This is a genomic window from Vreelandella sedimenti (genome assembly GCF_013416325.1).
Lineage (GTDB): Bacteria > Pseudomonadota > Gammaproteobacteria > Pseudomonadales > Halomonadaceae > Vreelandella > Vreelandella sedimenti.
The window spans coordinates 1-57,671 of sequence record NZ_JACCGK010000002.1 but is presented as its reverse complement, the minus strand read 5'-3'; the positions used below and the strand labels follow the sequence as shown (position 1 = coordinate 57,671).

52 protein-coding genes and 2 tRNA genes (1 of these 54 running past the window's edge) are annotated in these 57,671 nt (G+C 56.4%); 30 read left to right on the top strand and 24 right to left on the bottom strand.

Going from position 1 to position 57,671, the window contains the following annotated elements:
- Positions 1-380, top strand: the 3' portion of a protein-coding gene (gene fur, locus HZU72_RS02265) for a ferric iron uptake transcriptional regulator (RefSeq protein WP_007111850.1). It extends 73 nt beyond the left edge of the window; 380 of the gene's 453 nt are visible here — the last part of the coding sequence; the start codon falls outside the window, past its left edge; its stop codon occupies positions 378-380.
- A 206-nt stretch (positions 381-586) separates the two neighbouring features.
- Here the strand turns inward: fur and recN are convergent, their stop codons facing one another.
- Complete coding sequence (recN, locus tag HZU72_RS02260) at positions 587-2,260, bottom strand: DNA repair protein RecN (RefSeq protein WP_180090224.1); 1,674 nt, start codon at positions 2,258-2,260, stop codon at positions 587-589.
- Between the two features lie 210 nt (positions 2,261-2,470).
- Here recN and grpE point away from each other — a divergent pair, with 210 nt between their 5' ends.
- From grpE to HZU72_RS02240, 4 genes are all read left to right on the top strand, one after another.
- Positions 2,471-3,112 (top strand): nucleotide exchange factor GrpE, encoded by a 642-nt coding sequence (gene grpE / locus HZU72_RS02255; RefSeq protein WP_009287913.1) that lies wholly within the window; start codon positions 2,471-2,473, stop codon positions 3,110-3,112.
- Positions 3,113-3,270: 158 nt separating this feature from the next.
- Complete coding sequence (dnaK, locus tag HZU72_RS02250) at positions 3,271-5,205, top strand: molecular chaperone DnaK (RefSeq protein ID WP_180090222.1); 1,935 nt, start codon at positions 3,271-3,273, stop codon at positions 5,203-5,205.
- Between the two features lie 149 nt (positions 5,206-5,354).
- Positions 5,355-6,497, top strand: a complete 1,143-nt coding sequence (gene dnaJ, locus HZU72_RS02245) for a molecular chaperone DnaJ (protein WP_180090220.1) — start codon at positions 5,355-5,357, stop codon at positions 6,495-6,497.
- A gap of 88 nt (positions 6,498-6,585) precedes the next feature.
- Positions 6,586-7,482 (top strand): DMT family transporter, encoded by an 897-nt coding sequence (locus tag HZU72_RS02240; RefSeq protein ID WP_180090218.1) that lies wholly within the window; start codon positions 6,586-6,588, stop codon positions 7,480-7,482.
- Here HZU72_RS02240 and HZU72_RS02235 read toward each other — a convergent pair.
- From HZU72_RS02235 to HZU72_RS23735, 4 genes are all read right to left on the bottom strand, one after another.
- Positions 7,475-8,215, bottom strand: a complete 741-nt coding sequence (locus HZU72_RS02235; RefSeq protein WP_180090216.1) for an ABC transporter ATP-binding protein — start codon at positions 8,213-8,215, stop codon at positions 7,475-7,477. The two genes, HZU72_RS02240 and HZU72_RS02235, sit on opposite strands and share 8 nt — an antisense overlap.
- Positions 8,209-9,264: a FecCD family ABC transporter permease gene (locus tag HZU72_RS02230; protein ID WP_208457925.1), complete on the bottom strand. Its 1,056-nt coding sequence runs from the start codon at positions 9,262-9,264 to the stop codon at positions 8,209-8,211. Before HZU72_RS02230 ends, HZU72_RS02235 begins: the two co-directional genes overlap by 7 nt.
- Complete coding sequence (locus tag HZU72_RS23740) at positions 9,254-9,391, bottom strand: hypothetical protein (protein WP_235975962.1); 138 nt, start codon at positions 9,389-9,391, stop codon at positions 9,254-9,256. The genes HZU72_RS02230 and HZU72_RS23740 overlap by 11 nt, the downstream gene beginning before the upstream one ends.
- 131 nt (positions 9,392-9,522) lie before the next feature.
- Positions 9,523-9,882, bottom strand: coding sequence for a TroA family protein (locus tag HZU72_RS23735; protein ID WP_235975961.1), 360 nt, complete (start codon positions 9,880-9,882; stop codon positions 9,523-9,525).
- Between the two features lie 332 nt (positions 9,883-10,214).
- On the opposite strand from HZU72_RS23735, the gene HZU72_RS02220 reads away from it, so the two are divergent.
- The 5 genes from HZU72_RS02220 (at position 10,215) to greA (ending at position 16,701) form a co-directional block, all read left to right on the top strand.
- Positions 10,215-10,496 carry a DUF2218 domain-containing protein gene (locus tag HZU72_RS02220; RefSeq protein ID WP_180090214.1) on the top strand — a complete coding sequence of 94 codons (282 nt, stop codon included), beginning with the start codon at positions 10,215-10,217 and terminating at the stop codon, positions 10,494-10,496.
- A gap of 68 nt (positions 10,497-10,564) precedes the next feature.
- Positions 10,565-11,371 carry a 4-hydroxy-tetrahydrodipicolinate reductase gene (gene dapB / locus HZU72_RS02215; RefSeq protein ID WP_180090212.1) on the top strand — a complete coding sequence of 269 codons (807 nt, stop codon included), beginning with the start codon at positions 10,565-10,567 and terminating at the stop codon, positions 11,369-11,371.
- A 412-nt stretch (positions 11,372-11,783) separates the two neighbouring features.
- Positions 11,784-12,929 (top strand): glutamine-hydrolyzing carbamoyl-phosphate synthase small subunit, encoded by a 1,146-nt coding sequence (carA, locus tag HZU72_RS02210; RefSeq protein ID WP_180090554.1) that lies wholly within the window; start codon positions 11,784-11,786, stop codon positions 12,927-12,929.
- A gap of 68 nt (positions 12,930-12,997) precedes the next feature.
- Entirely contained in the window at positions 12,998-16,228 is a 3,231-nt protein-coding gene (carB, locus tag HZU72_RS02205; RefSeq protein ID WP_180090210.1) for a carbamoyl-phosphate synthase large subunit, read from the top strand.
- Entirely contained in the window at positions 16,225-16,701 is a 477-nt protein-coding gene (gene greA, locus HZU72_RS02200) for a transcription elongation factor GreA (protein ID WP_009287920.1), read from the top strand. Before carB ends, greA begins: the two co-directional genes overlap by 4 nt.
- Positions 16,702-16,790: 89 nt before the next feature.
- On the opposite strand, the gene yhbY is transcribed toward greA, so the two are convergent.
- Positions 16,791-17,117: a ribosome assembly RNA-binding protein YhbY gene (gene yhbY, locus HZU72_RS02195; RefSeq protein ID WP_022520713.1), complete on the bottom strand. Its 327-nt coding sequence runs from the start codon at positions 17,115-17,117 to the stop codon at positions 16,791-16,793.
- 114 nt (positions 17,118-17,231) lie between these two features.
- On the opposite strand from yhbY, the gene rlmE reads away from it, so the two are divergent.
- From rlmE to HZU72_RS02115, 16 genes are all read left to right on the top strand, one after another.
- Positions 17,232-17,879 carry a 23S rRNA (uridine(2552)-2'-O)-methyltransferase RlmE gene (gene rlmE, locus HZU72_RS02190; RefSeq protein ID WP_180090208.1) on the top strand — a complete coding sequence of 216 codons (648 nt, stop codon included), beginning with the start codon at positions 17,232-17,234 and terminating at the stop codon, positions 17,877-17,879.
- A 255-nt stretch (positions 17,880-18,134) separates the two neighbouring features.
- On the top strand, positions 18,135-20,150 hold the full coding sequence (gene ftsH, locus HZU72_RS02185; protein ID WP_180090206.1) for an ATP-dependent zinc metalloprotease FtsH: 2,016 nt from the start codon (positions 18,135-18,137) through the stop codon (positions 20,148-20,150).
- A 105-nt stretch (positions 20,151-20,255) separates the two neighbouring features.
- Complete coding sequence (gene folP / locus HZU72_RS02180; RefSeq protein WP_180090204.1) at positions 20,256-21,170, top strand: dihydropteroate synthase; 915 nt, start codon at positions 20,256-20,258, stop codon at positions 21,168-21,170.
- Positions 21,167-22,516, top strand: a complete 1,350-nt coding sequence (glmM, locus tag HZU72_RS02175) for a phosphoglucosamine mutase (protein ID WP_180090202.1) — start codon at positions 21,167-21,169, stop codon at positions 22,514-22,516. The genes folP and glmM overlap by 4 nt, the downstream gene beginning before the upstream one ends.
- 121 nt (positions 22,517-22,637) lie before the next feature.
- Complete coding sequence (tpiA, locus tag HZU72_RS02170) at positions 22,638-23,387, top strand: triose-phosphate isomerase (RefSeq protein ID WP_180090201.1); 750 nt, start codon at positions 22,638-22,640, stop codon at positions 23,385-23,387.
- Between the two features lie 4 nt (positions 23,388-23,391).
- Positions 23,392-23,751 carry a preprotein translocase subunit SecG gene (gene secG, locus HZU72_RS02165; protein WP_180090199.1) on the top strand — a complete coding sequence of 120 codons (360 nt, stop codon included), beginning with the start codon at positions 23,392-23,394 and terminating at the stop codon, positions 23,749-23,751.
- A gap of 29 nt (positions 23,752-23,780) precedes the next feature.
- Positions 23,781-23,867: transfer RNA gene (locus HZU72_RS02160), tRNA-Leu, on the top strand.
- 160 nt (positions 23,868-24,027) lie between these two features.
- Positions 24,028-24,104: transfer RNA gene (locus HZU72_RS02155), tRNA-Met, on the top strand.
- A 373-nt stretch (positions 24,105-24,477) separates the two neighbouring features.
- Positions 24,478-24,939 carry a ribosome maturation factor RimP gene (gene rimP, locus HZU72_RS02150; protein WP_007111828.1) on the top strand — a complete coding sequence of 154 codons (462 nt, stop codon included), beginning with the start codon at positions 24,478-24,480 and terminating at the stop codon, positions 24,937-24,939.
- A gap of 72 nt (positions 24,940-25,011) precedes the next feature.
- The gene (gene nusA / locus HZU72_RS02145; RefSeq protein ID WP_180090197.1) at positions 25,012-26,526 is read left to right on the top strand and encodes a transcription termination factor NusA; all 1,515 of its coding nucleotides are present in this window, start codon (positions 25,012-25,014) and stop codon (positions 26,524-26,526) included.
- Positions 26,527-26,553: 27 nt separating this feature from the next.
- Entirely contained in the window at positions 26,554-29,154 is a 2,601-nt protein-coding gene (gene infB / locus HZU72_RS02140; RefSeq protein WP_180090195.1) for a translation initiation factor IF-2, read from the top strand.
- An 18-nt stretch (positions 29,155-29,172) separates the two neighbouring features.
- Entirely contained in the window at positions 29,173-29,592 is a 420-nt protein-coding gene (rbfA, locus tag HZU72_RS02135; protein WP_180090192.1) for a 30S ribosome-binding factor RbfA, read from the top strand.
- Positions 29,592-30,512 (top strand): tRNA pseudouridine(55) synthase TruB, encoded by a 921-nt coding sequence (gene truB / locus HZU72_RS02130; protein WP_180090190.1) that lies wholly within the window; start codon positions 29,592-29,594, stop codon positions 30,510-30,512. The genes rbfA and truB overlap by 1 nt, the downstream gene beginning before the upstream one ends.
- A gap of 140 nt (positions 30,513-30,652) precedes the next feature.
- Entirely contained in the window at positions 30,653-30,922 is a 270-nt protein-coding gene (gene rpsO, locus HZU72_RS02125) for a 30S ribosomal protein S15 (RefSeq protein WP_007111823.1), read from the top strand.
- Between the two features lie 164 nt (positions 30,923-31,086).
- Positions 31,087-33,255 carry a polyribonucleotide nucleotidyltransferase gene (gene pnp / locus HZU72_RS02120; RefSeq protein WP_180090188.1) on the top strand — a complete coding sequence of 723 codons (2,169 nt, stop codon included), beginning with the start codon at positions 31,087-31,089 and terminating at the stop codon, positions 33,253-33,255.
- A 172-nt stretch (positions 33,256-33,427) separates the two neighbouring features.
- Entirely contained in the window at positions 33,428-34,597 is a 1,170-nt protein-coding gene (locus HZU72_RS02115; RefSeq protein ID WP_180090186.1) for an MFS transporter, read from the top strand.
- Positions 34,598-34,665: 68 nt separating this feature from the next.
- On the opposite strand, the gene HZU72_RS02110 is transcribed toward HZU72_RS02115, so the two are convergent.
- From HZU72_RS02110 to dksA, 11 genes are all read right to left on the bottom strand, one after another.
- A complete protein-coding gene (locus HZU72_RS02110) occupies positions 34,666-35,844 on the bottom strand; it encodes an acetyl-CoA C-acetyltransferase (protein WP_022520696.1) in 1,179 nt (392 codons plus the stop codon).
- Between the two features lie 205 nt (positions 35,845-36,049).
- Entirely contained in the window at positions 36,050-36,430 is a 381-nt protein-coding gene (panD, locus tag HZU72_RS02105) for an aspartate 1-decarboxylase (RefSeq protein WP_007111819.1), read from the bottom strand.
- A 14-nt stretch (positions 36,431-36,444) separates the two neighbouring features.
- Positions 36,445-37,332 carry a pantoate--beta-alanine ligase gene (gene panC / locus HZU72_RS02100; RefSeq protein WP_180090184.1) on the bottom strand — a complete coding sequence of 296 codons (888 nt, stop codon included), beginning with the start codon at positions 37,330-37,332 and terminating at the stop codon, positions 36,445-36,447.
- Positions 37,333-37,404: 72 nt separating this feature from the next.
- Positions 37,405-38,196, bottom strand: coding sequence for a 3-methyl-2-oxobutanoate hydroxymethyltransferase (gene panB / locus HZU72_RS02095; protein ID WP_180090182.1), 792 nt, complete (start codon positions 38,194-38,196; stop codon positions 37,405-37,407).
- 137 nt (positions 38,197-38,333) lie between these two features.
- Positions 38,334-38,834, bottom strand: coding sequence for a 2-amino-4-hydroxy-6-hydroxymethyldihydropteridine diphosphokinase (folK, locus tag HZU72_RS02090; protein WP_180090180.1), 501 nt, complete (start codon positions 38,832-38,834; stop codon positions 38,334-38,336).
- A complete protein-coding gene (gene pcnB / locus HZU72_RS02085) occupies positions 38,834-40,216 on the bottom strand; it encodes a polynucleotide adenylyltransferase PcnB (protein ID WP_180090178.1) in 1,383 nt (460 codons plus the stop codon). Before pcnB ends, folK begins: the two co-directional genes overlap by 1 nt.
- A 922-nt stretch (positions 40,217-41,138) precedes the next feature.
- Complete coding sequence (locus HZU72_RS02080) at positions 41,139-42,527, bottom strand: sigma-54-dependent transcriptional regulator (protein WP_180090176.1); 1,389 nt, start codon at positions 42,525-42,527, stop codon at positions 41,139-41,141.
- A complete protein-coding gene (locus HZU72_RS02075) occupies positions 42,505-45,459 on the bottom strand; it encodes an ATP-binding protein (protein WP_180090174.1) in 2,955 nt (984 codons plus the stop codon). The genes HZU72_RS02080 and HZU72_RS02075 overlap by 23 nt, the downstream gene beginning before the upstream one ends.
- A complete protein-coding gene (locus HZU72_RS02070; protein ID WP_007111811.1) occupies positions 45,449-45,625 on the bottom strand; it encodes a hypothetical protein in 177 nt (58 codons plus the stop codon). The genes HZU72_RS02075 and HZU72_RS02070 overlap by 11 nt, the downstream gene beginning before the upstream one ends.
- A 1-nt stretch (position 45,626) precedes the next feature.
- Entirely contained in the window at positions 45,627-46,538 is a 912-nt protein-coding gene (gene gluQRS, locus HZU72_RS02065; protein ID WP_180090172.1) for a tRNA glutamyl-Q(34) synthetase GluQRS, read from the bottom strand.
- Between the two features lie 101 nt (positions 46,539-46,639).
- Positions 46,640-47,077, bottom strand: a complete 438-nt coding sequence (dksA, locus tag HZU72_RS02060; RefSeq protein WP_007111809.1) for an RNA polymerase-binding protein DksA — start codon at positions 47,075-47,077, stop codon at positions 46,640-46,642.
- Between the two features lie 215 nt (positions 47,078-47,292).
- Between dksA and HZU72_RS02055 the strand changes: the two genes are divergently transcribed.
- Positions 47,293-48,453, top strand: a complete 1,161-nt coding sequence (locus HZU72_RS02055; protein ID WP_180090170.1) for an aminotransferase class I/II-fold pyridoxal phosphate-dependent enzyme — start codon at positions 47,293-47,295, stop codon at positions 48,451-48,453.
- Positions 48,453-49,181: a DNA/RNA nuclease SfsA gene (sfsA, locus tag HZU72_RS02050; protein ID WP_180090168.1), complete on the top strand. Its 729-nt coding sequence runs from the start codon at positions 48,453-48,455 to the stop codon at positions 49,179-49,181. The genes HZU72_RS02055 and sfsA overlap by 1 nt, the downstream gene beginning before the upstream one ends.
- 197 nt (positions 49,182-49,378) lie before the next feature.
- On the opposite strand, the gene HZU72_RS02045 is transcribed toward sfsA, so the two are convergent.
- The 6 genes from HZU72_RS02045 to HZU72_RS02020 form a co-directional block, all read right to left on the bottom strand.
- Positions 49,379-49,828 carry a DUF4426 domain-containing protein gene (locus HZU72_RS02045; protein WP_180090166.1) on the bottom strand — a complete coding sequence of 150 codons (450 nt, stop codon included), beginning with the start codon at positions 49,826-49,828 and terminating at the stop codon, positions 49,379-49,381.
- Positions 49,829-49,867: 39 nt separating this feature from the next.
- Positions 49,868-50,461, bottom strand: a complete 594-nt coding sequence (metW, locus tag HZU72_RS02040; RefSeq protein WP_041159454.1) for a methionine biosynthesis protein MetW — start codon at positions 50,459-50,461, stop codon at positions 49,868-49,870.
- Positions 50,461-51,687 carry a homoserine O-succinyltransferase MetX gene (metX, locus tag HZU72_RS02035; RefSeq protein WP_180090164.1) on the bottom strand — a complete coding sequence of 409 codons (1,227 nt, stop codon included), beginning with the start codon at positions 51,685-51,687 and terminating at the stop codon, positions 50,461-50,463. The genes metW and metX overlap by 1 nt, the downstream gene beginning before the upstream one ends.
- 69 nt (positions 51,688-51,756) lie before the next feature.
- Entirely contained in the window at positions 51,757-52,350 is a 594-nt protein-coding gene (locus tag HZU72_RS02030; RefSeq protein WP_180090162.1) for a YggT family protein, read from the bottom strand.
- 55 nt (positions 52,351-52,405) lie between these two features.
- Positions 52,406-53,230, bottom strand: coding sequence for a pyrroline-5-carboxylate reductase (proC, locus tag HZU72_RS02025; RefSeq protein WP_180090161.1), 825 nt, complete (start codon positions 53,228-53,230; stop codon positions 52,406-52,408).
- A 55-nt stretch (positions 53,231-53,285) separates the two neighbouring features.
- Positions 53,286-54,002: a YggS family pyridoxal phosphate-dependent enzyme gene (locus HZU72_RS02020; protein ID WP_180090159.1), complete on the bottom strand. Its 717-nt coding sequence runs from the start codon at positions 54,000-54,002 to the stop codon at positions 53,286-53,288.
- Positions 54,003-54,034: 32 nt separating this feature from the next.
- Here HZU72_RS02020 and HZU72_RS02015 point away from each other — a divergent pair, with 32 nt between their 5' ends.
- Positions 54,035-55,078: a type IV pilus twitching motility protein PilT gene (locus HZU72_RS02015; RefSeq protein WP_180090157.1), complete on the top strand. Its 1,044-nt coding sequence runs from the start codon at positions 54,035-54,037 to the stop codon at positions 55,076-55,078.
- Between the two features lie 65 nt (positions 55,079-55,143).
- On the opposite strand, the gene HZU72_RS02010 is transcribed toward HZU72_RS02015, so the two are convergent.
- Entirely contained in the window at positions 55,144-56,283 is a 1,140-nt protein-coding gene (locus HZU72_RS02010) for an anhydro-N-acetylmuramic acid kinase (RefSeq protein ID WP_180090155.1), read from the bottom strand.
- Between the two features lie 134 nt (positions 56,284-56,417).
- Between HZU72_RS02010 and tyrS the strand changes: the two genes are divergently transcribed.
- A complete protein-coding gene (tyrS, locus tag HZU72_RS02005; RefSeq protein WP_180090153.1) occupies positions 56,418-57,617 on the top strand; it encodes a tyrosine--tRNA ligase in 1,200 nt (399 codons plus the stop codon).
- The last annotated feature ends 54 nt before the right edge of the window (positions 57,618-57,671 follow it).

Here is a 57,671-nt window from a genome sequence, read left to right as displayed (position 1 = left end):
TTCTCGAAAATGTTTCGGGTCAGCACCACCTTAGCGCTGAAGAAGTGTACAAAACACTGATTGATGCGGGCGAAGATGTTGGCTTGGCAACCGTATACCGCGTATTGACTCAGTTCGAGTCAGCGGGCTTGGTAATTCGTCATAATTTCGACGGAGGACATGCGGTATTCGAGATGACCCAAGAGGATCACCATGACCACATGGTGTGTCTAGAAAGCGGCGAAATCATTGAGTTCGTTGATGAAATCATTGAACGTCGTCAGCAAGAAATCGCTGAAGAGCACGGCTACGAACTAGTGGATCATGCTCTGGTGCTATATGTACGTCCGCGCGGTTCCGACGTGACGCGCCAGGACAGCGGGCCGACGAACAAAAAATAGTGTTTGTAGGTCGCCGCTAGTCGCAGAGCGTTAAGCGCGGTTCGAAATATAAGCGCCCCTGAGCCATTTGGCCGAATTCCTGGTTAACAGTAGCTGTTAACTGAATTCGCCAAGTGGATCAGGGGCGTTTGTTTTGCTATGTGCAGATGTGTTGTATCGCTGTGGGCTATAGAAATGCATAGAAACGGCGTGAGGCGCTCGCTCAATCAGTGCGGCGGGCGTTGGCTGGCGTGCAGCATCTCCCGAGCGTGGGCGAGGGTTTGGTCAGAAAGCGTGACGCCGCCCAGCATACGCGCCAGTTCGCTGATGCGCCCCTGCTCGTCGAGTAGTGCCATCTGGGTTAGCGTTGTGTCGCGCTTCGCCTGTTTCTCGATATGCAGGTGCTGGTGCGCCTGCGCTGCCACCTGGGGCAGGTGAGTCACGGTCATGACCTGGCCGTTTTCGCCCAGTTTGCGCAGTAGTTGACCAACGATCTCTGCGGTGGCCCCCGAGATACCCACATCCACTTCGTCAAATACCAGGCTGGGCACGGTTGAGTGCGTTGCCGCGACCACTTGAATCGCCAGGCTGATCCGCGACAATTCGCCGCCGGAGGCGACTTTGGTCAATGGGCGAGCGGGCTGGCCGGGGTTGGCGCTAATCAAAAACTGCACGCGATCGAGGCCTTCAGGGGAGGGCGCGTCTTTCGCGGTGATTTCCACTTCAAAACGGGCTTTGCCCATGGCCAAAAAGCCCAGTTGCTGCTGCACCTCTTTACCCAAGCGAAGCGCGGCTTTTTGACGGCTCTCGCTGAGTTTTTTCGCCTCTTGGCGATAGCTTTCGCGTAGCTCGACGACCCGCGCACTGAGTGCCTCCAGGTCATTGCCACCTTCTTCTAGCTGCGCGACTTCCCGCTGTAGGTCAGCATGCAGGGCGCATAGCTCATCAGGAGCAACGTGATGCTTGCGGGCAATCCGATGTACGTCGGTCATTCGTTCTTCAACCCAGACGAGCCGCTCAGGATCTAACTCAGTGGTACTGGCGAGGCGGTTAAGTTCGCTGGAGGCCTCTTCCACTTGAATGCGCGCATCGCTCAGCATGGCAAGCGTGTTCGCCAGGGTGCCTTTGTCGCTACCCGGCAGGGCGCTTAAGTGGGCGAACGCTTGGTTGAGTAAGGAGAGTGCGCCGCCTTCGTCGCTGGCGCAGCAGTCGGCGGCAAACTGGGTTTCACGCAGGGTCTCTTCCGCGTGAGCCAGGGTGTGCTGCTCTTCCTCTAACGTGGCTAATTCACCTTCCACTAAACCGAGCTGATCCAGCTCCTCTACTTGGTAACGCAGCAGCTGCCGTTTGGCCTCAACTTCACTGCCTTCTTCACTTAGCTTCTTCAACTGCCGACGCGCATTGCGCCACTCGTGGAACGTTTCGGCTAATTGAGTGGTGGCATCGTTTAGGTCTGCGTAATCGTCCAGCAGGGCAAGATGGGTCTCTTCGCGCATCAGCGCATGGTGGGCGTGCTGTCCATGAATCTGAATCAACTGCTCGCCGAGGGATTTTAGATCCGAGATAGTTGCGGGTTGACCGTTAATCCAGGCTTTGGAACGGCCATTGGCGGTGACAACACGGCGCAGCAAGCACTCCTCGGCGGGAAGCTCCCGCGCCGTCAGCCACTCGACGGCGGCAGGCAGATACTGAATGTCAAAACGCGCGGAGAGATCCGTACGCTCGCGGCCATGGCGCACGCTTCCTGCGTCGGCACGCTCGCCCAGGCAGAGCCCAAGGGCGCCTAACAGGATCGATTTGCCTGCCCCGGTTTCCCCGGTAATTGCAGTCATACCGCCGGTCAAGTCGAGCTCTAAGTGATCGACAATGGCGAAATCTTGAATAGCTAGCTGAGTAAGCATGGCGCCTCCTGAGGCGGTACAGCATAGAAGCTGGATACTTATCCAATAGTTGTTGATTTATACAGTAGTTAATAACTCACTTCAATGCACCTCTTGAGATGGAATTTATGGCCCCCATATAGCGTGCATGATCAGTCAAAGCTAGTGACTTGAAGCTTACTTCTTTGCGCGCCGCCCGCGTGGCCGCGCTCTACTTTTTAGGAGCACAACATGGCGAAAGAACCGCAAACACCAATGGACGATGAGCTGGCCCGCCACGAGCAAGACGCCGATGGCGCCGAGCAAGCAGCTGAGAAGGTTGCTGAAGAGCGTTTGATGGAGGGCGAGCTGGAAGGATTGATCAATGATGAAGAGGCGCTAGAAGACAGCGTCGATAACCCGGAAGCAGAAATGCTGGCAGCCCAAGTAGGCGAGTTGGAGCAGAGCTTGGCCGAAGCCAAGGATCAGGCCCTGCGCGCCGCTGCTGAAGCGCAAAACGTGCGCCGTCGTGCGGAACAGGAGGCGGAAAAAGCCCGCAAGTTTGCCCTGGAGAAGTTTGTTAAAGAGCTGCTGCCAGTGGTGGATAGCCTGGAAAAAGCGCTGGAGACCATGGAGGAGGGTGCATCGGAAGTTCACCGTGAAGGTGTCTCCATGACCTTGAAAATGCAGCTGGATGTGCTCAACAAGTTCGGCGTTGAAAGCATTGAGCCCCATGGTGAGCCCTTCGACCCGCAGGTGCACGAAGCCATGACCATGGTGCCTAACCCGGATCTCGATCCGAACACCGTGATGGACGTTATGCAGAAAGGCTATTTACTCAATGGACGCCTGGTGCGCCCGGCGATGGTTGTAGTGAGTAAAAAAGCCGATTAAGCCACTGGCGGCACAGAGTTTGAAAAAAGTGTGTGAAAAAAAGCCCTTGAAATGTCAGCGGCGGCCCCCAAATAAAGGGCAACCCCGCGGGGAAACCCGCAGACAAGCTTTAAAAACTAAATTTTCAGTTTTGTAACAACCGAATTCGAGGTATTGCTATGGGACGTATAATTGGTATCGACCTGGGCACCACTAACTCTTGTGTGGCCGTGCTCGATGGTGACAGCGCTAAAGTTATCGAAAACGCCGAAGGCGGTCGTACGACACCTTCTATCATTGCTTACACCGATGATGGTGAAACGCTGGTAGGTCAGGCGGCCAAACGTCAGGCCGTGACTAACCCAGAAAACACCCTGTACGCCATCAAGCGTCTCATTGGCCGTCGCTTTAAAGACGACGTTGTCCAGAAAGACATCAAGATGGTGCCGTACAAAATCACCGAAGCTGATAACGGTGATGCTTGGGTTGAAGTAAAAGGCAAAAAAATGGCACCGCCGCAGGTAAGCGCGGAAGTGCTGAAGAAAATGAAGAAGACCGCCGAAGACTACCTGGGCGAAGCGGTCACCGAAGCGGTCATTACCGTACCGGCCTACTTCAACGATAGTCAGCGTCAGGCGACCAAAGACGCCGGCCGCATTGCCGGTCTGGACGTTAAGCGCATTATTAACGAGCCGACCGCTGCCGCACTGGCCTACGGTATGGACAAATCCCGCGGCGACAAAACCATCGCGGTCTACGACCTGGGTGGCGGTACCTTCGATATCTCGATCATCGAAATTGCCGATGTCGACGGTGAAACCCAGTTTGAAGTGTTGGCCACCAACGGTGACACCTTCTTGGGCGGCGAAGACTTTGACTTGGCGCTGATCAACTACCTGGTAGACCAGTTCAAGTCTGACAGCGGCATTGATCTGTCTGGCGACAACCTGGCCATGCAGCGTCTGAAAGAAGCTGCCGAAAAAGCCAAAATTGAACTGTCTAGCGCTCAGCAGACCGATGTGAACCTGCCTTACATCACCGCCGACAACACTGGTCCGAAACACCTTAACGTTAAGGTGACCCGTGCCAAGCTGGAATCGCTGGTAGAAGAGCTGGTTCAGCGCTCGCTCGAGCCGTGCAAAATGGCACTGAAAGATGCAGGCCTATCTGCCTCTGAAATCGACGAAGTGATCCTGGTCGGTGGCCAGACACGTATGCCGATGGTGCAGAAGAAAGCCGCTGACTTCTTCGGTAAAGAAGCACGTAAAGACGTTAACCCGGACGAAGCGGTTGCTGTTGGTGCCGCGATTCAGGGCGGCGTACTCGGTGGCGACGTTAAAGACGTTCTGCTGCTCGACGTTACTCCGCTTACCCTAGGTATCGAAACCCTGGGTGGCGTGATGACACCGCTGATCGAAAAGAACACCACCATCCCGACCAAGAAGACACAAACCTTCTCAACGGCGGATGACAACCAAACGGCGGTGACCATTCACGCCGTGCAGGGTGAACGTAAGCAAGTGTCGCAGAATAAGTCGTTGGGTCGTTTTGATCTTGCTGACATTCCGCCTGCACCGCGCGGTGTGCCGCAGATCGAAGTCGCCTTCGACTTGGATGCCAACGGCATTCTGAACGTATCGGCAAAAGACAAGGCCACTGGCAAGGAGCAGTCGATTGTCATCAAGGCGTCTAGCGGTCTGTCCGAGGAAGAAGTCGAGCAGATGGTACGTGATGCCGAAGCTCACGCCGAAGAGGACAAAAAGTTCGAAGAGCTGGTGCAACTGCGTAACCAAGCTGACGGCATGATTCACGCTACGCGCAAAACGTTGGAAGAAGCTGGCGACAAAGCGACAGACGACGAGAAGCAGGCGATTGAAACGGCCATCAGCGAGCTGGAAGAAGCGGTTAAAGGTGACGACGTCGATAACATTCAGAAGAAACTGGATGCACTGACCGAAGCCTCTGGCCAGCTAGCTCAGAAAATGTACGCCGAGCAGGCCGAAGCGGCGCAGCAAGAGGGCGGTGAAGGTGCCGAAAACGCGGGCACCAAGCCGGAAGAAGACGTGGTTGACGCCGAGTACGAAGAAGTCAACGACGATCAGAAAAAGCAGTAACATCCTCTTTCTGCCAAGGAAAGCGGTGACGCGGGAGCTTACTCCCGCGTTGCTGTTTCCGCGGCCAAGACGCACGTAGTTAAGTATAGAGTTGAATACATAGCTAAATGTGCAGTTGAGTGCGTAGCTAACCAGGAGGCGTAGGGCCTATGTCCAAACGCGATTATTACGAAGTCCTGGGTGTCGAAAAAGGGGCCGATCAGAAAGAGATCAAGAAGGCCTATCGCCGTCTGGCGCAAAAATTCCACCCTGATCGAAACCCGGACGATACCACCTCCGCGGAAAAATTCCGCGAAGTGTCCGAAGCGTATGAAGTGCTTAGCGACGGCGAAAAGCGCGCTGCCTATGACCAGTTCGGCCATGCGGGCGTTGATGGCCAAGGTGGCGGCGGTTTCGGCGGTGCTGGCGCTGGTGATTTCAGCGACATTTTCGGCGATGTGTTTGGCGATATTTTTGGCGGAGGTGGCGGTCGCCGCCGTGGCCCCAATGCCCCGGCACGCGGTTCCGACCTGCGCTATAACCTAGAGCTGGATCTGGAAAATGCCGTTTCAGGCACCACGGTGGACATTCGCGTGCCGCGGCATATCGAGTGTGACCGTTGTGATGGCGGCGGCGCTGAACCCGGCTCTTCCAAAGAGACGTGCCCTACCTGTCATGGCCACGGTCAAGTGCGCATGCAGCAAGGCTTCTTTGCCGTGCAGCAGACCTGCCCGACCTGTCATGGCTCTGGCCAGCACATTAAAGTGCCGTGCCATAAGTGTAATGGCGAAGGCCGTGTACGTGAGACACGCACGCTGTCCGTTAAAATTCCGCCCGGCGTGGATACCGGTGACCGTATTCGCTTGAATGGCGAAGGCGAAAGCGGCGTGAACGGTGGCCCGCCTGGGGATCTGTATGTGCAGGTGGCGATCAAGCCGCACCATATCTTCCAGCGTGATGGCAAGCACCTGCAGTGCGATGTGCCAATCAACTTTGTTGATGCAGCGCTAGGTGGTGAGCTTGAAGTGCCGACGCTAGATGGCCGCGTGAAGCTGAAGATTCCGCCGGAAACTCAAACAGGCAAGCTGTTCCGTCTGCGCGGTAAAGGCGTGAAACCCGTGCGTGGTGGTATGCCCGGCGACCTGTTGTGCAAGGTGGTAGTGGAAACACCGGTGAAGCTTAACGACGAGCAGCGCGATTTACTGCGCCAGCTTCAAAAGAGCTTCGATGACAGCAATAGCCACAACCACTCGCCGAAGAAAACCGGCTTCTTTGACAGCGTGAAAAGCTTCTTTGAAGATATGAAGCCGTAAGTCTGAGATAATAGTAAGCAGTTAGGTGTTTAGTCCAAAAACCCTCGGTTCACCGGGGGTTTTTGCTGTTTAGGAAATACTGCACGCAATGGATCACCTTGAAGAAAGGCCCACCATGGGTATTTTGCTGCGGATACTGTCAGGCGCCCTGTTTACCGGGATGCTGGTGTGTATTAAGGCAGTCAGTGACGAAGTGCCTGTGGGGCAGTCGGTGTTTTACCGCTCGCTGTTTGCGCTGCTGCCTATCGTCGTTTTCCTTTTGCTGCGGCGGGAGTTTCCCCGCGGGTTGGCTACGCGCCGTCCGCTGGGGCATGCGCTGCGCTCTGGGATGGGGGCAGCGGCAATGTTTGCCTCCTTTGCTGCGGTGGCGCTGTTGCCAGTGGCCGAGGCAACATTGCTTGCTCAGCTTACCCCTGTCTTTATGGCGATTGGTGGCGTTCTGCTGCTGGGGGAGCGCTGCTCGCTTAATCGCGCGGGTGGCGTGGTGCTGGCGCTTGCCGGGGTAGCCGTGCTGATTTTGCCTGGGCTAAATGCCAGTTCCAGTAACGGCCAAGCGGCCGGGTACGCGCTAGGGGCATTGGGGGCGCTGCTAACGGCAGGTGCTTTATTAACCGTCAGGCGTATTTCACGCACTGAGACAGCGGCTTCAATCGCCTTCTACTTTATTTTAGTGGCCGCGCTAGCCGGGCTGGCAACGCTCCCACTGGGCTGGGCAGCACTCAACCGGGTAGAGTTTTCGCTGTTGGTGCTCTCGGGCCTGTTTGGCGGTGCTGCGCATATCGCGATGACATTAGCTCTACGCTACGCCGAGGCGTCGCGTTTGGCACCTTTTGAATATATTGCCCTGGTGTGGCCCGTCCTCGCCGATTGGGTGTTGTTTGGAATACCGGTCTCCAGCGGCTTCCTGCTAGCGTTACCGCTGATGTTATCAGGGGTAGCGCTAGCGGCGATGGAAGGGCGGCGGCTTAGGCAAAGGGCTAGATAGCAGCTTCGACGATAAGCTGCGGCTGGCCTTTCGAGCAGGACTCGATACGCGTAGATACCCGATAAACCTGACGTAGCAGCGCAGGGGTAATCACTTCGGCAGTGGAGCCGTAGGCGATCAAGCGGCCATTTTCGAGCATCATGGCAGCATCGGCGAAACGTAGCGCATGCCCCAGGTTGTGGAGCGCCACCAGAATCAGCATCTGGCGTTCATCGGCTAGCCGGCGCAGCACCGTCAACAGGCTGATCTGGCGGTTCAAATCGCGTGCCGAGGTGGGCTCATCCAGCATCAGAATTTCGGGTTCTTGTACCAGGGCCTGGGCAGCGCTGACCAACTGGCGCTGCCCGCCGCTAAGGTCGCCGATATCGCGTTCGCCAAGGGTCGTGATGCTGAGTTCCTCCAGCGCGCGATCAACCTGCGATAAATCCTCAGGCTGCACTTTTAATCCGCGCTCCTGCATACGTGCCAAAAGCACTGATTCATAGACCGCCAGCACAGCCTTGGCGCCAGTGTCCTGGGGCATATAGCCCACGGGGCGCTCGGCGCTGATGATCACTTCGCCTTCGTCTTTCAATAGTCCTAGCACGCGGCGAAAAAGCGTCGATTTACCCGCTGCATTGAGCCCTAGCAGAGCGACGACTTGCCCGCCTTGAAAGCAGGGCGTGGTGATCTCTTCCAGAATAGGGCGACGCCCATAGCGGGCGGATACACGGTTCAGCTGTAGGGTTACCATGAGGCCTTCTTGTGGTTAAGCACTAGAAATAGGAAGAAGGGAATGCCCACCAGCGAGGTAATAATGCCAATGGGAATAATGGTGCCAGGAATAATGATCTTGGAGATGACCGAGCCAACGGGGAGGATCAGCGCGCCGCACAGGGCCGAGCCGGGCAAAAAGAAGCGCTGATCCTCGCCCAGTAAAATGCGCGCGATATGCGGCCCCGCCAAGCCAATAAACCCAATGGTGCCCACGAACGCCACCGCGATGGCGGCAAGCAGTGACACCAGCACCAGCACTTCCAAACGCAGCGCGCGGGGATTGACGCCCATGCTCTCGGCTTTGGCGTCGCCCAGGCGCATGGCAGTCAGCGCCCAACCATGCCGGGCACGCAACGGCATGGATAAGGCAAGAATGCTAAGGGCGATCCAGAACTTGGGACAGGTGGCTTTGGTTAAGCTGCCCATCGTCCAAATCACCACCGTGGAGACCGCCTCCTGGCTGGCAAAGAACTGAATTAGTGCCATCAGCGAGTTGAAGATAAACACCATGGCGATGCTGAGCAGCACAATCGTCTCTACCGTCACGCCGCGCTTAAGGCTTAAGGCATGAATTAAGAACGCGGTGAACATGGCCATCATGAAGGCATTGATGGGCGCCACGCCGAAGGCGAGACCCAGAGCGGCACCAAAACTGGCCCCAGCGGACACCCCCAAGGTAAACGGGCTGGCTAGCGGGTTGCTCAGAATGGTTTGCATCTGTGCCCCGGCCACTGACAAGCTGGCGCCCACCACTAGCGCCATCAGCGCTACCGGCATGCGGATTTCCCAAACAATAACCCGGGCCTGCTGGCTGACGCTGCCTGGCGTGAATAGCGCTGCGACCACTTCGCCCAGGCTATAGCGGGCGGGCCCCAGTGCCAGGTCGACGCAGAGGCTAAAAAACAGCGCTAAAACCAGTGCCGCCAGTATCATTTGGCGGCGGGAAACCTGGCTATGGTAGAAGGCGCGCCCCTGTGAAAGACGGTCTGTTACCGCCGTTTCCGTCATCCTTGTATCAGTCGTCATGGAGCAATATCCAGTAGCCGGTTTCATAGTCGATGGGTAAGAAGCGCTCGTGCAGCTCTTTCATCGTGGCGTTGGGATCCAGGTCTTCAAACAGCTCTGGGTGTAGCCATTTGGCTAGCTGCTGCACGGCCACAAAGTAGTAGGGGATACTTCCGCCGCGTCTTCATCGCCCATGATCTGGCCGATGATGCGCATGGAGGGAATAGTGTGTTCAAGCGGGTCTTAGCGAAAATCCACATAGATGATGGGAATGCCGAGTTATGCCAACTTGTCGTCGTAGGCGGCGTCTTCTGTGGCGGCTTTGGCCTCGATGTTCATCAGCACTACGTCAGGATTAAGCGAGGCGGCCTGCTCTACGTCAAAAGTGCCGTCTTTAAAACCGCCAAAGGTGGGGATCGCTTCAATCTCTGGGAAGCGTTCGGCGTAACGGGCATAGTTATCGGGATCCGCCTGAGAAAAGTCTTCGCGCCAACCGACCACGTGGGCAAAAGGAGCTTCAGGTTCGAGTAAACCGAGCAGATAAATTTGCCTCTCTTCGCCTAAAATAACCCGCTCGGCAGGGGCGTCCAGAGTGATTTCGCGGCCAGCGACATCGGTGACGGTGATTGCGTCAGCCACAGCAGTGGCGCCGCAAGCAAACGTGATAAGCGTACCAAGCAGGATTTTTAAGCACGGAGAGCTGAGCACTTTTTTACTCGTTGGTCGATATTGGTTAACAGGGCTGGCATCGCTGATGCGCTTTAGCGGTGATAGCACATAGATGCAATTGCTATTGTAACTAATTAGCGTTTGGGAGGCATTATTGGGGTGCCGCGCTTAATGGTCAACATGCTACGCTTTGCCCTTAGCATTTATCCTGCGGCGATGGCTTCACATGTTTGGCTCTAAAGACAATGCGTTGTTGAAGGATTACTTAGTTTGTAAGTACTTACATTTTTGGAGGGGCCGCTATGCCTTTATCTCGTGTTGAAATTGTCACGCCTTCCGCCGAGCGTTTAATTAATCGGCTCTGTAAACACTGGGCGCATAAGCTGGAGATCGAGCAAAGCGATCAGCAGGCCACTATTACGTTTGCCACCGGTACCTGCTTAATGGTTGCTGAGGCCGATAAATTGGTGGTGGCCCTCGAAACCCTGGAAGAGGAGCATCTGGATGAGTTGGAGGGGGTCGTCGAGCGCCACCTAATGCGTATGGCTGGTGATGAAGAGTTGGCGATTGTGTGGGAGAACTAGACAACGACTGGTCTGCTATAATCGCGCCATAAGTCTTACGCACCAAAACCTAGAGCTCAGGAGTTCGCATGACCCGAATTGCCATTGTAGGCGTGGCTGGCCGCATGGGCCGTACGTTGGTAAATGCTGTAGAGCAAGATGCTGAGGCGACGCTAGCTGGCGGGATCGTAGAGCCAGGCAGCTCCTTGGCGGGCGCTGATATTGGCGAGCTTGCGGGGGTAGGGAAACGCGGCGTTGTCGCAGTCGATTCGCTCACGTCGATTGTCGATGATTTTGATGTGCTGATCGACTTCACGGCCCCTCAGGTCACGCTTGGAAATCTGGCGTTCTGCGCAGAGCACGGCAAACGTATTGTGATTGGTACTACTGGCATGAGCGATGATGAGTTGGCTCAGCTCGATAGCTACCGCGACAAGGTAGCCATGGTGTTCGCGCCCAATATGAGCGTTGGGGTTAATCTGACCCTGAAACTGCTCGAAACCGCTGCCAAAGCGCTGGGTGATGAAGGCTACGATATTGAAGTGATCGAGTCTCACCACCGTCATAAGGTTGATGCGCCTTCCGGCACCGCGATCAAAATGGGCGAAGTAATTGCCGACAGCCTGGGGCGTAACCTTAAAGAGCACGGCGTGTTTGAGCGAGTCGGGCAGTGCGGCCCGCGCGCCGACAAAGAGATCGGCTTTGCCACCGTGCGCGCGGGCGATATCGTGGGTGAGCACACGGTAATGTTTGCTACCGAAGGTGAGCGCATCGAAATCACTCACAAAGCCTCCAGCCGGATGACCTTTGCCAAAGGTGCGGTTCGCGCGGCACGCTGGGTCGTTGGCAAAGAGAGCGGTCGTTACGATATGCAGGATGTGTTGGGTTTGGATTAAGGAATTACTAATGCTAGAACGGTCCTGTCACTCAGGGGTAGTTTTAGGTCAAAAATTCCTGTAACATTTCAAAAATTTTGGCCGGGTGGCTTAGAAAACTCAAACGGCGCGCTTGTTGCGTTGGCCAGCCTAAAGCCTGCCCCCGAGTTTGCTGCTATTACGTTAAAGCCAAGCGGCTCTGAAGGGCATCGAACAACAAGCGGGATGAAACCGATTCTTTTTATCGGCTTCGTCCCGCTTTTTTACGGCCCTTGTTTTAATAACAAGCGCATTAATAACAAGCGCTTTAATGACAAACGCTTTAACGACGATAGTTTTAATAACTAGCGTCGTGGATGAATGAAGAAATTGCTGAGCCTGCTCCCTCAGGCTCCCACCAGCATGGGAGGATCTTGTTTTGAATAACCCCGCATTGAGCAAACCCGCAATATTGGCCCTGGAAGATGGCAGCGTGTTCCACGGCATCGCCATTGGCGCGGACGGATTAACAAGCGGTGAGGTGGTGTTCAATACGGCCATGACCGGCTATCAAGAAATCCTCACTGACCCCTCCTACACCCGCCAAATCGTTACCCTCACCTATCCCCATATCGGCAATACTGGCATTAACGCTGAAGACATTGAGTCAGCGTCTATTGCCGCAGCAGGCTTGGTGATTCGCGATTTACCGCTAATGGCTAGCAGCTTCCGCTCTGAGCAGTCGCTATCGGACTACCTGGAAAGCCAGAACGTGCTGGGCATTGCCGATATCGATACCCGCCGTCTAACGCGCATTTTGCGTGATAAAGGTGCGCAAAACGGGGCGATTTTGGCGGGCGCTGATGCTGAAGGTGATGACGCGGTCATCCGGGCGCTGGAAGCCGCCAAGGCTTTCCCAGGCCTGAAGGGGATGGATCTGGCCAAAGAGGTGTCGTGTAAGGAGTCCTACGAGTGGTCAGAAGGCGAGTGGACGCTGGGTGAAGGCTACGCCGACGCTTCGCAAAGCGAGCGCCCTTACCATGTGGTGGCGTACGACTACGGTGTGAAATTCAACATACTGCGCATGCTGGCCGCTCGCGGCTGCCGCCTGACAGTCGTGCCCGCGCAAACGCCTGCCGCTGAGGTGCTGGCGATGAATCCGGATGGCGTGTTTTTAGCCAACGGCCCTGGCGACCCGGAGCCCTGCGACTACGCCATCACGGCGATTCAGGACGTGCTGGAAACCGATATTCCGGTGTTTGGTATCTGCCTGGGCCACCAGCTGCTGGCGCTCGCCGCCGGGGCGAAGACGGTCAAAATGAGCCACGGCCACCACGGTGCCAACCACCCGGTGCAGGATCTGGATAGTGGCACCGTGATGATTACCAGCCAGAACCACGGCTTTGCGGCGGATGAAGCGACCCTGCCTGCTAACGTGCGCGCAACGCACCGTTCGCTGTTCGATGGCACCTTGCAGGGAATCGAGCTTACCGACCGACCGGCGTTCAGCTTTCAAGGCCACCCGGAAGCGAGCCCCGGCCCGCGTGATGTGGCGCCGCTGTTTGATCGCTTCGTGGCTATGATGGAGGCACGCCGTTAACGCGTCCCTAGCATCACCGTATCGCCGTCTTTTGTCGCTCATCGTCACCATTTTTTGCGGGAACCGTTATGCCTAAGCGTACCGACATCAACAGTATTTTGATCATTGGCGCTGGCCCGATTGTGATCGGCCAGGCCTGCGAATTCGACTACTCCGGCGCCCAGGCGTGTAAAGCGCTGCGCGAGGAGGGTTTCCGGGTTATTTTGGTTAACTCCAACCCCGCCACCATCATGACTGACCCGGCCATGGCCGATGCCACCTACATCGAGCCGATTACCTGGCAGACGGTGGAAAAGATCATCGAAGCCGAGCGCCCCGATGCCATTCTGCCGACCATGGGTGGTCAGACGGCGCTGAACTGCGCCCTCGAGCTGGAAAAGCATGGCGTGCTGGAGAAGTTCGGCGTTGAGATGATTGGTGCCAACGCCGATGCGATTAACATGGCCGAAGACCGCGATCTGTTCGATCAGGCCATGAAGCGCATTGGTTTAGAGTGCCCGAAAGCGAAAGTCGCCCACACCATGGATGAAGCCTGGGAGATTCAGACTGAGCTGGGTTTCCCCACCATTATTCGTCCTTCCTACACCATGGGCGGCTCCGGCGGCGGCGTGGCGTACAACAAGGAAGAGTTCGAGGAGATCTGTACCCGCGGTTTCGAGCTTTCCAACAACCACGAGCTGCTCATCGATGAGTCGCTGCTGGGGTGGAAAGAGTACGAGATGGAAGTTGTGCGTGACAAAAACGACAACTGCATCATCGTCTGCGCGATTGAGAACTTCGATCCTATGGGTGTGCACACCGGCGACTCCATCACCGTGGCACCGGCGCAAACGCTGACCGATAAAGAGTATCAGATCATGCGTGACGCCAGCCTCGCGGTACTGCGCGAGATTGGCGTAGAGACCGGTGGCTCTAACGTCCAGTTTGGGATGGATCCCAAAACCGGTCGTTTGGTAGTCATTGAGATGAACCCGCGTGTGTCGCGCTCTTCGGCGTTGGCCTCAAAGGCGACCGGTTTCCCGATTGCTAAAATCGCCGCTAAATTGGCGATTGGCTATACCCTGGACGAGCTGCAGAACGATATTACCGGCGGTCAAACGCCGGCATCGTTCGAGCCGTCTATCGATTACGTAGTGACCAAAATTCCACGTTTCACCTTCGAGAAATTCCCCCAGGCTAACGATCGCCTGACCACCCAGATGAAGTCAGTGGGTGAGGTGATGGCGATTGGGCGTACTTTCCAAGAGTCGCTGCAGAAAGCCCTGCGTGGTTTGGAAACCGGTAACGATGGCCTTGATCCGATCATTACCGATTTTACGCCGGACAACATGGCGATTATCCAGGGCGAACTGCAGGCTGCCGGTGCCGAGCGTATTTTCTACGTGGCGGACGCCATGCGCTCAGGTATGAGCGTCGACGACGTCTTTGCCCTGACCAATATCGATCCTTGGTTCCTGGTGCAGCTGGAAGATTTGGTACTCACTGAAAACGCCGTTGCCAAGCGCTCTCTGGCTGACTTCTCGGTCCGCGAGCTCTATCAGCTCAAGCGCAAAGGTTTCGGCGATGCGCGCCTGGCCAAGCTGCTCAATGTCAGCGAAAAAGAGTTCCGTCAAACCCGCCAGGCAGCCGGTATTCTCCCGGTTTATAAGCGCGTTGATACCTGTGCCGCGGAGTTCGCCTCTGATACTGCCTATATGTACTCCACTTACGAAGAAGAGTGCGAGGCGGATGTTTCTGACCGTCAGAAGATCATGGTACTGGGCGGTGGCCCTAACCGGATCGGCCAGGGTATCGAGTTTGACTACTGCTGCGTTCACGCCGCCTTCGCCATGCGCGACGACGGCTATGAAACCATCATGGTCAACTGCAACCCGGAAACCGTCTCGACCGATTACGACACCTCTGATCGTCTCTACTTCGAGCCGGTAACGCTGGAAGACGTGCTGGAGATCGCCGATAAAGAGAAGCCGGTGGGTGTGATCGTTCAGTTCGGTGGTCAGACGCCGCTGAAACTGGCCCGTGAGCTAGAAGCTGCCGGTGTGCCGATCATTGGTACCACACCGGACGCCATCGACCGCGCAGAAGACCGTGAACGCTTCCAGGTGATGATCGACAAGCTGGGCCTGAAGCAGCCACCCAATGCCACGGCGCGCAGCTTTGCGGAAGCCTTCGATAAAGCCGAAGCGATTGGCTACCCGCTGGTGGTGCGCCCCAGCTACGTGCTGGGGGGCCGGGCCATGGAGATCGTCTACGACGCCTCCGAGCTGGAAAATTACATGACCCACGCGGTGAAGGTCTCCAACGACTCACCGGTGCTGCTGGATCACTTTTTGAGTGCGGCGATCGAGATCGATATAGATGCGGTGTCGGATGGTCAGCAGGTGGTGATCGGCGGCATCATGCAGCACGTAGAGCAAGCGGGCGTTCACTCCGGTGACTCCGCCTGTGCTCTGCCGCCTTACTCGCTGCCTGCGGATGTGCAGGACGAAATGCGCCATCAGGTGAAGCAGATGGCGGTTGAGCTGGGCGTTAAAGGCTTAATGAACGTGCAGTTGGCCTGGCAGGATGGGGAGATCTATGTGATCGAGGTGAATCCCCGAGCTTCGCGTACGGTGCCCTTTGTGTCCAAGTGCATCGGCACCTCGTTGGCGCAGATTGCGGCCCGCTGCATGGCCGGTAAAACCCTGGCTGAGCAGGGCTTTGAGCAGGAGATCGTACCGCACTTCTATAGTGTTAAAGAGGCGGTTTTCCCGTTCAATAAATTCCCCGGTGTCGACCCGATTCTGTCGCCGGAAATGAAGTCCACCGGAGAAGTGATGGGCTCTGGCGACACCTTTGCAGAAGCCTTCTTCAAGGCGCAGCTGGGGGCAGGAGAGGCCATTCCTGGGCTTACCGGTGAGCGCAAGGCGTTCCTTTCCGTGCGCGAACCGGACAAGGCGGGGATTATCGAAGTGGGCCGTTCTCTGTTAGCATTAGGCTTTACGCTATGTGCTACACGGGGGACAGCGGCTGCTTTGGAAGCTGCCGGGCTTGCCGTGGAACACGTCAATAAAGTCTACGAAGGTCGTCCCCATATCGTCGATCTGCTTAAGAACGACGAAATCGCCTACATTGTGAACACTACCGAAGGTCGCCAGGCTATTAATGACTCTTCGGTCATTCGCCGTACTGCCCTCTCACGCAAGGTGCCCTATGCGACCACCTTGGCGGGCGCTAATGCTGTTTGCATGGCGCTTGAGTACGGTAGAGAGATTACGGTGCGGCGCCTTCAGGATCTGCATGCAGGAGCAAGTCAATGAACAAGGTCCCGATGACAGTTGCGGGAGAAAGAAGCCTTCGTGAAGAGCTCGACCACCTTAAAAGCGAAGCTCGTCCGCAGGTGATCGCGGCCATCGCCGAAGCGCGTGAACACGGTGATCTTAAAGAGAACGCCGAGTATCACGCCGCTCGCGAACAGCAGGGGTTTATCGAAGGGCGGATTCAGGAGATCGAAAGTAAGCTCTCTGTCGCTCAAGTGATTGACGTCACCAAGCTGCCGAAAACCGGCAAAGTGATTTTCGGCGTAACCGTATCGCTAATGAATCTGGATACTGATGCGGAAGTCACTTACCGCATTGTCGGCGAGGATGAGGCGGATATTAAGTCTGGCCGTATCTCGGTTACCTCACCGATTGCCCGTGCCCTGATCGGCAAAGAAGAGGGCGATGTCGTGGTGGTCAAAACCCCCGGCGGTGACGTGGAGTACGAAGTAGGTAGTGTCGAACACGTGTGATAAATAAACGCCCCTTCAATTGACTCTGGAGTCGATTGAAGGGGCGCTTTAGTACGGCGACACTCTATTGCGTGCGTTGAATTTAACGCTTAATGGCGGCCGTGATGATTCTCAAAGCGGGTAACGTTAGAAAGCTTTGGATTCACCTGGGGGTTGCGACGATAGAGCAGCGCCATTTTGCCAATGGTTTGCACCAAGTCAGCACGGCTGTTAGCGATCAGTTCGGCTATCATGGCTGCACGATCATCCCGCTCAGGAAGGGCAAGTTTCACTTTGATCAGTTCGTGATCAGTGAGTGCGCGGTTAAGTTCTGCGAGCAAATTTTCGGAGACGCCGTTCTCAGAAACGGTGACCACTGGATTAAGATGGTGGCCAATGCTACGAAATGCTTTCTTTTGTGCCTGTGACAAGCTCATGGTATCTTGCGGTATCCCGGTTAGCGCTTAACGCTCCATCTTACGGTGAAACGTCACCGAGTGAAAGCGATCGCGTGAATGCGCCCATCTCTTATTCCAGTGTTAGATTCCCACATGCAGCAAAAGCCCCCGAACCGAAAACATTCTGTCAGCAAGACCAGCAATAACTGGAAGAAGGAGCATTTTGACGACCAGTACGTGAAGCAGAGCTGGCAAGATGGCTACCGTTCCCGTGCCAGCTATAAGCTGATTGAGTTGGATGAAAAGGATAAACTGCTGCGTCCCGGTATGACGGTGATTGATCTGGGCGCTGCACCTGGCGGGTGGAGTCAAATTGCAGCGGAAAGGGTCGGGCCTGAAGGTGTGGTGATTGCCTCTGATATCCTGGAGATGGATGCTCTGGCCGGGGTAGATTTTATCCAAGGTGATTTCACTGAAGAGGCGGTGCTAGAGGCGATACTAAAACGCCTGGATAATCGCCGTGTAGACCTTGTGATGTCGGATATGGCCCCCAATATGAGTGGTATGGCGGCGATTGATCAGCCCCAGGCGATGTATTTAGTGGAGCTAGCGTTAGAACTTGCCCGCGAAACGTTGTCACCTGGCGGACGGTTTTTAGCTAAAGTATTCCAGGGGGAAGGGTTTGACGCCTATTTGAAAGAATTGCGCGGCAGCTTTAAGAAGGTAGTAACCCGTAAGCCAGACGCCTCCCGGGCGCGTTCCCGTGAAGTCTATTTTCTGGCCGAAGGGTTTCGCGGGTGACTCTCCTTAAAATGAGACGCTGCCCGTGTGGTTCATAGCCAAGATTTATCAGCGCGATTGCCAGACAGGCAAGCGCAACGTGTGTCACATTAGTCGCCATTAGTGCGCGTGACACAGATGGCCCGAGGCATAAGACGCTTTGGCAATGGTTGAACGCTTGATGCTGATGTAATGTCGTATTACTAAGCTTATTGGTAACAGACTTTATTAAGCACCAGGGTTTAACTGACGGATTCTTGTAATGAGGGTAGCCCCTTGAACGATATGGCGAAGAACCTGATTCTGTGGTTGGTCATCGCGGCCGTCCTACTGACAGTGTTCAACAATTTCAGTACGGAAAGCGCACCGCAAAACACAAACTATTCCCAGTTTGTGCAGCAGGTGCAAAATCAGCAGGTACGTAGCGTAACGATTGATGGTTACACCATCAGCGGTGAGCGCACGGACGGCTCTCAGTTCCAGACGATCCGCCCAGCGGCGGAAGATCCGAAGCTGATGGACGACCTGTTGAGCAACAATGTGACAGTGGTGGGCAAAGAGCCAGAACAGCAAAGTATCTGGACGCGGCTACTGATCGCCAGCTTCCCGATTCTGCTGATTTTGGGCATCTTTATGTTCTTCATGCGCCAAATGCAGGGCGGAGCCGGTGGTGGTAAAGGTGGCCCGATGAGCTTTGGTAAATCGAAGGCCAAACTGCTCTCTCAAGATCAGATCAAAACCACCTTTGCCGATGTGGCAGGCTGTGATGAAGCCAAGGAAGAAGTAGAAGAGCTGGTCGACTTCCTGCGTGACCCGACCAAATTCCAGCGCCTGGGCGGTATGATTCCCCGCGGCGTGCTGATGGTAGGGCCACCGGGTACCGGTAAAACGCTGCTGGCGAAGTCCATTGCAGGCGAAGCCAAAGTGCCGTTCTTCTCTATTTCGGGTTCTGACTTCGTTGAAATGTTTGTCGGTGTCGGTGCATCGCGTGTGCGCGACATGTTCGAGCAGGCCAAGAAGCAGGCGCCGTGCATTATCTTTATCGATGAGATTGACGCCGTGGGCCGTTCACGTGGCACCGGCATGGGTGGTGGTAACGACGAGCGTGAGCAGACGTTGAACCAACTGCTGGTCGAGATGGATGGCTTTGAAGCCAATGAAGGCATCATCGTTATTGCCGCGACCAACCGTCCTGACGTGCTTGACCCTGCGTTAATGCGCCCAGGCCGCTTTGACCGCCAGGTAACGGTCGGCTTGCCGGACATCCGTGGCCGTGAGCACATTCTGGGCGTTCACCTGCGTAAAGTGCCGCTGGGTGATGACGTAAAACCGCAGCTGATCGCACGTGGTACGCCTGGTTTCTCCGGTGCGGACTTGGCCAACCTGGTCAACGAAGCCGCCCTGTTTGCCGCGCGCCGCAATAAGCGCCTGGTCAGTATGGAAGAGCTTGAACTCGCGAAGGACAAGATCATGATGGGCGCTGAGCGCAAATCGATGGTCATGACCGACAAAGAGAAGCTCAATACCGCTTACCATGAGTCGGGTCACGCCATTATCGGTCTGGTCGTGCCTTCCCATGATCCGGTCTATAAGGTAACGATTATTCCCCGTGGCCGTGCGCTGGGTGTCACCATGTTTCTGCCGGAAGAGGATCGCTACAGCCTCTCCCGTCAGCAAATTCTGGGGCAGATCTGCTCGCTGTTTGGTGGCCGGATTGCCGAAGAGATGACGTTAGGCCCGAACGGTGTAACGACCGGCGCCTCAAACGACATCAAGCGTGCTACTGAGCTGGCCCATAACATGGTTGCCAAGTGGGGCTTGTCGGACGAAATGGGCCCGATCATGTACGACGAGGATGAGTCTCATCAGTTCCTCGGTGGCCCGGGCCAGGGGGGCGGCAAGATGAAGTCCGGTGACACCACCACGCGTCTTGATAAGGAAGTCCGCAAAATCATCGACGATTGCTACGAGCAGGCACGCCAAATCCTGACCGATAATCGCGATAAGCTGGACGCCATGGCCGAGGCCTTGATGAAGTACGAGACCATTGATGCCACGCAGTTGAAAGACATCATGGAAGGTCGTGATCCGCGCCCGCCGGAAGGCTGGGATGACGGTGACTCGTCCGGTGGCGGTACGCCTGTCAACGATGACAAGCCGCAAGCGAAGGCTGAAGACGACGCTTCTTCAAACGCGTCTGGAGGCGATGCGTCTGGTGGTGACAGCGAAGAGGACGACGACGGGCCGCGTCGCCGTCCCTCAGACCCGCTAGGTGGCCCTGCCGGCCCATAATAGCCAGCCATTGCCGCATGAGCCAAAGGCGCCCCGTCATGGGGCGCCTTTTTTGATATGCTGTGTACATAACAGCAATGTTTCATTTCTTGATCAGGCTGCAGCATGAAATCAATTCTGGACACGTCCTCTTCACGAAACGCAGAAAATGCTCTCCAACTGCGTTGTGGGCGCCATCTGCTGGATCTCTCCTTTCCCAGGGTAATGGGGATTCTTAATGTGACCCCGGACTCTTTTTCTGATGGTGGCCAGCACGTGGCATTGGATGACGCTTTGCGCCACGCTGAGCGGATGCTGGCCGAAGGGGCAGCGATGATAGATGTGGGCGGCGAATCGACCCGCCCTGGGGCTACCCCTGTCAGCCCCCAGGAAGAGCTAGACCGGGTGGCGCCGGTGGTGGAAGTCCTGGTGCGCGAGTTGGATGCGTTGGTGTCGGTGGATACCAGCTGCCCGGCGGTTATACGCGAGGCGAGCGAGCTGGGCGCTGGTATGATTAATGATGTGCGCGCGTTAGAGCGTGAGGGAGCCTTGCTGGCCGCGGTGGGTAGCGGGCTTCCCGTCTGCTTGATGCATCGTCAGGGCGAGCCGCAGGATATGCAGCAGTCGCCCGCGTATCAGCGCCCGATCGAGGAAGAGGTGGCGGATTATTTGGCCCGTCGGATTGCTGAATGCGAGGTGGCTGGCCTACGCCGCAATCGTCTATTGATCGACCCTGGTTTTGGCTTCGGCAAAACCGTAGAACACAATCTACGCTTACTCAAATACATGGAGTCTCTGCAATCGCTGGAGCTTCCAGTGCTGGTGGGTATGTCGCGCAAGAGTATGATTGGTAAAGTGTTGGGCCGACCGGTGGAGGAGCGTCTCTCCGGTGGTTTAGCGCTCGCTGCCATGGCGGTTGAGCGTGGGGCAAACATTTTGCGCGTGCATGACGTGGCTGCAACGGCCGATGCAGTCAATATGGCGTGGGCGGTACTACAAGAAGGCTGCGAGCCGCCGCTAAACAAGGAGTTTGACGCATGACAAGGCGCTATTTTGGGACGGATGGTATTCGCGGCACGGTGGGTAAATCACCGATTACCGCTGATTTTATGCTTAAGTTGGGCTGGGCAGCGGGTCAGGTGCTCCGCCGTGATAAAGGCCGAACGCGGGTACTGATCGGCAAAGATACCCGGATCTCTGGCTATATGTTCGAATCCGCCCTAGAGGCGGGGCTCTCTGCAGCGGGTGTCGATGTATCTCTGCTGGGGCCAATGCCCACGCCGGGTATTGCCTATTTAACGCGCACCTTTCGTGCCGATGCAGGTATCGTCATTTCAGCATCGCATAATCCGTTTGATGATAACGGCATCAAGTTCTTTTCCGCTGAGGGTAAGAAGCTTCCCGATGACACGGAAGATCGTATTGAAGCGATGCTGGAAGCGCCGCTGACCACAGCTGAGGCTGCACAGCTGGGTAAGGCAACGCGCATCGACGACGCCGCAGGCCGTTACATCGAGTTTTGTAAATCGACCTTGCCTGACCGGCTGAGCCTGCACGGCCTTAAAATCGTCTTGGATTGTGCTCACGGTGCCACTTACCATATCGCGCCCAATGTGTTCCGCGAGCTGGGGGCTGATGTCACCACCATTGGTTCTGCGCCTGACGGGTTAAACATTAACCAGCAGGTGGGTTCAACGCACCCCGCGGCTCTGCGTGCTGCCGTGATTCAGCAAAATGCGGATTTGGGGATCGCCTTTGATGGCGATGGTGACCGTGTGCTGCTGGTAGATGGCGACGGGCGCGAAGTCGACGGCGACGATATTCTCTATCTGATTGCCCGGGATCGCCACGAGCGTGGTTTGCTTCAAGGCGGTGTGGTGGGCACCCTGATGTCAAACTTTGGCTTGTCGATGGCGCTGGATAAGCTGGGAATCCCCTTTGAGCGCGCAAAGGTCGGTGACCGCTTTGTGATGGAGCGTATGGCCGCGAATGGTTGGGAACTGGGCGGTGAGTCGTCGGGGCATATTGTGTGCGCCCACGTGCAGACCACTGGTGACGGCATTGTCTCCGCGTTGCAGGTATTGGCGCTGATGATGCGCGAGCAAAAAAGCCTCCCGACACTGTTAAAAGAATTGGAGAAAGTGCCTCAGGCGCTGGTTAATGTGCGCTTGTCCGCCCATGCCAGCGCCAAAGAGGTAATGGCATCTGCGCCACTTCAGCAGGCAGTGGCTGCGTTAGAGCATGAGTTAGGCGATGAGGGGCGAGTGTTGCTACGTCCCTCAGGTACTGAGCCGCTTATTCGAGTAATGGTGGAAGGACGCGCCCATTTAGATGTCGATCAATTGGCGCATAGCTTGGCCGATCAGGTTCAAGCGCTACTTAATTAAATGTGTTCAGCTAACCGGTTCAGTAAACTGGTTTGGTAAACCCAGCTTGTGGCTATAACAGCGGTTGTCTTGACAAGGCCGCTCCTATACCATTTCGCTCCACCTTGAGTGAGGAGAGTCGATGCGTACGCCTTTAATTGCCGGTAACTGGAAAATGAACGGTTCCGTGGCGTTGATCAATGAATTCGGCCAGGCCTTCTCCGCCGCCGTATCGCCAACGAACGTGGATGTCGTTATCATTCCGCCTTTCCCCTATTTGGATGCGGCGCGCCACGCGTTTGAAGGTACGGTGCTTTCATTGGGCGCGCAAACGTTGAACCCTATTCACTCTGGGGCGCATACCGGCGAAGTAAGTGGCCGCATGCTAAAAGAGTTTGCGGTTTCTTACGTATTGGTGGGTCACTCTGAACGACGTCAACTCTACAAAGAGAGCGATGAACAAATTTTCGCGCGTCTATTGGCAGCGTTAAGTGTCGATCTCAAGCCGATTCTCTGTGTGGGTGAATCTCTGGAGGAGCGTGACGCGGGTCACACGATGGATGTGGTGCTTCGTCAGGTGGGCTATGTAATGTCCCGCTTAGAGCCTGACCAGCGCAAGCAGGTCATTATTGCCTATGAGCCTGTTTGGGCCATTGGCACTGGGCGCACGGCGACGCCCGAACAAGCCCAGGAAGTTATGGCAGGCATCCGTGCCTACCAGGCGGGTTTCGATAAGGGGCTCGCCGAGCAACTGCGTTTGCTTTACGGCGGCAGTATGAACGCAGGCAATGCGGCTGAGCTGCTTGCTCAGCCAGATATCGACGGCGGTCTAGTGGGCGGAGCCTCACTCAAGATCGATGATTTTTATGCCATTTGTCAGTCAGCAGGATAACGCCATGCAAGTTGCAATTCTTATGATTCATGTGGTGATTGCGGTCGCCCTGGTGGTACTCATTCTGCTTCAGCAGGGTAAAGGTGCCGAAGCCGGTGCAGCTTTCGGGGGCGGTGCATCACAAACGGTATTCGGTTCGCGGGGCAGCGGTAACTTCCTGTCGCGCACAACGGCTATTTTGGCGGCGGGTTTCTTCGTCACCTCTATGGCGCTAGCTTACTTTGCCACCCAGGCGGGCCAGGCACCGGAAGCAGGTATTCCCGATTCGCGCTTGATCGAGCAGCAGCAAAGCGTGCCGACGCTTGACGACAGGCCTGCGGACGTGGATAATACCGCGCCAGTGCTAGAGGAAAGCGGCGAGTAAGCAGCTGCTGTTTTTTAGCCTCCCCTGATGCCGAAGTGGTGGAATTGGTAGACACGCTATCTTGAGGGGGTAGTGACCGTATGGTCGTGCGGGTTCAAGTCCCGCCTTCGGCACCATCTGTTTTGCTGGCACGCCAGCTTCCCAGAACGTTTCTTTTGTTACCAGAATGCCAGTTGGCACCTGAGGCGAAAAAGACAGCTTTAAGTAAGTGGTTCTTGAAGCAAGTAGTTCTTGACGTAAGTGGCTTTAGTGTCTATTATCGTCGACCTAGATTGATGCGGGGTGGAGCAGTCTGGTAGCTCGTCGGGCTCATAACCCGAAGGTCATCGGTTCAAATCCGGTCCCCGCTACCATTTTCTAGTAGCATGTTCTAGATTGTTATTTCTAAGACGTATTGGAAATAACGGTCACTACAGGTATAGCCTGTCACATGTTGCTAAGACGGTACTGGAAGTAGTACTTAAGAAATGGTACACAAGGTTTCTTTTAAAAAGCCCCTTCCAGTGAAGGGGCTTTTTGTTAGCAGCTTTTGGCTAGTAAGAGCACTTGGTCGCTGCTTTATTGGCGCCCGCCTTGTTAGCCAGAATATCGTTAGCAAGAATATCTTAATAGCGGATGTCGCCCGGATAACCGGAGACACATTCCCGAGTAACGCCAATCAGCCACCTAGCTTTTCTAATAACTCCTGGCCAGGTGCCTGATGCAACGGCTATAGGAGCTTTGTCTGTGGCCACTAAACACGCTGCGCTTCACGCGCTGATCGAACCTGTTGTTGCTGCCATGGGCTTTGAACTATGGGGCATCGACCATCTTTCCCAGGGCAAAAATTCGCGGCTGGTGATCTATATCGAGCGCGAGAGTGGTGTCAGCGTGGAAGACTGCGCAGATATTAGCCGCCAAGTCAGTGCCGTTATGGATGTAGAAGACCCCATTGCCGGTGAGTACCGGTTGGAAGTCTCCTCGCCCGGTATGGCACGTCCCTTGTATTCCCTGGATCAGTTTACCCGCTTTCAAGGTCATCACGTCGCGCTGAAGCTGCGCACTGCCTTTGATGGGCGGCGCAAGTATCAAGGGCTTTTGGTCGGTGTTGAGGGGGATGAAGTACTGCTACAACTGGATGGCGAAGAGTACTGCTTTCCAATTGAGAGTATTGATTCTGCTCACATTGTACCGCAGTTCGACGATTGACCGGGTGGCGGCGCTGCCGGCAGGCTGCCGGGGTGATGCACATAAGGATAGGTTTTCTGGCGAGGCATACGCATGAGTAAAGAAATTTTAATGGTCGTTGACGCGATCTCCAATGAGAAGGGCGTCCCGCGTGATGTCATCTTCGAGGCGGTAGAAGCCGCTCTTGCGAGCGCGTCACGCAAGCGTTTTGAAAGAGAAGAAGCCAATGTGCGCGTGCATATTGACCGCCGCACTGGCGAATACGAAACCTTCCGCACCTGGACGGTTGTGGAAGATGACGAATTCGAAACGCCAGATTACGAAATTAAAGAGAGCATCGCCGAGCAGCGCGATCCGCCGCTGAAATTAGGCGATGTTGTCGAAAAAAGCATCGAAAATGCGTCTTTTGGTCGTATTGCTGCACAAACTGCCAAGCAGGTGATTGTACAGAAAGTACGCGAAGCCGAGCGGGCCGAAGTCGTGCGCCAATATGCCGATCGCGAAGGTGAACTGGTTGCGGGCATCGTTAAAAAGACCACACGTGATGGCCTGATCATTGATTTGGGCGAAAACGCTGAGGCGTTTTTGCCGCGCAATGAAATGATTCACGGCGAGCGTTACCGCATGAACGAGCGGGTGCGCGCCCTGTTGGTCAAAGTGGACCCCGATGCACGCGGTGCCCAGCTTCAGCTATCGCGGACGTGTCCCGAGCTGATCATCGAGCTGTTCAAAATTGAAGTGCCAGAGATCGCTGAGCAGTTGATTGAGATCAAAGGTGCTGCGCGTGATCCCGGTTCACGGGCCAAAATTGCGGTCAAAACCAATGATCGCCGCATTGACCCTGTGGGGGCTTGTGTGGGGATGCGCGGTTCGCGCGTTCAGGCGGTCTCTTCGGAGCTGCAAAACGAACGTGTTGATATCGTGCTGTGGGATGACAATCCCGCCCAATTGGTGATTAACGCCATGGCACCTGCCGATGTTGGGTCTATCCTTGTGGACGAAGACGCCCACGCAATGGATGTGGCCGTGGCGCAGGATAACCTTGCTCAGGCGATTGGCCGGAGCGGTCAGAACGTGCGTTTGGCTTCTGAACTTACCGGCTGGCGCATTAATGTCATGACCGAAGAGGAAGCGGAGTCTAAGCGCGATCAAGAGATTGATAGCCTGGTGGACTCTTTTATCCAACACCTCGATGTGGATGAAGATGTCGCTCGCCTGTTGGTGGATGAGGGGTTCACTACCCTGGAAGAAGTCGCCTACGTGCCGATGGAAGAGATGCTCGAAATCGAAGAGTTCGATGAAGATTTGGTAGAGCAGCTACGCGCACGTGCGAAAGACGAGCTGCTGACGATGGCAATTGCCACGGAAGAAGCGCTAGACGGTGCCCAGCCAGCTGCTGATCTGCTGGAGATGGATGGCATGGAGCGCCACCTGGCCTTCATTCTGGCCAGTCGCGGCATCGTCACCATGGAAGATCTCGCCGAGCAGTCTGTCGACGATCTGGTCGATATCGAGGAGTTGGACGAAGCGCGCGCAGCGGCACTGATCATGACTGCCCGTGCGCCCTGGTTTGAAGTCGATGATGCATCGGATTCGAACACACAGTAAACAGGTCACGGGCTGAGGAGGGTCAATATGTCAGATATGACAGTTAAAGATTTCGCAGGAAAGGTGGGCCGTGATGTGCCTCGCCTACTAGAGCAAATGAAAGAAGCGGGTTTGAAACACGCTTCTGAAAGCGATGCTGTGTCTGAAGAAGATAAGCAGAAGCTACTGAGTTTCTTGAAGAAGAGCCACGGCGGTAGTGACACTCCTGAAGCGGGAAAAAACCGTATTACGCTGACGCGTAAAACCCGCAGCCGTATCAATACCGGCGAGCGCGGCAAAACCATTGAAGTGCAGGTACGTAAGAAAAAGACCTACGTCAAAAGCGCTGAAGATGAGAAGCCGAAAGCGCCGGAGCCTAGCTATACCGGCCCGCGCCAGCTAGTGGGCGATATGGCGGAAGCCGAAGCTGAGCGCAAAGTGTCTGATGCGCGTGAAGCCGAAGAAAAAGCCGCTGCTAAGAAAGCCCGTGCTGCACAGGTAGCGGAAGCCACCGCGCGTAGCAATAAAGAAGCTGAAACAACGGCACGTAGTAAAGAGTCTGAAGCCAAGCCGAAAGCGCCTACGGCAGCCAAAGCACCGGCTACGCCAGACATTCCTGTGCCGAATCTTGAAATCGACGATACGCCGTCCGGTGACGATATGCCGCCAGCGCCGCCGAAAGAGGGCCGCACTGACCGTCGTACCGCTCCGCCTAAGAAAACGGCAGCGAAGAACAAAGGTCGCCGTGACGATGAAGATCGTGGTGATCGCGAAGAGCGCAAGCGCGGCGGCGGTGGTAAGAAGGTAAAACGTGCCGAACAGCGTCGTGGTGGTCGCCGTGGTGGCAACCAGACCGGCAATGGCAAGCACGCTTTCCAGAAGCCGACTCAGCCGATCGTGCGTGAAGTATCGATCCCTGAATCGATCAGCGTGGCGGAATTGGCCGACAAGATGTCGATCAAGGCCAATGAAGTGATCAAGGCCATGTTTAACATGGGCGCGGCGGTTACCATCAACCAAACCATCGATCAGGATACGGCTGCGATCGTGGTAGAGGAGATGGGCCATACGCCGAAGCTCGTTAAAGATGACGCGCTGGAAACGGAAATGCTCGAAGGCATCTCCTATGAAGGCGAAGAGATCACGCGGTCACCCGTTGTTACGGTGATGGGGCACGTTGACCACGGTAAAACCTCGCTGCTGGATTACATCCGTAAAGCGAAAGTGGCGACCGGTGAGGCCGGTGGTATTACCCAGCATATCGGTGCCTACCACGTGGAAGATAACCACGGTGGCGTGACCTTCCTGGATACCCCAGGCCACGCGGCGTTTACCGCCATGCGTGCCCGTGGTGCCAAGGCGACAGACGTGGTTATTCTGGTTGTGGCTGCCGACGATGGCGTGATGCCTCAGACGATTGAGGCGATTGAACACTCCAAAGCCGCTGAAGTGCCCATGGTGGTAGCGGTCAACAAGATCGATAAAGATGGTATCGATCTTGATCGCATCAAGAATGAGCTTTCGCAGCACGGCGTGATCTCCGAAGAATGGGGCGGTGATACTCAGTTTGTTCACGTTTCCGCCAAGACCGGTGAAGGTATTGAAGAACTGTTGGAAGCAATCCAACTGGTCTCTGAAGTGCTTGAGCTTAAAGCCGTTCCTTCTGCGCCTGGTAAAGGCGTGGTGGTTGAATCGCGCCTTGATAAAGGTCGTGGTCCGGTCGCTACCGTACTGGTTCAGAACGGTACGCTGAAAAAGGGCGATATCGTCCTGGCTGGCCTGCACTACGGTCGTGTACGTGCGCTGACCAACGAACTTGCCCAGCAAGTCGATGCGGTTGGCCCGGCCATGCCGGTAGAGATTCAAGGCTTGGGCGGCACGCCGGATGCCGGTGATGACTTTATGGTCGTTGCAGACGAGAAGAAAGCCCGCGAAGTGGCCAACTTTCGTCAAGGCAAATACCGCGAAGTGCGTCTGGCGCGTCAGCAGAAGGCCAAGCTGGAGAACATGTTCAGCCAGATGGGCCAAGACGAAGTGGCCAAGGTCAACATCGTCCTCAAAGCCGACGTTCAAGGTTCTCTGGAAGCGATCAAAGGCGCCCTGGAAGAACTCTCCACCGGTGAAGTTGAAGTCGCCGTGGTCTCTTCGGGTGTTGGTGGTATCACCGGTACCGATGCCAACCTGGCGCTGGCGTCGGAAGCCATCGTAGTCGGCTTTAACGTCCGTGCTGACGCCGCTGCCCGCGAGATCGTTGAGCGCGAAGGCCTGGATCTGCGTTACTACAGCGTTATTTACCAGCTGATCGACGAGGTCAAACAGGCGATGAGCGGTATGCTCGCACCTGAGTGGAAAGAAGAGATCGTCGGTATTGCCGAAGTGCGCGATGTGTTCCGTGCGCCGAAGATTGGTGCCATCGCCGGCTGTATGGTGGTTGAAGGCAGCGTGCATCGTAATAAGAAGATCCGCGTGTTGCGTGATGACGTGGTGATCTACGAAGGCGAGCTCGAATCGCTGCGCCGCTTCAAAGACGATGTGCAGGAAGTGCGCAACGGCATGGAGTGTGGCATCGGCGTGAAGAACTACAACGATGTCCAAGTCGGCGATAAGATCGAAGTCTTCGACCAAGTGAAGGTCGAGCGTAGCCTGTAAGGCTGCGAGGAGCTAAACATGCGCGAATTTAAGCGTACCGACCGGGTAGCCGACCAGCTCCAAAAGGAGCTGGCTGTGTTGATCCAACGAGAAGTGAAAGACCCGCGTTTGGGCATGGTCACGGTCAGCGGCGTTACCGTTAGCCGTGACCTTGGCTACTCCGACGTCTACGTCACTCTGTTGGGTGAGCAAGAGCCCGAGCGTATTAAAGAGAATCTGCAGGTGCTTAAGCGCGCTGCCGGTTTTCTAAGAAGCCAGATTGCCAAGCGCATCAAGCTACGTCACGTACCGGAGCTGCGTTTTCATTTCGATGAAAGCGTGGTGCGCGGTCAGCAACTCTCTTCATTGATTGATGAAGCAGTGACGACGGATCGTGCACGCTATCAAGACAGTGACCAAGATGCCGACGCCCAGGATAATAGTGAGGAAACCCGCTAGTGGCGCGTCAACGTCGCGGTTTACCGGTTAATGGCGTACTGCTGCTGGATAAGCCCAAGGGCGTTTCCAGCAACCATGCGCTGCAGCGTGTACGTCGGCTGTTCCAGGCTCAAAAAGCTGGACACACCGGCACGCTAGACCCGATGGCAACCGGCTTATTGCCGATTTGCCTAGGCGAAGCGACCAAGTTCTCGTCGCACTTGCTGGAAGCCGACAAGGTGTATCGCACCCGGGTAGAGCTAGGGGTGATCACCGATACCGGCGATGCGGAAGGTACGATTATTGAGCAGCATGAGGTTCCCAGCCTAAGCGTCGATGACGTGGAAGCTGTGCTCACCCGTTTTCGCGGTGAGATTGACCAAGTGCCGCCGATGTACTCGGCCCTCAAGCATCAGGGCAAAAAACTTTACGAGCTGGCCCGGGAAGGCAAGCAGGTAGAGCGTGCAGCCCGGCGCGTAAGCGTGTATGATGCGCGCCTGCTATCGTTTGAAGGCACTGCTTTTGAGCTGGAAGTAAGCTGCAGTAAAGGCACTTACATCCGCACGCTAGCCGAAGATATTGGCCAAGCGCTTGGCTGTGGTGCGCACATCAGTCAACTAAGAAGGCTCAAAACGGGGCCCTTTTTAGCCGACGCGATGTGGACGCTAGAGGCCTTGGAAGCATTGGCCGACCAAGCGGCACTGGAAGCTGAGCTCATGCCCTTGGATGTGCTGGTGGATCATTTACCGTTACTGACGGTAGACGACACCGCCCATTCTCGTTTGGCCCATGGCCAGCCCGCTGCTCTCGAAACCGGCGCATTAGCCCCGGACGAAGTAGCCCGACTTTATTACGCCGAGACGTTTATCGGCCTTGGCGTAGTGAAAGGTGCCCAGGAAGTGGCACCTAAGCGGCTGTTAAGTACCGTCGCTATCTCGTAAACAGCGTTGCAAGGATGCAGCCGTCTACGTGAATCTAGTTAGTGGAAAGTAACTAGCTAGTAAAAAATAGTAGCTTGAGACTGCAAATATGCGTGGTCTCACCCATTCATTTTTAGGCATATTGCTTACTGGAGAGACAGATGGCTTTAACCGCTGAGAAGAAGGCCGAGATCGTCACTGAATACGGCCGCGGCGATAACGATACCGGTTCCCCTGAAGTGCAAGTTGCACTGCTGAGCGCCAACATTAATGGCCTGCAGGATCACTTCAAGACCAACAAACAGGATCACCACTCGCGTCGTGGTCTGATCCGCATGGTTAACCAGCGTCGTAAGCTGCTGGACTACCTAAAGCGTAAAGATTTCGAACGCTATCAGTCCCTGATTCAGCGTCTGGGTCTGCGTCGTTAAGCGTTAACGGCAACGATTAGAAACGGGCAGCTCTTTGTGAGCTGCCCGTTTTTTTATGTTTCGTGTTTACTGCAAGTAGGGAACTGGTAGCCCTATCGCGCTCCAGCGCCTAGAATGGTAACGAGTCAAAACGACCTAAACGAATAGACAAGTAGATATTGATAATGCTGAAGGAAGTCGCTGTGAATCCGGTAAAGAAAACGTTCCAGTACGGTCGTAGCACCGTCACGCTCGAAACCGGGCGTATTGCTCGCCAAGCTACCGGCGCTGTCATGGTTACCATGGATGACACCGTCGTGCTGTGTACCGTTGTCGCTCGCAAAGAGGCAAACCCGAGCCAACCCTTTTTCCCTCTCTCGGTACACTACCAAGAGAAAACCTACGCAGTGGGCAAGATTCCTGGCGGCTTCTTCAAGCGCGAAGGTCGTCCCACTGAAAAAGAGACGCTGACCTCGCGTCTGATTGATCGCCCGATCCGTCCGCTGTTCCCCAAAGGCTTCATGAACGAAGTGCAGGTCGTCTGTACCGTTCTGTCCACTGACCGTAACCACGATCCGGATATCGCCGCATTGCTTGGCACCTCCGCAGCGCTGAGTATCTCTGGCGTGCCGTTTAGTGGCCCGATTGGCGCAGCCCGCGTGGGCTTTAACGAAGAGAAAGGCTACTTCCTCAACCCAACGGTTGAAGAACTGGCCACCTCTGAGCTGGACATGGTCGTCGCCGGTACTGAAAAAGCCGTGCTGATGGTTGAGTCGGAAGCCAAAGAGCTGCTCGAAGACGAAATGCTGGGAGCCGTACTGTTCGGTCACCAGGAAATGCAGGTCGCGATCAGTGCCATTAACGAACTGGTTGCTGAAGCGGGCAAGCCGCGCTGGGAGTGGCAGGCCGCCGAAGAGAACCAGGCACTCAAAGCCGCCATGGCTGATGCGTTTGAAGCTAAAGTGGGCGATGCTTACCGCATCACCGACAAAATGCAGCGCCAGGATGCACTGGCTGAGTTGAAAGACCTGGCGATTGAACAGCTGGCAGCCGATGAAGGCGAACCGGTTAACGACAAGTTCAGCAAAGATGACGTCAAAGGTGCCTTTGCTAGCCTGGAAAAACGCGTTGTGCGTTCACGGGTGGTAAAAGGCGAGCCGCGTATTGACGGTCGTGACAATCAAACCGTTCGTCCGCTGGCTATCGAAGTCGGTGTACTGCCGAAGGCTCACGGTTCTGCCATCTTTACGCGTGGTGAGACCCAGGCGATTGCCGTAGCAACGCTGGGCACGCTGCGTGATTCACAGCTAATCGAATCACTGGAAGGTGAGCGTAAAGACCGCTTTATGCTGCACTACAACTTCCCTCCCTACTCAGTGGGTGAAGCTGGCTTTATGGGTGGCCCGAAGCGTCGCGAAATCGGCCATGGCCGCTTAGCACGTCGTGGCGTGCAGGCGATGCTGCCGTCCGAAGATGCGTTCCCCTACACCATCCGTGTCGTTTCTGAAATTACCGAGTCTAACGGTTCCAGCTCCATGGCCTCTGTGTGTGGCTCTTCGCTGGCCTTGATGGACGCAGGCGTACCGTTAAAAGCACCGGTCGCCGGTATTGCCATGGGCTTGGTAAAAGACCCGGACGGTTTTGCGGTATTGACCGATATTCTGGGTGACGAAGATCACCTTGGCGATATGGACTTTAAAGTTGCCGGTTCCGAAGAGGGCGTCACCGCCCTGCAGATGGACATCAAGATCGAAGGCATCAACGAAGAGATTATGGAACTCGCGCTGCAGCAAGCACTGACCGCGCGACTGAGTATTCTTGAGCAAATGAATGTCGTGATCAGCCAGAGCCGTAGCGATGTCTCCGACAACGCGCCGTCCATGGCAACGATCAAAATCGATCCGGACAAGATCCGTGACGTTATCGGTAAAGGTGGCGCAACCATTCGCAAAATCTGCGAAGACACCGGCGCCTCTATTGATCTCGACGACGATGGTACCGTGCGTATTTACGCGGAAGATAAAGCCGCCGCCAAGCGCGCCATCGACACCGTACTGGCGATTACCGCTGAAGCGGAAATCGGCAAGCTGTATCACGGCAAGGTCGTGCGTATTGCTGACTTCGGTGCGTTCGTTAACATCATGCCCGGTACCGATGGCCTGGTTCACATCTCGCAAATCGTTGCCGAGCGGGTTAATAACGTGCGCGACTTCTTGAACGAAGGCGATGACGTGATCGTTAAGGTGCTGGATATCGACAACCGCAACCGCGTGAAGCTGTCGATGAAAGAGATTACCGAAGAAGAGAAAGCCGCTTTTACCGCGGAAGCAGCGGAAACCGAAGCGGCGATTTAAATCGCTAGCTAGGTTTCTGATACCGCCCTCGTAGCCTCTGGCTACGGGGGCTTTGTTTTTGCTAGGTACTGTTTTTGCTAACTATTTTTTGCTAACTATTTTTTTGCTAGATAGTGTTTTGTGGTTAGGTAACGCTTTGTTCGCCGGGATTTAGACAGTCAGGGAGCAGCAGATGGAGCAGCAACAAGCGCCGCGTTGGTGGGCGGTGGTGGCCGTGATGATCGGCATTTTTTTACTGGTGACCGCAGAGCAACTGCCGATTGGGTTACTCTCTCAAGTGGCCGATTCAATGGGCGTTACCCCCGGCATGGCAGGCTTAATGGTCACCGTGCCCGGCGTAGTCGCTGCCTTTTCAGCCCCACTGCTGCCGGTAGCGGTGGGGCGCTTGGATCGGCGCATTATGCTCACGGTATTGATGGCCGTCATGGTGGCCGGGAGTGTGCTATCGGCATTGGCCAGCAGCTTTATCCTGTTGCTTGCCGCCCGCGTGCTGGTGGGGCTTAGCATTGGTGGCTTTTGGGCTGTGGCGGGCAGTATTGCCCCACGCCTAGTGCCGGAGGCTCAGGTGCCAAAAGCAATGACGATGATTTTTGGTGGCGTCGCGGCGGCCTCGGTGCTGGGTGTGCCACTGGGCACGCTGCTGGGGGATCTCAGCAACTGGCGAGTCGCCTTTGGGGCGCTGGGCGTCCTAAGCCTGTTAACGGCCGCTGCTCTGTGGTTTTGGCTACCGCCGTTACCACCACGGGAGCCGGTGCGGCTCCGAGTGCTCGCACAGCAGTTTAGCAATCGCGGGGTGCGGGTGGCGGTGTTAACCACGGCTTTTGTGGTGGTTGGCCACTTTGCGGCCTACACCTTTATTAGCCCCATCCTGCAAGAGATCAGCGGTATTTCCCAACGCCATGTGAGCAGCCTGCTGCTGCTTTACGGGGCGGCAGGCATTGTGGGTAATATTGCGGCAGGCATGTTTGCCGGTCGTCACCCTTACCGCGCAGTGCTGGCGATTCCCAGCCTGCTGCTCATTGTGGTGGCCATTTTTCCTCTGCTGGGGGGGCAGCCGAGCAGCGGCGTGATGCTACTCATGATGTGGGGCGCGGTGTTTGGCAGCGTATCGGTCAGCATTCAAACCTGGATTTTACGCACCGCACCCAATACCGAAGCCGCCACGGCGTTGATGGCGTTTACCTTCAATATGTCGATTGGTTTGGGTGCCATGTTGGGTGGGCGTATCGTCGATGGCACTAGCCTTCCCATTGCCATGTGGGCCGCATCTGGATTATTCCTGTTGGGGGCGCTGTTGGTACTAAGCACGCCAGCCAAGGTCGTTGGTCAGAAGACACGTTGAGCCAGTAGGTGAAAAAAATACCCCCGCGAGCAGCGGGGGCATGGGTTTAGCGTTTACCTCAGAAACAATCAAGGACGCTCGATAGCCAGTGCTACGCCCTGACCGCCGCCGATACACAGCGTCGCGAGGCCTTTCTTGGCGTCGCGGGCGATCATTTCGTGGAGCAGCGTGACTAGTACGCGGCAGCCGGAGGCTCCAATGGGGTGGCCTAGGGCGATCGCGCCGCCGTTGACGTTCACTTTAGACGTATCCCAGCCGAGTTCTTTGTTAACGGAGAGCGCCTGGGCAGCGAAGGCTTCGTTGGCTTCTACCAGATCCAGGTCATCCAGGCTCCAGCCGGCTTTTTCAAGGCAGCGGCGAGTGGCCGGTGCGGGGCCGATACCCATAATGGCAGGGTCAACGCCTGCGTTGGAGTAAGCCGCTATACGTGCCAGTGGCTCTAGCCCCAACTGCTTGGCTTTTTCGGCGGAGCAGAGCATAACCACTGCCGCGCCGTCGTTGAGCGCCGAGGCGTTACCGGCGGTAACGGTGCCGTCTTTCTTAAACGCAGGGCGCATGCCGCCAAGCTTCTCCGCGGTAACTTCCCGTGGGTTCTCATCGGTATCAAACACCACCGGGTCGCCTTTGCGCTGGGGAATTTCCACCGGCACGATCTGGCCTTTGAACTTACCTTCTTTGATGGCGGCAGCGGCTTTCTGCTGGGACGCTGCGGCGAACTCGTCCATCGCTTCGCGGGTGATGCCGTACTTCTCGGCCAAGTTCTCGGCAGTAATGCCCATGTGGTAGTTGTTGAACGCATCCCACAGGCCGTCGTGCACCATGGAATCAATTGCCTTCCAATCGCCCATGCGCTGACCGTTGCGCGAGTTGGGGAGTACGTGTGGCGAGGCGGACATGTTCTCCTGACCACCGGCCAGAATCAGCTCGGCATCGCCGCAGCGAATTGCCTGCGTAGCGAGATGCAGCGCTTTAAGGCCTGAGCCACACACTTTGTTGATGGTCATGGCCGGTACCGAGTCTGGCAGGCCGCCCTTGATAGCCGCTTGGCGCGCCGGGTTTTGGCCAACGCCCGCGGTGAGCACCTGGCCCAGCAGTACTTCGTCAACTTGATCGGGAGAAACGCCGGTGGAGGCGAGGATATCTTTGATTACCAAGGCGCCCAGGTCGCTCGCTGGAATACCTGCGAGGGAGCCGCCGAAAGCGCCCACAGCGGTGCGGCGTGCCGCAACAATGACTACTTCTTGCATAAGATGACTCCTGGAGTAATTAACAGACAGTCTGATGCCAGATGCCCGATAGGCGTGCTCTGTCAGCCGTACTCTTTTATTCGTACTCTGTCAGCCGTCTCTTCAGCATAGGGGAAGGTGATGCATTGCGGCAATACGCATTTATAGGCAAATAAAAACGAGCCAACATGTGGCCCGTCAGGAGAAAGCGTTAGAAGCGCTAAGGCTATGCCAACTGCACCGGAATAATATTGCTGGTGTGGCTGACGTGGTTGCCTTCCTGGAGATACACCAGCGCAGGCTGGTGGTTTTCCAGTTCGGCTTCGGAGTAGTGGGCGTAGCTGCAGATAATGATCCGGTGGCCAGGGGCGGCGAGGTGGGCCGCAGCGCCGTTGATCGAAATGAGCTTGGAGCCTTCCTCACCGCGAATGGCGTAAGTGGTGAAGCGTTCGCCATTCTCGACGTTGTAAATCTGGATCTGCTCATTTTCACGAATACCCGCCATATCCAGCAGGTCGCCGTCGATGGCGCAGGAGCCTTCGTAGTTGAGTACCGCGTGAGTGACGCGTGCCATGTGCAGCTTGGCTTTGAGCATGATGGTATGCATGTGAGTTCCTATTTTTACCCGTTGTTTGTTTCTTCTCTGCCAGTAGTGGCAGCGCTGGCCGGGAGTTGAACAGTGAGGTTATCGATTAATCGCGCCGGGCCCAGCTTGGCGGCGGCCAGCATTACCGCATGGCGGGTCGCTAGGTTAATGGGGCCTAGCGTGACATCGCGCAGTTCCAAATAGTCCAGCGTAAAGCCCGCATCATACAGCGCGGTGTTGCCCTGGTGTAGTACCTTTTCGATAGGTTCTCCGCGCTCTAGCGCATCGCGAAGCGTACACAGCGTGCGATAAAGCGCAGGGGCGATTGCACGCTCCTCGCTACTTAAATAGCCATTGCGTGATGACAGTGCCAGGCCATCTTCTGCGCGCACGATGGGCACGCCGATAATCTCAATCGGCATGTGCAGGTCGCACACCAGCTTACGAATCACCGCAAGCTGTTGGTAATCCTTCTCCCCAAAGCAGGCGACGTCGGGCTGCACCAAATTAAACAGCATGCTAACCACGGTGGAGACACCGTCAAAATGGCCGGGGCGTGAGCCGCCACACAGACCCTCACCCACCACAGGCACATGCACGCGGGTCTGGGCGTCCAAGCCGTTGGGGTAGAGCGAGCTCACCGTCGGGGCGAACAGCACGTCGCAGCCAGCCTCGATAAGCTGCGCTTGATCGGCATCAAAGGTACGCGGGTAGCCGTCTAAATCTTCGCCTGGGCCAAACTGCATCGGATTGACAAACAGGCTTGCGACCACGATATCGGCGTGCTGGCGCGCGCAGGCGACCAGCGCTAGGTGCCCGGCATGTAGGTTGCCCATGGTGGGCACCAGGGCAATACGCTGGCCGCGTTGGCGGTAATCTCGCAGCGTGCTGCGTAGCTGATCAATGTCTCGCAAAGTGCGCATAGTCGTTTCGCGTCAATAACAAAAAATGGTCGATAGTCGAGCTGTCTTAAAAGCGGCTGTTAAAAACAGCTCTTAAAAACAGTGCTCTTGAGCCGGGAAGGCGCGGGTTTTGACCGCTTCATGGTAGGCCTGGAAAGCTGCTTGAATGCTATCAGCCTCAGCCATAAAGTTTTTTACAAAGCGGGGTGTGCGGCCATGGGTGATGCCGAGCACATCGTGCATTACCAGAATCTGGCCATCGGTATCCGGCCCTGCGCCAATGCCTATCACCGGTACATCCAGCGCTTCGGTGACCGCTTTGCCCAGGCTGGCAGGGACGCACTCAAGCAGAACCACCGAGGCGCCCGCCTCGACAAGTACTTTTGCGTCATGAATGATGCGCTCAGCGTGAGCGGCGTCGCGTCCTTGCACTCTATAGCCACCTAGCTGATGCACGGTTTGTGGGGTTAAGCCCAGGTGGGCACATACCGGTACGCCGCGGCGGGTGAGTTCACGAATGCCATCGGCCATCCACGCTTCGCCTTCCAGTTTGACCAGCTCCGCCCCCGCGCGCATCACGGCACCGGCATCTTCCAGCAGGCGCTCGGTGGTGGCGTTGCTCATAAAGGGTAAATCCACCATCAACAGGCTATGGCCTTTACCACGCGCCGCGCAGCGGGTGTGGTAAACGATGTCTTCAATGGTGACGGGCAGAGTGCTGTTATGACCCTGTAGCACCATGCCCAGCGAATCACCGACGAGCAGGACATCAATGCCTGCTTGGCTTGCCGCATGGGCAAAGGAGGCGTCGTAAGCGGTTAGGCAACTGAATGTCTCGCCAGCCTGCTTATAGGCCTGCAGCGTGCTTAGGGTGACGGTTTTCATGGCGTGCTCTCATGTTTTACGTGAGGCCGATGCGACATAGGCAGCCGACCATTATTGATGCTGCTGCATCCCTGCATACGCGAAGTGGAGTAACCGGCAATTGTTACCTGAATGGGGTGTCGGTGTCGAGATTTGTGTCAAATGGTAGCGTTAGATAAGCGTTCCAAGCCTTGGTTCTCAACTTGCTCAAGCCATGTGGATAGCGGCTGTTGGAAAAGGTCTAGAGAGGGGGCGATCTCTGTGAGGGGGAGCAGTACAAAGGCCCGGGCAGTCATTTGCGGGTGCGGTACGCGTAAACGCGGCGAGTTGATGTGCTCATTAGCGTAGAGCAGCAGGTCAAGGTCGAGCGTTCGGGGCCCCCAGTGGTGCTGGCGGCGGCGGCGATGCAGCTGCTCTAACGCCTGAAGCTGGTCGAGTAGCGCCAGCGGCGAGAGCCGGGTCTCCAGCGCTGCCACCGCGTTGATAAAGTCCGGCTGATCCTGCGGCCCCACCGGGCGGCTGGCGTAAAGCGATGATGCTGCCACCAATCGACTTAGCGGTAGCATTGCCAGCTCGTTGAAGGCCTCGCGAACCTGCTCGATAGGCGACTCTAGATTACTACCCAAGCCGATGTAGGCGAGCTGGGGAGGAGCACCCACTACTCTGGCGCGCTCGGCTTACGGCGCCGTTTGCGACGGCGGTCGCCCTGGCTGGCGGGGTCGCCGCCAACTTTTTGCAGCAGGCGACGCTGTTCGTGCTCATCGCCGCGTTGAAACGCCGTCCACCATTCGCCTAAACCACTCGGTATCTCGCCCGCCTGTTCGCGCAGCAGCAGCAGGTCATAGCCAGCTCTGAAACGCGCATGTTCGCGGGTTTGAAAGGCTTTTTTACCGCGCCGCTGGGGTAGGCGCTGCTGTAATTCCCAAATTTCCCGCATCGGGATGCCAAAGCGCTTGGGAATCGATGTGAACTCTAGCTGACGGGATACCACCTGTTGAGCGGCTGCTTGAAGCGCGGGAATAGGCGGCATGCCTTCTTGTTCCAGCGCTTCCTGACGATGTTTGACCGGTGCCCATAAAAACGCAGCCAGCAGAAAGGCCGGGGTGACGGGGCGATCTTCGGCAATGCGTTTATCGGTATTGGTCAGCGCCTGCTCAATCAGCTCTTCGGCCCAGGCAGCATCGGCCATGGCTTCTTCGGCCTCGGGGAACAGCATGCCGAATAGGCCGTAGTGGCTAAGCAGCCGGAAGGTGACCAAGCCGTGGCCCGACATAAACAGCTTGAGCACTTCATCGAATAGCCGCGCTGGGGGAATCTGCAGCAGCAGCGGCGCCTGATCGTACATCGGCGCTTCGGTGGCCGGGTCTAGTGTGAAGTCCAGCTTAGCCGCAAAACGCACCGCCCGCAGCATCCGTACCGGGTCTTCACGATAGCGTGTCGCCGGGTCGCCAATCAGGCGCAGCGTGCGGGTCTTAATGTCCTCGGCACCATTGGCAAAATCGGTGATGCTGAAGTCGGCGATATTGTAGTAGAGCGCATTAACGGTGAAGTCGCGCCGCAGCGCGTCCTCTTCAATGTTGCCCCATACATTGTCGCGCAGCAGTAACCCTTCATCGGACTGGTGGGCAATGTGGTCGCCATGCTCGTCTTGGGGTTTGCCACGGAAGGTGGTGACCTCAATGACCTCGCGGCCAAAGCGCACATGGACAATCCGAAAACGGCGGCCGATCAGGCGTGAGTTCCGAAATAGATCGCGAACCTGCTCTGGAGTGGCGTTGGTGGCGACATCAAAATCTTTGGGCATCTTGCCAAGCAGCGCATCACGAATGCAGCCGCCCACCAAATAGGCGTCGAAACCAGCCCCGCTAAGGCGATAAAGCACTTTTAACGCGGCATCGCTAATATGCTGGCGAGAAACAGGGTGCTCGGAGCGTGGTATGTTGCGCGGAGTGAGGGCGCTGGTGGTGCTCTCTTGGGGATCAAGCAAGGTTTTCAATTGCTCCCCCGGGCTGTGTAGGAAACGGGTAAATCCTTTAAACATGCGACGATTTCAACTCGCAGGGTACGAAAAATGGTCGTAAAAATAGTCGTTAGAAAACACGTCAAACGAGTACTGTACATAAACCACGAATGGCTGAGTGTAGCCGACCCTTCATGGCTTGCAAAGAGCGGCTTGCAAAGTAGCGGCTTGCAAAGCACTTGACGCTGGCGGGGGCTAACACAGGTTTTAAACCCAGATTTCAAACACGGAAAGGGGAGGCTAAAAGAGCCTCCCCTATCAAGCAATTAATCAGCGTCCGTGCTGCTATTTTTCTTCATGATGGCACATCGCCCTGAATACGCACCGCAGTCGGTAGGCGTAAGGATCACGATGGTTCCGACCGCCTCGTATTCAAAACAATAATCCAACCGCGAACTTTTCTCCCCCCGGGGAATTATTATTAGCGCCGGGGTGTACACACTGACAGCTATTGTTGTTGTTAGGATGCCAAGTCACGTTGTACGTCGCGTCCTTTCGGGCCACTTGCTAACTTTTGTTGTTGTTCGCTGCGCCTGTGTTGCCTGCGCAAGCAAGTAATGAGATTCGAGCCTGTTGTTCTTGTTAGTACCGTTATCTCTACCTGGCCTTGTTGTTTTTGTTGTGGCTCAGGTTGGGTCAAGGTCATATTGTTTTTGTTGGTGACCTACCGCTATGCCCAGTTTGTTTTTCTTACCCAGTAATACTGCAGGCCCTGTGCCACCTATTTAATAAATTATAAATTTCAGAAGGTTGGCGTTTTTAAAGTCGTTGCGGAACTTTACGGCGCGAGAAGTGTTACCCTTTTCGCGTTCGTTTGTGCGCGGCGTTGTGTGGGAAGGTAACAGTGCCTGGGTAGTGAAAGGCAGAATATTTCTTATTTAAATCAGCATATTAGACGATAGTCGTAGGGTGGAAGCGTGAGTGGATAGCAATGCCCAGGTGCTTAACCTGGGCGCCGGGCGGTTTTTTTGCGCGGTATGCCAAGCCTCTGACGTCGCTCCCAAAGGTTTTTACGGCTAATGCCCAGTTTTTGTGCCAATTCGGTTTCACTCATTTGATCTTGGTGCTCGAGCACAAAGTGCTGAAAATAATCTTCTAAAGAGAGATCATCTTCATTCTCTTCAGCGTTTTTATCCCCGTGACCACTGCTAGCGGAGGAGTTAGCGAGAGGTGCATGGGGACGAGGTGGGGCTGGCGCCAGGCCTAGATCATCCGGGTGGATCAGATGCCCCTCGGCAAGAATCACTCCGCGCTCAAGGGCATTCTCCAGCTCGCGAACGTTACCCGGCCAAGGGTAGTCGCGCAGATCCTGGCGGGCTGCGCGGGACAAACGCAGGCCCGTGCGTTCGTGGCGTTTACACGCCTTGTCGAGCAGAATGTCGGCGATCTCAAGCACATCATCCTCGCGCTCGCGCAGCGGCGGCAGTTCGATCTGCATCACGTTCAGCCGGTAGTAAAGGTCAAGGCGGAACTCACCGGTTTTTGACAGCGCTCGCAGGTCACGATGGGTGGCCGCAATCAGGCGGACATTAACGTGACGGGTTTCTACCGAACCAATTTTACGGATTTCACCCTCTTGGAGAACGCGTAGCAGGCGCGCCTGGGCATCCAGCGGTAGTTCACCAATCTCATCCAAAAATAGCGTACCGCCATCAGCGGCTTCGACTAACCCAGTGCGCGCAGCGCTGGCGCCGGTAAAAGCGCCTTTCTCATGGCCAAACAGCTCTGATTCGATCAGCGTTTCAGGAATCGCCGCGCAGTTGACGCAGATCAACGGTGCCTTGGCGCGCTTGCTCTGCTGGTGAATGGCGCGTGCCACCAGCTCCTTGCCGGTACCTGACTCGCCAAGAATCAATACGGTGACATCGGCGGGGGCGGTTTTACTAATGCGGGTGTAGACCTGCTGCATGGCAACGCAGTTGCCGATCATGGTTTGTCGGCTGCCGCCTGCATCGGTGATAGCCGGGGGCGGACTCTGCTGCATCGACTGCTTGTGCAGGATCCGCTCAACGGTCTCCAATAGCTCCGCATGGTCAAAGGGCTTGGCAACGTAGTCCACGGCCCCCTGTTTGAGCGCTTCCACCGCAGAGCGCATGCTGGCGTAGCTGGTCATGATCAATACCGGCACGGGGGCCGCGGCGGTGATCAGCGAGGTGCCCGGTTCGCCCGGCAGACGCAGGTCGCTGATGATGAGGTCGAACCCTGCGAGTTCAAGCTGGCTGGCCTCCTCAGCGCTGCCTGCTTCGCTGACCGTATAGTCGTGGCGTTCCAGAAGGCGCTTTAGCGCGCTGCGAATAATCGCTTCATCTTCAACAATCAGAATCCTGGGCATGGGTTGGCTGATCATCCTGTTGGTAAAGCGGCAGCCATAACGTAATGGCCGTGCCGCGAGGCTGTCCCGGGGGTGGCGAAGCCACGTCTATTTTACCCTGGTGCTCATTGATAATCTGGTAGGCCAATGAAAGGCCCAGACCGGTGCCCTCGCCGGCGGGTTTGGTGGTGGTAAAGGGCTCGAATAGGTGCTCGCGCACTCGTGGGTCGATGCCCTGACCGTTATCGGTTATCCGCCACCAGACAAGCTGCTCGTGGCGCCCTGCGGTCATGTGAACCTCTCCCCCTTGGCCGCAGGCATCCCGCGCATTGCTCAGCAGGTTGACCATCACTTGCGTTAATCGCTGGGCATCGCCGCGCACCACCACGTCGTCAGGCGTTTCATTGGTTAAGGTAACATCCTCTCCCGAGCGGGCGAGGTGGATCAAGTGCAGCGCATCTTCACTAATTGATGCAAGTGCCACAGGTGAGGCAGGGAGCGGTACCGATTGGCGTCCCCCATGGGCAAAGCCAACCAGTGAGTTAACGATTTTGGTGACCCGTTGGGTCAACTGCTGGATTTGGTCGGCGGCTTCTAGCAGGGTGGGGTCGTTAGTGTCGTAGCGTAGATTTTGCGCCAGCGACGAGATGCCGGTAATTGGGTTGCCAATTTCGTGGGCGACCCCAGCGGCTAACTGGCCGATAGAGGCAAGGCGCGCTGCATGCACCAACTCATCTTCCAACCATTTCATTTCGGTATGGTCCTCAATCAAAATAACGCTGCCGCCACGGCTGTCACTACCGCTGAGAATCGCTTTGTGCAGGGTCAAAAAATAGTCTTTACCGTGCAGCGTGACCGCCTGTTTGTAGAGCGGTGTTGATGTGGTTTCCAGCACGCCGCCGAGTAGGCTGGGCCAGGGGGCAGGCAGGCTGTCGCGGCGTGAACCGATCACGCTTTCACCGCTAATGCCCGAGAGTTGAGAGAGCGCCTGATTCCACATTAGCAGCTCATCATCATCGCCCAAAACACACAGCCCCACCGGTAAATAGGCCAGGGTTTGGCGATGATGGCGGCGCAAACCGTCGAGTTCACGGGCTAACCCAGTCAGGCGTGATCGGTAGGCTTCCAAGCGGCTCTCGACAAAATGAATATCGTCGGTTTCAGGGGCGTCGTCATGGCGGTAGGGTAGATAGCGATCAACAATATCCCGCGCCACCGATGGGCCCATTAGGCCCGAGAGATTGGCCTGAATACGGTCACGTAATCGACGCAGCGCGTAGGGACGGCGCTCCTGGGGCGTTAAGTTGAGTGCTTGCAATGCCCGCTTCACTTCACGGCTAGCCGCCTCATCGCCGAGGGCGTGGGCTAAGTGAGTAGAAAAATCGCTCGCCGTGGCGGCTTCCAGTGGGAAACGTTTGGAGCGGATAACTGCATCGACGGAGCACGCTTCCGCGGCGGACTGCTCACCTTCAGAAATACGCGTAAACAGCGATATCACAATCAACAGCAGGATATTGACCGCTAACGAGAGCAGCGTGACGTTGTACCAAACCGGCGCACCAGTGTCGGTAAGCGGGGTAAAGGGCAGCGCCGGTAGCGAGAGCATGAGCGGCAGCCATAGCCCCCATAGCCATACGCCGATGCCTGCGATGAGGCCAATAATCATGCCTTTACGATTAGCGCCCGGCCAGTAGAGCAGCGCCAGCATGCCAGGCAGGCACTGGGCCATCCCCACAAACGCGGCTAATCCCAAACCGATGAGCCCATGATGGCGCCCTACCCACTGGTAAAACACCCAGCCGCTGATAATTACAGCGACCACTAGCCCACGGCGCAGCCACAGCAGCCAGCCGTAGAGATCACTGCGCGCTTCCGGGGGCCTCGCTACCAGTACAATATGATTAAGCACCATGCCGGAAAGCGCTAGCGCAATCATAATCATGGTGCCGCTGGCGGCGGCTAGCCCGCCGATAAACGCCAGTGCCCCTACCCACCAGTGTTCGGTCATTAGGTAGGCGGCATAGGCGGCGATGGGTATGTCGGGACTGACCGACTGCGCGGCCCACCAAATCAACGGCACAGGTAGCGCCATTAAGAGCAGGAAAAGCGGCAGCGCCCAGCTCGCTTGTAGCAGGGTATGCCGCGATAGACTTTCTGAAAAACTGATATGAAACAGATGCGGCATCATAAACGCCGCCGCAAAAAACAGCAGCAGGAGGGTTCGCCACTGGGCCGGGTCAAGTTTGGGTGTCTGTTGTTGAAGAATAGCGCCAGGGCCCTCCAGCCACAGCTGCAGGTCGCCTGGGCCGTCAAACACCATCCATAGCGCCACCACGCCGAGCCCCAGCATGGCCAACAGTTTAACAATGGATTCAAACGCAATGGCGCTAAGCAGAGTGTCGTGGCGGCCGTGAGACTGGCTGTGGCGCGCACCGAAAATGACTGCAAAGGCGGCAATTACGGCGCAAAAAAGTAGCGCAACGCTACCTCCTGCTTGGCTGGCGGTGATGATATTGATGGCTTCGCTCAGGGTTTGGACTTGAATGCCGAGCAGCGGCAGCACCGCCAGTAGACTGACGATGGTGACCAGCGTACCCGCCCAACGAGAGCGAAAGCGAAAGGCAAACAGATCCGCCAATGACGTTAGTTGATAGGTGCGGGTAATGCGCTGGATGGGTACCAGTAGCACAGGGGCGAGCAAGAAGGCGCCCGCTGCGCCCAGGTAGTAGGCGAGGAAGCCAAACCCCGCGTGGGCAGCCATTTCCACGCTGCCGTAAATCGCCCAGGCGCTGGCATAAACACCCAGGGCAAGGGTGTAAACAATCGGGTGGCGGGTAATACGTACCGGCACCCAGCCGCGCTCTACCGCAAAACCGCAGCCAAACAGCAGTGCCAGGTAGCCCAGCCCAAGAAGTAGGACGCCGACTATCTCAACGTGCACCTCAACGTTCATCAAGCTTCCTCTTTTGCTCCAGCCAGAGGGTTAACGCAATCAACCCACCCCAAATCGCAAACGGCCGGTACCAGGCGGCCTCAGGGTCGCTCCAGCCATTCATCAGTAGCGGAGAGAGCAGGTAGCCGCCAAACACCAAAAACAGCATGATGCGATAGACATACATATCAATCTCCTACTGGAGGTGAAGAGGGATTTAAACGGTGTGCCGTTGGGCTTAACCGTGCCAACGACCAGTTCTCTACCGCCCAGTGTAGCTGAGTCGCGGGGGGCTCTGAGGCAAGTTCTTGTGGCGGCGCTTGATCAAGCGCTTCCAGCGCCTGAAAGAGCTGGAAGCGCACTTTCTGCTCGTCTTCTGCCAGGGCCGGGGCCAGGTTTTGCTTGGAGAGCTTTTGCCCTTCAGCGGTCACAATGAGTGGCAAATGCAGGTAACGCGGCTGCGGTAGCTGAAGCGCGTTCTGCAATTGGCGCTGCCAAGGGGTGTTATCGAGCAAATCGAGCCCGCGTACCACATCGGTAATCTGCTGCTCGGCGTCATCCACTACCACGGCGAGCTGATACGCCCAGAGGTAATCTTTGCGCTTTAATACCACATCGCCTAGTTCAGCCGGGTCAAACTGCTGCTCGCCGAACAGCCGGTCTTGCCAGCGGATAGGGCGCTCGCCACGGTCGCTGCGCAGCCGCCAGGCCACCGGTTTATTCGCATCGCAAACGCCATCGCGGCACCAGCCGGGGTAGATATCAAACGTCTGCCACTGCTTGCGCGAACAGCTGCAGGGGTAGGCAAGGCCGAGTTGGACAAGTTGGTCAAGCGCCTGTTGGTAAGCATCGCCGCGGGTGTGCTGCCACATTACCGCTTCGTCCCACTCCAGGCCGAAGGTTTCCAACTGGCGAAGGATAGTGCTCGCCGCGCCTTCAGGGCAGCGCGGTGGGTCGATATCTTCAATGCGTACCAGCCACTGCCCATCGGCCGCGCGGGCATCTAAATAGCTGCCTAAGGCGGCGACCAAAGAGCCAAAGTGCAGCGGGCCAGAGGGCGTAGGAGCAAAGCGACCGCGGTAGCGAGCAAAATCATTCATAGTAGCGTCGTTGTTGAAAGGGGCTGATTATTCACAAAAAGCCATTCACAAAAACGGGCACCCTAAGGTGCCCGCGTTCGAGTAGCACGGTCTTTTAGTGCTCAGCCGCCTAGCTGTTTCTCTTTGAGTTCCGCCAGGGTTTTGCAATCCACACAGAGGGTAGCGGTGGGACGAGCTTCTAAACGACGAATGCCGATTTCAACGCCGCAGGCTTCGCAGAAGCCATAATCATCATCATCGATGTTATCTAGCGTCTCGTTAATTTTCTTGAGCAGCTTACGCTCACGATCCCGGGTACGCAGTTCCAGGCTAAAGCCCTCTTCCTGGGTCGCACGGTCGGCGGGGTCGGCGTAGTTGTTCGCATCTTCCTGCAGGTGGCGTACGGTACGATCCACCTCTTCCATGAGATCCTGTTTCCAATCCAGCAGCAGCTGACGGAAGTGCGCTAGCTGCTGCTCGTTCATATACTCTTCACCCGGCGCTGGCTCATACGGAGTGAAGGACTTGGACGCTTCCGGTTTCTTTTCTGCTACTGGCATGGGACTGCCCCTTACATATGTGACTACTGATCGACCATGAGCGATTGTCACGATCTCACGCCAAAGGGATGCTTGTTTAGCTGAAAAATGACTGGGTTGCAAGCATAATGGTGAGCTTTCGACGATTGTTTGGCCTTGAATATGACTAGCGCCATGTTTTAGTTAGTTTTTCAATATTTGTCCAGTTTCAAAAATGATTAGATGAAGGAGCCGTTATGGCCTGGAATTCGCGTGTCGATCACGTTGCCCCTTTTCGGGTCATGCATTTGCTGGAAATGGCCCAGGCGCGGGAAGTCGCCGGCCACGATGTGATTCACCTGGAAGTAGGCGAGCCGGATTTTGCTACCCCCGAGCCGATTATCGCTGCCGGGCAGCAGGCGTTGGCCCGTGGCCATACCCGCTATACCCCAGCGGCTGGGCTCCCCGCGCTGCGCGAGGCGATCGCCGGGCACTATGCAGAGCACTTTAACGCTACGGTTGATTCTGCGCGCATTTTGGTAACCCCAGGAGCGTCGGGGGCACTGCTGCTGGCGAGCCAGTTATTAGTCGAAAGCGGCTCGCGGGTTCTGATGGCTGACCCTAACTATCCCTGCAATCGTCACTTTATGGCGCTAGCTGGCGCTGAGATCGATGCGGTATCCGTGGGGCGAGATAGTGGCTGGCAGTTGGACGCTGCCCTGGTCGCCCAGCATTGGCGTGAGGACACAAGCCTGGCGATGTTGGCGTCGCCCTCTAACCCTACCGGCCACACGTTGAGCGCGCAACAGCTCTCTGCAGTGCTGGCAGCGGTCGCTGAGCGCGAAGGCGAGGTCATCGTCGATGAGATCTACCAGGGCCTCAACTACGACGATGCGCCGCTCTCAGCGACTTCGCTCTCCGCCAACGCCTTTGTGGTCAACAGCTTTTCAAAATATTTTGGCATGACCGGCTGGCGCCTGGGCTGGCTGGTGGCGCCAGAGCATGCAGTGGAGCCATTAACGCGGCTGGCGCAGAACATGTTTCTGGCCGCGCCGACGCCGTCGCAGCATGCCGCCCTGGCGGCGTTTACGCCCGAGTGTCGGGGTGTTCTTGAACAGCGCCGTGCAACCCTGAAAGAGCGCCGTCAGGTGTTATTGAAAGGTTTGGCAAGCTTGGGGCTGGCGCCGGATCTCCCGCCCCAGGGGGCGTTTTATGTGTGGCTGGATATCTCCCACTACAGCCGCGATAGCCAGGCCTTCTGCGAGCGCCTGCTGCAGGAAGAAAACGTGGCCATTACCCCGGGTATTGATTTTGCCGTACGTGGCGGCGAACACCATGTGCGCATTGCGTTTACCAATGATGTGGCCCGTCTGGAAGAGGCAGTGGCGCGGATTGCACGCTTTGTGGGTAGGCTGTGATGCTAGTCTATCCGGCGTTGGTACCGGGCACGCTGATCAAGCGTTATAAGCGCTTTCTCGCCGATGTGCGTTTGGATGATGGTCGCGAAGTAGTTGCCCACTGCCCCAATACCGGCTCAATGAAGGCGGTGAACGTGCCAGGGTGCCGAGTGTGGTTGTCACCCAGTGATAACCCCAAGCGCAAGCTTGCCTGGACGTGGGAGTTTATCGAGCTGCCGCAAGCCGGTGGGCAGGTGGCGCTCGCCTCGGTGCATACCGGCCGCGCTAACCGCATCGTGGAAGCGGCGCTGGAGGCGGGTGCTTTGGCACCCTTGGCAGGCTACGCCACTCTGCGCCGGGAGGTGAAAGTGGCCGATGCTCGCCTCGATTTTAGGCTGGACGACCCAGAGCGGGGGCGGGCGTATATCGAGGTGAAGCAGGTCACCCTCAAAGAGCAGGACGGCCACGGCTACTTTCCGGACTCGGTGAGCGTGCGTGGTACCAAGCATCTGCATTCGCTGCGAGTGCTGGCAGAGCAGGGAGAACGGGCGGTGCTGCTGTTTTGTGTCGCCCACGAAGGTATTGCCGATGTGGCCGCCGCAGCCCATATCGACGCGACTTATGCGGCAGCCCTAGCAGAGGCCTCGGCCAGCGGGGTGGAAGTGCTGGCCTATGGTATTGAGGTGGTGCGGGAGCAAGAGCGCCCAACGGAGGTGCGGCTAACCCGCAGTCTGCCTGTACGGCTTTAGAGTGGCATGAGCTTGCCGAGGGCAGGTGGCGCAAGGGCGCTGTGAACCCTTCCCTGGGCGCTACTTTCGCCATCTGACCGCCATGGATGGCGGAAATGCCGGAATTGTTGGGAACATTTTCCGGCCATGGCGAAAGACCCTTGCTTACACCAACCCTCGGCGCTTTGGATGCTAATTTATATGTTTCTAGGTACGACTTAGCGATCAATATAAAAACGCTGAATAAAGTTCACCGGTTCGGGGGCGGCGTTGCGGTCGTAGCGCACGCTTAGCTCAAAGCGCATGTTCTCATCGTCGCGTAGGGTAAAAGGCGCCAGATGGTAGGTGGCATCGCCGTCGTGCACGGTGCGAAAGCTGAGCGACTCCTGGGCGCCCGTCAAGCCGCTAACATGGCCCTGTACGCTGGCGTTAACGGGGCGGGTACTGCCATCCTCCTGGCGCTCGCGAACGCTTACATTAACCAGACCGCGGTTGGCACTGCGCTGGAGGTTGTTCGCTTGGGCCACTTCCGGGGTCAAAAAGCTGCTGTTCACCGCGCTGTAGTGAATCTCGTATTCGCCCACGCTGACGAACTGCTCAGCGTGGGCCCCAGCGGCGGCGAAGAGCGTGCCGACAAGGGCGGCACTCATCATTAATCTGCGTAACATGGCGTGGCTCCTCGGGTTGAGTTTAAACGCGATGAATATCTAGCGGCGGCGAACACGGAAAATGGCAATTTCACCAAATAGATTGGGCCATAGCCGCGATTTCCAGTGGCCTTGATGATCCCCTACGCCCACCGCGCGATCGACAATCATCAAGCCCTTCTCGCGGCACAGATGCTCAAAGTCGTTGAACGTAGAGAGATGGATGTTGGGCGTGTCGTACCAGGCGTGGGGCAGCGATTTGGATACCGGCATATAGCCGCGCAGACCCAAATGAACACGGTGACGCCAGTAGGCGAAGTTGGGGAAAGTAATGATGCCCTCTTCGGCGACACGCAGCATTTCATCGAGCATCCTGTCCGGACGGCGCAACGCTTGCAGCGCCTGGGTCATGATTACTTGGTCATAACTGTTATCGCAGAAGCTGCTTAAACCGTCATCCAGGTTGTGCTCAATCACACTGACGCCACGGGCAACGCAGGCATTAATGCCATCGTGGTCGATCTCTAAACCATAGCCGGTCACGCCTTTATTGTTCGCCAGGGTCTCCAGCAGCTCGCCGTCGCCACAGGCGAGGTCGAGCACGTGCGCCCCTTCGGGCACCCAGTCATAAATCAGTTCAAGATCGGCGCGCATCATGGCGTCTCCTCTGAGCTCGTTGCATCCTCGCTTGCTTCATCTTTACCCGCTTCGGCGAGGTTAAGCTCGCCAGCAGCGCGATTCATAAAAGCGCTGAAGATGGCGTCGTAGCGCGGCTCTGAGAGTAAGAAAGCATCGTGCCCATGGGGCGAGTCGATGTTGGCGTAGCTAACCGCTTTGCCCGCGCGAATGAGCGCATCGACCAGCTCGCGGGAGCGCGAGGGTGGAAAGCGCCAATCGGTGGTAAAGCTAACAATCAAAAACGGACATTGCGCTGGGGCCAGGGCTTTGGCTAAGTCGCCCCCTTGGGTCGCGGAAGGGTCAAAGTAGTCCAGCGCTTTGGTCATCAGCAGGTAAGTATTGGCATCAAAGGCGGTGGAGAAGGTATCGCCCTGATAGCGCAAGTAGGACTCCACCTGGAACTCAACGTCAAAGCCGAAGTTAAGGTCGTCGCTACGCAAATCGCGGCCAAACTTGCTGCCCATGGCGTCTTCGGACAGATAGGTGATATGGCCCACCATGCGCGCGAGCTTAAGCCCGCGTTTGGGTACGGTGTCGTGCTCGGCATACCAGCCGTCAAAAAACTCCGGGTCAGAGCGAATCGCCTGGCGAGCCACTTCGTTGAAAGCGATATTTTGCGCCGAGAGCCGTGGCGTGGCGGCAATCACCACCGCATTAGCCACCCGTTCCGGGTAGGTCATTGTCCATTGCATAACCTGCATGCCCCCCAGGCTGCCGCCCACCGCGGCGGCCCAGCGCTCAATTCCCAGGTGGTCGGCAAGCCGCGCCTGGCTAGCTACCCAATCGCTCACCGTGACCATGGGGAACTCAGGCCCCCATTGTCGACCGGTGTCGGGGTTATGACTGACCGGCCCGGTGCTGCCATGGCAGCCCCCCAGGTTATTAAGCGACACAACAAAAAAGCGGTTGGTGTCGATCGCTTTGCCGGGGCCAATATGGGCATCCCACCAGCCGGGCTTGCGGTCTTCTTCGCTGTGATAGCCCGCGGCGTGGTGGTGACCCGAGAGCGCGTGGCAAATCAGTACCGCGTTGCTGCGATCAAAATTCAATGTGCCGTAGGTTTCATAAATCAGCTCGTAGGCAGGCAGCACTTTGCCGCAGGCGAGAGCGAGCGGCGTATCGAAGCGTGCCACGTGCGGGGTGACCACGCCGACGGAGCCCGCCGGTCGGTCTGTAAATGCAAGCGTATCTGAGTCAGGCATTGAAGGTGCTAGTCCTGCTGAAAGGGTGCGACTGAAGTAGATCCTGGAATACGGGGATGGCAGTCACCATCACAGCCCGACCAGCGCGCCTGAAATGCCCGCCGCACGAATCAAGGAACCGACCACCAAACCATCGATCAGGTTAATGGCGATAAACACTACGATAGGTGATAGGTCGATCATGCCCAACGAAGGAATCACTTTGCGTACCGGGGCCATAATCGGCTCCACCAACTGCATAACCAGCAGCGCACCTGGATGGCTGGCGTTGGGTGCTACCCAGCTCAAAATAATCATCACAATCAGGGCGAAGAAGTAGATTTTTAAAATCGCATTCGCCAAGGCGGCCACACCGGCAATTAGCAGTCCAGCAATAGGCGGCATGCCAACGCCAATCACCATAAAAATGGCGATGATGCTAACCACTTTCAATACAAAGCCTGCTGCTAAGGTGGCGAGGTCGAAGCGGCCAGCCACCGGGCCTAAAAAGCCTTGGAATAGCCCCACTACCGGCTGGGTGATTTTGACCACCGATTGGCTTAACGGATTGTAGTAATCCGCCCGCGACGCTTGCAGCAGGAAGCGCAGCATGAGTAAAAAGAGGTAAATATTGATGAGGGTATTTACCAGCATTAACCCTGCACTGCCCAATTCATTGCCCATTATTATGTCTCCTTGATGATCCGGTAGCTTAGGCTGTGTTAGCCAAATGGCTGCATTAGCTGCCGCTTAGTTCCTTGGCCATTGCCTGGGCACGGTCAGCGCAGGCCTGCATGGCGTCGGCAATCGTGGTGCGCAATTGTGCCTCTTCCATATGTTGAATGGCACGTTCGGTGGTGCCGCCCGGCGACATAACGTTCTGTTTCAGTGTGGCCGGGTCTTTATCGCTCTGCTGTGCCATGGCGGCGGCACCCAGCGCGGTTTGAATAGCCAGGCGGCGCGCGGTGGCGGCAGGTAGGCCGAGTTTAACCGCGGCTTCTTCCATGGCTTCGAACATCAGAAAGAAGTAGGCCGGGGCACTGCCAGAAACAGCGGTGACTGCGTCTAACAGGGCTTCTTCTTCCACCCACTCCACAATGCCCACCGCTTCCATTAACTGGGTGGCCACGTCACGCTGGGCATCGCTGACGTTGGCATTGGCGTAGAGGCCGCTGGCGCCATAACCGACCAACGAGGGCGTATTGGGCATGCAGCGTACCATAGCATTCTGGCCGCCTAGCCACTGGTCGATCGTGCCGACATCCAGGCCTGCAGCAATCGAGATAACCAACGGCTGCTGGCGCTGAACGCTGTCGCGCAACGCTTCGCATACGTTGCGCATGATTTGCGGCTTCACCGCGAGTACCACCACATCGGCCTCAGCCACCGCCGCATTGTTGTCGGTGTCTGTATTGATGCCTAAGCGTTGTTTAATCGATGTCAGTTCGCTGTCATTCGGCGCGGTGGCGGTAATCGTGGAAGGCGCAACGCCGCTGTCGATTAGGCCGCCGATAATGGCGCTGGCCATATTGCCGGCCCCAATGAAGGTAATCTTATTCGCCATGGTAGGTGTCCCTTAAGTAAAAGTGTTCTACGTAAAAAAGTGGGCTACTTTTCGTCTAAGCCGATGGGCGAGCGCCGAAAATTGCAGTGCCCAAACGCACCAGCGTGGCGCCTTCCAGCACCGCCGCTTCTAAATCGTCGCTCATGCCCATCGAGAGCGTATCAAGGGGCGCGTCTGGCAAGCTGCTTTGTAAGGCGGTAAAAGCTTCGCGTAGTGCTGCCAAAGGCTGGCGCTGAGCACTTATATCCTCTGTTGGAGCGGGGATCGCCATTAAACCGCGCAGATGCAAATTAGGCAGTGTGGCGACTTCCCTGGCCAATTCCTCTAACTCCTCGGGCAGCACACCAGCTTTGCTCTCTTCTCGGCTGATATTAATCTGCAGGCAGATATTGAGCGGCGCAAGGTGCGTTGGGCGCTGCTCGTTAAGGCGTTTGGCAATTTTTAGCCGATCGACGCTGTGTACCCAGTCAAAGTGCTCGGCCACAGAGCGGGTTTTGTTGGACTGCAGGGGGCCAATGAAATGCCATACAATGCCGTCAAGATCAGTAAGTTCGGCCTGCTTTTCCAGCGCTTCTTGCAAATAGTTTTCACCAAATTCACGCTGACCCAACTGCCAAACCTGACGAATCATCGCCGCAGGCTTGGTTTTGCTGACGGCCAGTAGCTTGGCTGCACCCTGGGCGCGCCCCGCGTTTTCTAATGCATTATGCAGGCGTTCAAGCGCCTGAGCGTATGAATGGCCGAGTGACTCGTTAAGCGCGATGTCTGTCATACTCAAGCACCTTACCGCAGCTGGGAAGAGAGATGGATATTACCGAACTGCTAGCATTCTCGGCAAAGCAGAATGCCTCTGACTTGCACCTTTCGGCCGGTTTGCCGCCCATGATACGTGTTGATGGCGATATTCGTCGGCTCAATGTGCCCGCTATCGATAATAACGATGTGCGCAGATTGATCTACGCCATCATGAATGATCGTCAGCGGCGCGACTACGAAGAGCACCTTGAAATTGATTTTTCCTTTGAAGTGCCGGGGATCGCCCGCTTTCGTGTTAACGCCTTTACTCAAGCTCGCGGGGCGGGGGCGGTGTTTCGCACCATTCCCAATCAAGTACTTTCCATACAAACCCTGGGGCTCGGTGAGGTGTTCGAGCGCCTGGCGATGTTACCGCGGGGCCTGGTGCTGGTGACTGGGCCAACGGGGTCGGGCAAAAGCACCACGCTGGCCGCCATGATCGATTACATTAACGATCATCGTTACGAGCACATTCTCACCATTGAAGACCCCGTCGAGTTTGTCCACGTTAGCAAGCGCTGTTTGATTAACCAACGCGAAGTGCATCGCGACACCCATAGTTTTGCCGATGCGTTGCGTAGCGTGCTGCGTGAAGACCCGGATGTGATTCTGGTCGGCGAGCTGCGTGATCTGGAGACTATCCGCTTAGCACTGACCGCTGCTGAAACCGGCCATCTGGTGCTGGGAACGCTGCATACCACCTCTGCCGTCAAGACAATCGACCGGATCATCGATGTTTTTCCCAGCGAAGAGAAAGCCATGGTGCGCTCCATGCTGTCGGAATCGCTCCAGGCAGTGGTGTCGCAATCGCTGCTTAAACGTCAGGGCGGCGGGCGTGTAGCGGCCCACGAAATCCTCATTGCCACTTCTGCAGTGCGCAACTTGATCCGCGAAGACAAAGTGGCGCAGATGTACTCAGCTATTCAAACCGGTGGCAGCCTGGGTATGCAAACCCTGGATGCCGCGCTGTCTCGGTTAGTCAATGAGGGCGTTGTAAGCACAGAGGAAGCCCAGGCTCAGGCTAAAGGTGTTCTCGCCGCAAAAGCTGAATAATTTAAGCCTTGTGACATACCCACTGCTTTTCTTTGAGGTCTAGGGACGTATTCAAACAATGAGTATTAGGGGGCATAAATACCGCCCAATACCCGGGGGCCCTGCGCGCCGGTGACCGAGGGCAAGTTGCCAGGCAAGTGGTGAAGACGCTGGTGAGCCAGCCAGGCAAAGGCGCCGGCTTCTATCCAGTCTTCAGGCCAGCCGTACGCCACGGGTGAAGTGAGCGTGGCGAGAGGCAGGTGATAGGCAAGGCGCTGCATCAAATAGGTGTTGTGGGCGCCACCACCAGCGGTGATCAGTGTGAGCGGGCCGTTATCGATCCGCAGTTGCTCAATGCCCTGGGCGACACTGACCGCCGTGAGTTCGGCCAGCGTTGCCTGCACATCGGTGGCGGTTTCCTGGCCGCTGAGATGTTGTTGTAGCCAATCTAGATGAAATAGCTCTCGCCCCGTGCTTCTCGGCGGCGGCTGCTGGAAAAATGGTTCTGATAACAACCGAACCAATAGCGTTTCATCTACCTTGCCGCTCGCGGCCCAATCGCCGTTCTGGTCAAAGCGGCCGCCCTGGTGCAAGGCAAACCAGCCATCCAATAAAACATTCGCCGGCCCGGTGTCGAAACCGATCACTGGATCGCTCGACTGGCTAGAGAGCCAGGTGAGATTGGCGAAGCCGCCTAGATTAAGCACCAGCTGATGTGCGTCTGCTCGTCCAAATAGTGCCTGATGAAAGGCCGGTGCCAGTGGTGCGGCTTGACCTCCAGCGGCTAAGTCGCGGCGACGGAAATCGGCCACTACCGTGCAGCCGGTGAGTTCTGCCAACAGGCTGGGATTGTCCAACTGTAAGGTATAGCCTGGGCCGCTGTCGTGGCCTGCAGGGGCGTGTTCGATAGTTTGGCCGTGGCTGCCGATGGCACTGATCTGTTCTACGCCCACTGAAAGTGGCGCTAATAAGTGTTGCACGGCTTGGGCCTGGCATTGGCAGAACGCGTGTTCCGCTGCTGCGAGCTGCGCAAAACTCACCTGCTCTGCATGACACAGCTTAAACAGTAGGCGATGAAGCTCGTCCGGCATCGGTTCGGCATGGGTTGCCAACAGGTTCGGCGGCGAATCACCTTCGATGGCGATAAGTGCCGCATCAATCCCGTCCAGACTAGTGCCGGACATCAGGCCAATATAGTAAAGCGGCGAAGCGGTAGGCGTTTTCATAAGCGAACTCGTACAAAGCTGGGCTGAGACTAAACCAGGGTGAGAGCTAAACCAAGGCGAGCGAGCATGGTAACATCGTCGGCTATTTATCACCTGAGCCCGGTAAGGGCGGTTCTTTATAGTGGAGAGAGGCAATGAGTGAGGTGGATCAGGCTTTAGCGCTGCTGTCGCGGGGTACGCATGAAATCCTGGTAGAGGATGAGCTAAAACAGAAGCTGGCTTCAGGCCGCAAACTGCGTATCAAAGCGGGTTTTGATCCCACGGCCCCTGACTTGCACCTGGGGCACAGCGTGTTGCTGACCAAAATGCGCCAGTTTCAGGATTTGGGGCACACGGTTATCTTTTTGATCGGTGACTTTACCGGGCGTATTGGTGACCCTACCGGTAAGAACGTGACGCGCAAACCGCTCACCGAAGAGGATGTGAAAGTCAACGCCGAAACCTATAAAGAGCAAGTGTTTAAAATTCTCGACCCTGAAAAGACCGAGGTACGTTTTAACGCCGAATGGTTTGGCGAGCTCTCCGCTGCCAAAATGATTGAGCTGGCTGCTCAAAGCACCGTTGCCCGTATGCTGGAGCGGGATGACTTTGAAAAGCGCTATAAAGCCAATCAATCCATTGCTATCCACGAATTTCTCTACCCGCTGGTACAAGGTTACGACTCGGTAGCGCTTGAGGCGGACGTGGAGCTGGGCGGTACCGACCAGAAGTTCAACCTGCTGATGGGACGCGAAATTCAAAAGCACTTCGGCCAGGAGCCCCAGGTGGTCATTACCATGCCGCTGTTGGAAGGGTTAGACGGCGTGCAGAAGATGTCGAAGTCCTTGGGCAACTACATTGGTGTCGATGAAGCGCCGGGCTCCATGTTCAACAAGCTGGTCTCCATGCCGGATAGCTTGATGTGGCGCTACTTTGAGCTGCTCTCTTTGAAATCGAACGAAGAGATTGATGCGTTTAAGAAGAGTGTTGAGCAGGGCGCTAACCCGCGGGATATAAAAATGGAGCTGGCGCGGGAGCTGATTGCTCGTTACCACGGGGATGAAGCAGCAGCCAATGCGCACAAGTCTGCGGGTAATCAGCTGGCTGATGGCGAGCTCCCAGAAGATCTGCCGGAAGTCACGGTCGATTTTGAAGGTAGTGAGCAAGCACCTATTGCGGCAGTGCTCAATCGAGCTGAGCTTGCGAACAACAGCGCCCAGGCCAAAGATATGCTCGGTAATGGCCGGGTTAAAGTCGACGGCGACGTCGTTGCCAAAGACACCATGCTGGCGACAGGTAAGAGCTACGTTATCCAGGCGGGTAAGAAACGTTACGCCCGTGTGACGCTTATTTGAACTTTCTGTGCTTATTTTTCACCACAGCCCTTGCCAACCCGGCAGCGAACCCGT

Coding starts and splice junctions, on each gene's coding strand:
- recN (WP_180090224.1), bottom strand. CDS start 2,260: ATGCTTACTCAGCTAGCTATTCAAGATTTCGCCATTGTCGATCACTTA.
- grpE (WP_009287913.1), top strand. CDS start 2,471: ATGGCGAAAGAACCGCAAACACCAATGGACGATGAGCTGGCCCGCCAC.
- dnaK (WP_180090222.1), top strand. CDS start 3,271: ATGGGACGTATAATTGGTATCGACCTGGGCACCACTAACTCTTGTGTG.
- dnaJ (WP_180090220.1), top strand. CDS start 5,355: ATGTCCAAACGCGATTATTACGAAGTCCTGGGTGTCGAAAAAGGGGCC.
- HZU72_RS02240 (WP_180090218.1), top strand. CDS start 6,586: ATGGATCACCTTGAAGAAAGGCCCACCATGGGTATTTTGCTGCGGATA.
- HZU72_RS02235 (WP_180090216.1), bottom strand. CDS start 8,215: ATGGTAACCCTACAGCTGAACCGTGTATCCGCCCGCTATGGGCGTCGC.
- HZU72_RS02230 (WP_208457925.1), bottom strand. CDS start 9,264: ATGACGACTGATACAAGGATGACGGAAACGGCGGTAACAGACCGTCTT.
- HZU72_RS02220 (WP_180090214.1), top strand. CDS start 10,215: ATGCCTTTATCTCGTGTTGAAATTGTCACGCCTTCCGCCGAGCGTTTA.
- dapB (WP_180090212.1), top strand. CDS start 10,565: ATGACCCGAATTGCCATTGTAGGCGTGGCTGGCCGCATGGGCCGTACG.
- carB (WP_180090210.1), top strand. CDS start 12,998: ATGCCTAAGCGTACCGACATCAACAGTATTTTGATCATTGGCGCTGGC.
- greA (WP_009287920.1), top strand. CDS start 16,225: ATGAACAAGGTCCCGATGACAGTTGCGGGAGAAAGAAGCCTTCGTGAA.
- yhbY (WP_022520713.1), bottom strand. CDS start 17,117: ATGAGCTTGTCACAGGCACAAAAGAAAGCATTTCGTAGCATTGGCCAC.
- rlmE (WP_180090208.1), top strand. CDS start 17,232: ATGCAGCAAAAGCCCCCGAACCGAAAACATTCTGTCAGCAAGACCAGC.
- folP (WP_180090204.1), top strand. CDS start 20,256: ATGAAATCAATTCTGGACACGTCCTCTTCACGAAACGCAGAAAATGCT.
- glmM (WP_180090202.1), top strand. CDS start 21,167: ATGACAAGGCGCTATTTTGGGACGGATGGTATTCGCGGCACGGTGGGT.
- tpiA (WP_180090201.1), top strand. CDS start 22,638: ATGCGTACGCCTTTAATTGCCGGTAACTGGAAAATGAACGGTTCCGTG.
- secG (WP_180090199.1), top strand. CDS start 23,392: ATGCAAGTTGCAATTCTTATGATTCATGTGGTGATTGCGGTCGCCCTG.
- nusA (WP_180090197.1), top strand. CDS start 25,012: ATGAGTAAAGAAATTTTAATGGTCGTTGACGCGATCTCCAATGAGAAG.
- infB (WP_180090195.1), top strand. CDS start 26,554: ATGTCAGATATGACAGTTAAAGATTTCGCAGGAAAGGTGGGCCGTGAT.
- rbfA (WP_180090192.1), top strand. CDS start 29,173: ATGCGCGAATTTAAGCGTACCGACCGGGTAGCCGACCAGCTCCAAAAG.
- rpsO (WP_007111823.1), top strand. CDS start 30,653: ATGGCTTTAACCGCTGAGAAGAAGGCCGAGATCGTCACTGAATACGGC.
- pnp (WP_180090188.1), top strand. CDS start 31,087: ATGCTGAAGGAAGTCGCTGTGAATCCGGTAAAGAAAACGTTCCAGTAC.
- HZU72_RS02115 (WP_180090186.1), top strand. CDS start 33,428: ATGGAGCAGCAACAAGCGCCGCGTTGGTGGGCGGTGGTGGCCGTGATG.
- HZU72_RS02110 (WP_022520696.1), bottom strand. CDS start 35,844: ATGCAAGAAGTAGTCATTGTTGCGGCACGCCGCACCGCTGTGGGCGCT.
- panD (WP_007111819.1), bottom strand. CDS start 36,430: ATGCATACCATCATGCTCAAAGCCAAGCTGCACATGGCACGCGTCACT.
- panC (WP_180090184.1), bottom strand. CDS start 37,332: ATGCGCACTTTGCGAGACATTGATCAGCTACGCAGCACGCTGCGAGAT.
- panB (WP_180090182.1), bottom strand. CDS start 38,196: ATGAAAACCGTCACCCTAAGCACGCTGCAGGCCTATAAGCAGGCTGGC.
- pcnB (WP_180090178.1), bottom strand. CDS start 40,216: ATGTTTAAAGGATTTACCCGTTTCCTACACAGCCCGGGGGAGCAATTG.
- HZU72_RS02080 (WP_180090176.1), bottom strand. CDS start 42,527: ATGCCCAGGATTCTGATTGTTGAAGATGAAGCGATTATTCGCAGCGCG.
- HZU72_RS02075 (WP_180090174.1), bottom strand. CDS start 45,459: ATGAACGTTGAGGTGCACGTTGAGATAGTCGGCGTCCTACTTCTTGGG.
- HZU72_RS02070 (WP_007111811.1), bottom strand. CDS start 45,625: ATGTATGTCTATCGCATCATGCTGTTTTTGGTGTTTGGCGGCTACCTG.
- gluQRS (WP_180090172.1), bottom strand. CDS start 46,538: ATGAATGATTTTGCTCGCTACCGCGGTCGCTTTGCTCCTACGCCCTCT.
- dksA (WP_007111809.1), bottom strand. CDS start 47,077: ATGCCAGTAGCAGAAAAGAAACCGGAAGCGTCCAAGTCCTTCACTCCG.
- HZU72_RS02055 (WP_180090170.1), top strand. CDS start 47,293: ATGGCCTGGAATTCGCGTGTCGATCACGTTGCCCCTTTTCGGGTCATG.
- sfsA (WP_180090168.1), top strand. CDS start 48,453: ATGCTAGTCTATCCGGCGTTGGTACCGGGCACGCTGATCAAGCGTTAT.
- HZU72_RS02045 (WP_180090166.1), bottom strand. CDS start 49,828: ATGTTACGCAGATTAATGATGAGTGCCGCCCTTGTCGGCACGCTCTTC.
- metW (WP_041159454.1), bottom strand. CDS start 50,461: ATGCGCGCCGATCTTGAACTGATTTATGACTGGGTGCCCGAAGGGGCG.
- metX (WP_180090164.1), bottom strand. CDS start 51,687: ATGCCTGACTCAGATACGCTTGCATTTACAGACCGACCGGCGGGCTCC.
- HZU72_RS02030 (WP_180090162.1), bottom strand. CDS start 52,350: ATGGGCAATGAATTGGGCAGTGCAGGGTTAATGCTGGTAAATACCCTC.
- proC (WP_180090161.1), bottom strand. CDS start 53,230: ATGGCGAATAAGATTACCTTCATTGGGGCCGGCAATATGGCCAGCGCC.
- HZU72_RS02020 (WP_180090159.1), bottom strand. CDS start 54,002: ATGACAGACATCGCGCTTAACGAGTCACTCGGCCATTCATACGCTCAG.
- HZU72_RS02015 (WP_180090157.1), top strand. CDS start 54,035: ATGGATATTACCGAACTGCTAGCATTCTCGGCAAAGCAGAATGCCTCT.
- HZU72_RS02010 (WP_180090155.1), bottom strand. CDS start 56,283: ATGAAAACGCCTACCGCTTCGCCGCTTTACTATATTGGCCTGATGTCC.
- tyrS (WP_180090153.1), top strand. CDS start 56,418: ATGAGTGAGGTGGATCAGGCTTTAGCGCTGCTGTCGCGGGGTACGCAT.